The organism is Mannheimia sp. E30BD (genome assembly GCF_041807785.1).
Lineage (GTDB): Bacteria > Pseudomonadota > Gammaproteobacteria > Enterobacterales > Pasteurellaceae > Mannheimia.
In genome coordinates this window covers 1-57,671 of record NZ_JBGTYX010000009.1, presented here as the reverse complement: position 1 = coordinate 57,671, position 57,671 = coordinate 1, and the positions used below count along the sequence as shown (strand labels likewise).

At 41.5% G+C, this 57,671-nt stretch carries 46 protein-coding genes and 3 pseudogenes; 28 read left to right on the top strand and 21 right to left on the bottom strand.

From position 1 onward, the window contains the following. The first annotated feature begins 108 nt into the window (after positions 1-108). Complete coding sequence (locus ACERCG_RS07200; protein WP_373611369.1) at positions 109-1,698, top strand: MFS transporter; 1,590 nt, start codon at positions 109-111, stop codon at positions 1,696-1,698. Positions 1,699-1,745: 47 nt separating this feature from the next. Then, positions 1,746-2,840 carry an HlyD family secretion protein gene (locus ACERCG_RS07195; RefSeq protein WP_373611368.1) on the top strand — a complete coding sequence of 365 codons (1,095 nt, stop codon included), beginning with the start codon at positions 1,746-1,748 and terminating at the stop codon, positions 2,838-2,840. 53 nt (positions 2,841-2,893) lie between these two features. On the opposite strand, the gene ACERCG_RS07190 is transcribed toward ACERCG_RS07195, so the two are convergent. From ACERCG_RS07190 to ACERCG_RS07155, 8 genes are all read right to left on the bottom strand, one after another. Beyond that, a complete protein-coding gene (locus ACERCG_RS07190) occupies positions 2,894-4,009 on the bottom strand; it encodes an MBL fold metallo-hydrolase (RefSeq protein ID WP_373611367.1) in 1,116 nt (371 codons plus the stop codon). A gap of 61 nt (positions 4,010-4,070) precedes the next feature. Then, on the bottom strand, positions 4,071-5,129 hold the full coding sequence (locus tag ACERCG_RS07185) for an NAD(P)-dependent alcohol dehydrogenase (protein ID WP_373611366.1): 1,059 nt from the start codon (positions 5,127-5,129) through the stop codon (positions 4,071-4,073). A gap of 19 nt (positions 5,130-5,148) precedes the next feature. Further along, complete coding sequence (gene fghA / locus ACERCG_RS07180) at positions 5,149-5,982, bottom strand: S-formylglutathione hydrolase (RefSeq protein WP_373611365.1); 834 nt, start codon at positions 5,980-5,982, stop codon at positions 5,149-5,151. A 72-nt stretch (positions 5,983-6,054) separates the two neighbouring features. Then, positions 6,055-7,164: an S-(hydroxymethyl)glutathione dehydrogenase/class III alcohol dehydrogenase gene (locus ACERCG_RS07175; protein WP_373611388.1), complete on the bottom strand. Its 1,110-nt coding sequence runs from the start codon at positions 7,162-7,164 to the stop codon at positions 6,055-6,057. Positions 7,165-7,361: 197 nt separating this feature from the next. Continuing rightward, positions 7,362-8,339, bottom strand: coding sequence for an LLM class flavin-dependent oxidoreductase (locus tag ACERCG_RS07170; RefSeq protein ID WP_373611364.1), 978 nt, complete (start codon positions 8,337-8,339; stop codon positions 7,362-7,364). Positions 8,340-8,353: 14 nt separating this feature from the next. After that, positions 8,354-9,268, bottom strand: a complete 915-nt coding sequence (locus tag ACERCG_RS07165; protein WP_373611363.1) for a DMT family transporter — start codon at positions 9,266-9,268, stop codon at positions 8,354-8,356. Between the two features lie 9 nt (positions 9,269-9,277). After that, positions 9,278-10,138, bottom strand: coding sequence for an MBL fold metallo-hydrolase (locus ACERCG_RS07160; protein ID WP_373611362.1), 861 nt, complete (start codon positions 10,136-10,138; stop codon positions 9,278-9,280). Positions 10,139-10,214: 76 nt separating this feature from the next. Beyond that, positions 10,215-10,874 (bottom strand): NAD(P)H-dependent oxidoreductase, encoded by a 660-nt coding sequence (locus ACERCG_RS07155; RefSeq protein ID WP_373611361.1) that lies wholly within the window; start codon positions 10,872-10,874, stop codon positions 10,215-10,217. Positions 10,875-11,070: 196 nt separating this feature from the next. On the opposite strand from ACERCG_RS07155, the gene ACERCG_RS07150 reads away from it, so the two are divergent. From ACERCG_RS07150 to ACERCG_RS07125, 6 genes are read left to right on the top strand one after another with little or no spacing between them, the layout of a single operon-like run. Further along, complete coding sequence (locus ACERCG_RS07150) at positions 11,071-13,419, top strand: N-6 DNA methylase (protein ID WP_373611360.1); 2,349 nt, start codon at positions 11,071-11,073, stop codon at positions 13,417-13,419. 29 nt (positions 13,420-13,448) lie between these two features. Further along, positions 13,449-13,919, top strand: a complete 471-nt coding sequence (locus ACERCG_RS07145; RefSeq protein ID WP_373611359.1) for an ATP-binding protein — start codon at positions 13,449-13,451, stop codon at positions 13,917-13,919. 22 nt (positions 13,920-13,941) lie between these two features. Continuing rightward, a complete protein-coding gene (locus ACERCG_RS07140) occupies positions 13,942-15,228 on the top strand; it encodes a restriction endonuclease subunit S (protein WP_373611358.1) in 1,287 nt (428 codons plus the stop codon). Between the two features lie 36 nt (positions 15,229-15,264). After that, the gene (locus tag ACERCG_RS07135; protein ID WP_373611357.1) at positions 15,265-16,281 is read left to right on the top strand and encodes a DNA-binding protein; all 1,017 of its coding nucleotides are present in this window, start codon (positions 15,265-15,267) and stop codon (positions 16,279-16,281) included. Further along, a complete protein-coding gene (locus ACERCG_RS07130; protein ID WP_373611356.1) occupies positions 16,282-16,728 on the top strand; it encodes a type II toxin-antitoxin system death-on-curing family toxin in 447 nt (148 codons plus the stop codon). Positions 16,729-16,738: 10 nt separating this feature from the next. Beyond that, on the top strand, positions 16,739-19,687 hold the full coding sequence (locus ACERCG_RS07125) for a type I restriction endonuclease subunit R (RefSeq protein ID WP_373611355.1): 2,949 nt from the start codon (positions 16,739-16,741) through the stop codon (positions 19,685-19,687). A gap of 87 nt (positions 19,688-19,774) precedes the next feature. Here ACERCG_RS07125 and ACERCG_RS07120 read toward each other — a convergent pair whose 3' ends face one another. Beyond that, on the bottom strand, positions 19,775-20,836 hold the full coding sequence (locus ACERCG_RS07120; protein WP_373611354.1) for an NADH:flavin oxidoreductase/NADH oxidase: 1,062 nt from the start codon (positions 20,834-20,836) through the stop codon (positions 19,775-19,777). An 89-nt stretch (positions 20,837-20,925) separates the two neighbouring features. Between ACERCG_RS07120 and ACERCG_RS07115 the strand changes: the two genes are divergently transcribed. Then, positions 20,926-21,819: a LysR family transcriptional regulator gene (locus ACERCG_RS07115; RefSeq protein ID WP_373611353.1), complete on the top strand. Its 894-nt coding sequence runs from the start codon at positions 20,926-20,928 to the stop codon at positions 21,817-21,819. A gap of 69 nt (positions 21,820-21,888) precedes the next feature. Here the strand turns inward: ACERCG_RS07115 and ACERCG_RS07110 are convergent, their stop codons facing one another. Then, complete coding sequence (locus ACERCG_RS07110) at positions 21,889-22,440, bottom strand: NADPH-dependent FMN reductase (RefSeq protein ID WP_373611352.1); 552 nt, start codon at positions 22,438-22,440, stop codon at positions 21,889-21,891. A gap of 197 nt (positions 22,441-22,637) precedes the next feature. On the opposite strand from ACERCG_RS07110, the gene ACERCG_RS07105 reads away from it, so the two are divergent. After that, the gene (locus ACERCG_RS07105; protein WP_373611351.1) at positions 22,638-24,017 is read left to right on the top strand and encodes a patatin-like phospholipase family protein; all 1,380 of its coding nucleotides are present in this window, start codon (positions 22,638-22,640) and stop codon (positions 24,015-24,017) included. 107 nt (positions 24,018-24,124) lie between these two features. Here the strand turns inward: ACERCG_RS07105 and ACERCG_RS07100 are convergent, their stop codons facing one another. Further along, positions 24,125-27,130, bottom strand: a complete 3,006-nt coding sequence (locus ACERCG_RS07100; protein ID WP_373611350.1) for a glycoside hydrolase family 2 TIM barrel-domain containing protein — start codon at positions 27,128-27,130, stop codon at positions 24,125-24,127. Positions 27,131-27,315: 185 nt separating this feature from the next. Here ACERCG_RS07100 and menB point away from each other — a divergent pair, with 185 nt between their 5' ends. From menB to ACERCG_RS07080, 4 genes are all read left to right on the top strand, one after another. Beyond that, positions 27,316-28,173, top strand: coding sequence for a 1,4-dihydroxy-2-naphthoyl-CoA synthase (gene menB / locus ACERCG_RS07095; protein ID WP_025218073.1), 858 nt, complete (start codon positions 27,316-27,318; stop codon positions 28,171-28,173). Positions 28,174-28,299: 126 nt separating this feature from the next. Further along, complete coding sequence (gene mrcB, locus ACERCG_RS07090) at positions 28,300-30,702, top strand: penicillin-binding protein 1B (RefSeq protein ID WP_373611349.1); 2,403 nt, start codon at positions 28,300-28,302, stop codon at positions 30,700-30,702. Positions 30,703-30,877: 175 nt separating this feature from the next. After that, the gene (locus ACERCG_RS07085) at positions 30,878-31,387 is read left to right on the top strand and encodes a Dps family protein (protein ID WP_373611348.1); all 510 of its coding nucleotides are present in this window, start codon (positions 30,878-30,880) and stop codon (positions 31,385-31,387) included. Positions 31,388-31,436: 49 nt separating this feature from the next. Then, positions 31,437-32,150 carry a tRNA1(Val) (adenine(37)-N6)-methyltransferase gene (locus ACERCG_RS07080; protein WP_373611387.1) on the top strand — a complete coding sequence of 238 codons (714 nt, stop codon included), beginning with the start codon at positions 31,437-31,439 and terminating at the stop codon, positions 32,148-32,150. Between the two features lie 63 nt (positions 32,151-32,213). Here ACERCG_RS07080 and rraA read toward each other — a convergent pair whose 3' ends face one another. Together rraA and ACERCG_RS07070 are read right to left on the bottom strand one after the other, a co-directional pair. After that, positions 32,214-32,711, bottom strand: coding sequence for a ribonuclease E activity regulator RraA (gene rraA, locus ACERCG_RS07075; protein WP_373611347.1), 498 nt, complete (start codon positions 32,709-32,711; stop codon positions 32,214-32,216). A gap of 82 nt (positions 32,712-32,793) precedes the next feature. After that, complete coding sequence (locus ACERCG_RS07070) at positions 32,794-33,723, bottom strand: mechanosensitive ion channel family protein (RefSeq protein ID WP_373611346.1); 930 nt, start codon at positions 33,721-33,723, stop codon at positions 32,794-32,796. 102 nt (positions 33,724-33,825) lie between these two features. Here ACERCG_RS07070 and rluC point away from each other — a divergent pair, with 102 nt between their 5' ends. The 7 genes and pseudogenes from rluC (at position 33,826) to ACERCG_RS07035 (ending at position 40,219) form a co-directional block, all read left to right on the top strand. After that, on the top strand, positions 33,826-34,788 hold the full coding sequence (gene rluC / locus ACERCG_RS07065) for a 23S rRNA pseudouridine(955/2504/2580) synthase RluC (protein ID WP_373611345.1): 963 nt from the start codon (positions 33,826-33,828) through the stop codon (positions 34,786-34,788). A gap of 146 nt (positions 34,789-34,934) precedes the next feature. After that, positions 34,935-35,783: a dihydropteroate synthase gene (gene folP / locus ACERCG_RS07060; RefSeq protein ID WP_373611344.1), complete on the top strand. Its 849-nt coding sequence runs from the start codon at positions 34,935-34,937 to the stop codon at positions 35,781-35,783. A gap of 23 nt (positions 35,784-35,806) precedes the next feature. Continuing rightward, a complete protein-coding gene (locus ACERCG_RS07055) occupies positions 35,807-36,154 on the top strand; it encodes an ArsC family reductase (protein ID WP_373611343.1) in 348 nt (115 codons plus the stop codon). Between the two features lie 90 nt (positions 36,155-36,244). Next, positions 36,245-37,393 (top strand): succinyl-diaminopimelate desuccinylase, encoded by a 1,149-nt coding sequence (gene dapE / locus ACERCG_RS07050; RefSeq protein WP_373611342.1) that lies wholly within the window; start codon positions 36,245-36,247, stop codon positions 37,391-37,393. A gap of 110 nt (positions 37,394-37,503) precedes the next feature. After that, a complete protein-coding gene (locus ACERCG_RS07045) occupies positions 37,504-38,838 on the top strand; it encodes a cation:proton antiporter (protein ID WP_373611341.1) in 1,335 nt (444 codons plus the stop codon). Between the two features lie 107 nt (positions 38,839-38,945). After that, positions 38,946-39,978 (top strand): annotated as a pseudogene (locus tag ACERCG_RS07040) (YeeE/YedE thiosulfate transporter family protein). Between the two features lie 19 nt (positions 39,979-39,997). Then, positions 39,998-40,219 carry a sulfurtransferase TusA family protein gene (locus ACERCG_RS07035; RefSeq protein WP_025235204.1) on the top strand — a complete coding sequence of 74 codons (222 nt, stop codon included), beginning with the start codon at positions 39,998-40,000 and terminating at the stop codon, positions 40,217-40,219. A gap of 71 nt (positions 40,220-40,290) precedes the next feature. Here the strand turns inward: ACERCG_RS07035 and ACERCG_RS07030 are convergent, their stop codons facing one another. The 4 genes from ACERCG_RS07030 to dnaK all read right to left on the bottom strand — a co-directional run bounded on the left by ACERCG_RS07030 (position 40,291) and on the right by dnaK (position 45,616). Then, positions 40,291-41,799, bottom strand: coding sequence for a catalase (locus tag ACERCG_RS07030; protein ID WP_373611340.1), 1,509 nt, complete (start codon positions 41,797-41,799; stop codon positions 40,291-40,293). A gap of 223 nt (positions 41,800-42,022) precedes the next feature. Then, the gene (dnaJ, locus tag ACERCG_RS07025; RefSeq protein WP_373611339.1) at positions 42,023-43,162 is read right to left on the bottom strand and encodes a molecular chaperone DnaJ; all 1,140 of its coding nucleotides are present in this window, start codon (positions 43,160-43,162) and stop codon (positions 42,023-42,025) included. Between the two features lie 132 nt (positions 43,163-43,294). Beyond that, positions 43,295-43,597: a hypothetical protein gene (locus ACERCG_RS07020; protein WP_373611338.1), complete on the bottom strand. Its 303-nt coding sequence runs from the start codon at positions 43,595-43,597 to the stop codon at positions 43,295-43,297. 120 nt (positions 43,598-43,717) lie between these two features. Beyond that, positions 43,718-45,616, bottom strand: coding sequence for a molecular chaperone DnaK (gene dnaK / locus ACERCG_RS07015; protein ID WP_373611337.1), 1,899 nt, complete (start codon positions 45,614-45,616; stop codon positions 43,718-43,720). A 216-nt stretch (positions 45,617-45,832) separates the two neighbouring features. Here dnaK and ACERCG_RS07010 point away from each other — a divergent pair, with 216 nt between their 5' ends. Both ACERCG_RS07010 and ACERCG_RS07005 read left to right on the top strand, forming a co-directional pair. Beyond that, positions 45,833-46,171, top strand: a complete 339-nt coding sequence (locus tag ACERCG_RS07010; protein ID WP_373611336.1) for a P-II family nitrogen regulator — start codon at positions 45,833-45,835, stop codon at positions 46,169-46,171. 23 nt (positions 46,172-46,194) lie between these two features. Continuing rightward, positions 46,195-46,425: a zinc ribbon domain-containing protein gene (locus ACERCG_RS07005; protein ID WP_373611335.1), complete on the top strand. Its 231-nt coding sequence runs from the start codon at positions 46,195-46,197 to the stop codon at positions 46,423-46,425. 50 nt (positions 46,426-46,475) lie between these two features. Here ACERCG_RS07005 and panF read toward each other — a convergent pair whose 3' ends face one another. Genes panF through metJ form a run of 3 tightly spaced genes read right to left on the bottom strand, consistent with a single transcriptional unit; the run spans position 46,476 to position 48,491 of the window. Further along, the gene (gene panF, locus ACERCG_RS07000) at positions 46,476-47,903 is read right to left on the bottom strand and encodes a sodium/pantothenate symporter (RefSeq protein ID WP_373611334.1); all 1,428 of its coding nucleotides are present in this window, start codon (positions 47,901-47,903) and stop codon (positions 46,476-46,478) included. Next, entirely contained in the window at positions 47,896-48,126 is a 231-nt protein-coding gene (locus ACERCG_RS06995; RefSeq protein ID WP_154703798.1) for a YhdT family protein, read from the bottom strand. The genes panF and ACERCG_RS06995 overlap by 8 nt, the downstream gene beginning before the upstream one ends. A gap of 47 nt (positions 48,127-48,173) precedes the next feature. Next, positions 48,174-48,491, bottom strand: a complete 318-nt coding sequence (metJ, locus tag ACERCG_RS06990) for a met regulon transcriptional regulator MetJ (protein WP_373611333.1) — start codon at positions 48,489-48,491, stop codon at positions 48,174-48,176. Positions 48,492-48,645: 154 nt separating this feature from the next. Between metJ and ACERCG_RS06985 the strand changes: the two genes are divergently transcribed. The 3 genes and pseudogenes from ACERCG_RS06985 (at position 48,646) to ACERCG_RS06975 (ending at position 52,001) form a co-directional block, all read left to right on the top strand. Next, positions 48,646-49,401 (top strand): VacJ family lipoprotein, encoded by a 756-nt coding sequence (locus tag ACERCG_RS06985; protein WP_373611332.1) that lies wholly within the window; start codon positions 48,646-48,648, stop codon positions 49,399-49,401. An 85-nt stretch (positions 49,402-49,486) separates the two neighbouring features. Continuing rightward, positions 49,487-50,851: a UDP-N-acetylmuramate:L-alanyl-gamma-D-glutamyl-meso-diaminopimelate ligase gene (gene mpl / locus ACERCG_RS06980; RefSeq protein WP_373611331.1), complete on the top strand. Its 1,365-nt coding sequence runs from the start codon at positions 49,487-49,489 to the stop codon at positions 50,849-50,851. Positions 50,852-51,012: 161 nt separating this feature from the next. Beyond that, a pseudogene (locus ACERCG_RS06975) lies at positions 51,013-52,001 on the top strand (virulence RhuM family protein). 44 nt (positions 52,002-52,045) lie between these two features. On the opposite strand, the gene ACERCG_RS06970 reads toward ACERCG_RS06975, so the two are convergent. Continuing rightward, a complete protein-coding gene (locus ACERCG_RS06970) occupies positions 52,046-53,116 on the bottom strand; it encodes a cytochrome-c peroxidase (RefSeq protein WP_373611386.1) in 1,071 nt (356 codons plus the stop codon). Between the two features lie 279 nt (positions 53,117-53,395). Between ACERCG_RS06970 and ACERCG_RS06965 the strand changes: the two are divergent. Beyond that, positions 53,396-53,879, top strand: a pseudogene (locus ACERCG_RS06965) (IS1595 family transposase). A gap of 129 nt (positions 53,880-54,008) precedes the next feature. Then, the coding region (locus ACERCG_RS06960) for a beta strand repeat-containing protein (RefSeq protein WP_373611330.1) at positions 54,009-57,671 on the top strand (3,663 nt) is incomplete at its 3' end.

Sequence of the window (57,671 nt, the reverse complement as noted above, 5' to 3'; positions counted from 1 at the left end):
TGGGCATTATAGCAAATTCTTACCTCTTACTTAATTAGGGTACATATGTTGCTTAATTTATTAAATTTCATTAAAATAACACCTCGTTTTTGATCTTATATCTACTTTATGTCTTTAAATTCCAACGGTTATACTTTTAAAAAGCACGAATTACCAATGGTTTCTGGCTCGCCAGCCACCCCAGAACACCCATCAAAACGCAAATTAAACTATTTTTTGATCTCACTATTTTTGACCTTTACGGCAGGTTTGCAAAATGGCTTATTGATGGCAACACTGCCACAACTGCGTGGCGATATGGGATTGACTATCGAGCAAGGCGGCTGGCTTCAAGTCGCTTATTTTATGGGCTACGGTACTTTTGGTGCTTTATTGTTTAAGGTTCGACAACATTTTGGCTTGCATAAATTTATCCGCTGGACACTATGGGTTGTGCTTGTTAGCAATTTGTTGCAAGTATTTTCCCACGATTTCTCTGTCGTTTTATTTGCACGCTTAATGTTGGGCATTGGTACAAGTGGCTTTTTTACCCTCGCCGTATTTTATGGAATGCAGGCGGTGGAAGGAGCAACTCGGATCATTATTATCGCCGTGTTACTGGGCTTAATGCAGATTGTGCCGACCTTATCTCAACTGATGTATCCGCTGATATTTATTGATGGTGATATGCAGGCGATTTTTATTTTCCAGCTTTCTATTACGTTGATAGGCATTGGGTTCATTCGCTGGCTACCGTTACCGCCAAGTTTTAAGCAGCAATCACTCACTTGGTTAGATTATTTAAGTTTTGCGATGTTTGCGATTGGTATTTCGTTCTTTTATGCCTTTTTAACACAAGGCAATTTAGTGTGGTGGACAACGTCGTGGCTCGGTTGGTTAGTGGCTGGGAGCTTTGGTCTAATTGCCTTGATGTTTTGGATTGAAACCCACCGCCAATCGCCAATGATTTACTGGCATTGGGTATCGGGCAAACAAGTGGCAATGTTTATGTTTGTCGCAATGCTGACCCGATTATTCAGCACTGAACAAACGGTTGGGGCAAATACGGTTCTTAGTTTATTTGGATTAAGTGCAAGTGAACTTACTGTTTATAACCTTATTATGTGGGGAGCCGGTTTAGCAGGCTTAGCGTTAAGCATTGTTACATTGAAATTAACTGAAATCAGACGCAGTATGATGATTGCTTTGTTTGGCTTAGCCATCGGGGCTTATTTAAACATTGGCGTGAGCCAGCAAACACGGGCAGAGCAGTTTTATCTAAGCCAGGCGATTATCGCCTTCTCGAGCTTTTATTTTGCAGGCCCTGTATTTATTGAGGGATTTTTAAGGGCAATTGCGGCAGGCATACAGCATATTATCAGCTTTCTTGCGATTTATTCCTCAACGCAGGTAATGGGAGCATTGCTAGGTTCTGCGATGTTTAGTAGCTATATTACTATTCAAAGCAAAGTTCATCTGCAAAATATCTCGCAACATATTACCGCAACTGATCCTGCAATTATGCCGCAAGCGGTCGGAAATGTCATAAAAAATGCAAATATAGAAGCGACATTGCTCGCCTATAACGACTTATTTGAACTGATTTTTCTTGCTTGCGGTGCATTTGCATTAATTGCTTTTGTGGTATGGATTTACCGCAAAATTAAAGGCATTGATATTTTGGCAAAAGAGATGAAGGCATTACAAGCAATGATGTAAGCATTTCCCAAATTTTACACTCACGAATAACAATTAAAGGTAATTCAATGACAACAACAGAACAACAAGAAACGACAGAACCACAAGATCAAACCGAACAATGGAAGCCGAAAAAAGCCTCCCCATTCAAAAGCATTCTTGTGCTTATTCTCATTTTAGCGGGTGTATTGGGTATTTTATATGCTTGGAAATTGCCTCCGTTCCAAACTTCAACGGTAGAAACGAATAACGCTTATATACGAGGAAAAACAATGTTACTAAGTAGCAAAGTAGGCGGTTATGTCAAAGAGGTTTTGGTGAGCGATTACCAAAGGGTGGAAGCAGGACAAGTGATTGCTCGCATTGACGCAGTAACCCATCTCGCTCAACTGGAGCAAGCGAAAGCTAACTTAGCCACTCAAGAAGCGAATTTAAGTAAGATTAAACAATCTCGTGAAGCCACTCGTGCTTCTGTTAATGTTATGCAAGCAGCAATTGAGAGTGCAGAAGCAGCAGTGTATAACGCCCAATTAGAGTTTAAACGCCAAGCACAGTTGATTAAAACGAACTCTACATCTAAGCAGCAATATGATACTGCCTCAGCTAATTTGAAAAAAGCACAAGCGGCATTAAGCCAAGCAAAAGCCCAAAAACAAGTTGCCGAACAAGATGTAATTAATGTAGGAGCCAATGAGAAAGCTGCACTCGCCGCAGTTGAAAATGCCAAAGCAGGCGTGATTTTAGCAGAAGATAACTTAGCTCATACTGAAATTAGAGCTCCCGTTGCAGGCAAACTAGGCGAAATTGTTGTGAAGCAAGGGCAGTTGCTTTCTGCTGGTGGTAATTTGGTTTATCTTGTTCCACCCCAAATGTGGGTGATTGCGAATTTAAAAGAAACGGAAATGGAAAATATCCGTTTAGGGCAAACTGCAACAATTAAGGTTGATGCGTTAAATAAAGCTGAATTACAAGGAAAAGTTATTGAAGTTTCTCCTGCAACAGGCTCAGAATTTAGCCTCAATAAAACCGATAATAGCACAGGTAATTTCGTTAAAATTCCACAGCGTGTACCAGTAAAAATTGAAATAGACCAAAGCCAAGAAAATGTAAAACGTTTACTGGCTGGAATGTCGGTTGTGGTTGCGATTGAAACAGCCGAGTAACGATAAAAAAGCGGTTGCAAAATTTTCACAAAATTGCACCGCTTGTATCTTGATTATTCTTCAATTCGCCTTAATTCAGGGGCTTTCCACCAATCATCATTAACAAAGCCCGCTTGATATTTCTCACCCATTTTAGGTACATCAATAGCAAGGTTATGAGAATTTGCCTCAGTAATGGCGGTATCAATCGATTGATACCAAGAATTTCTGCCTAAACTAAATACGCCCCAGTGAATTGGGATCATCTTTTTCGCATTCAAATCTAATGCGGCTTGCACCGATTGCTTGGTAAACATATGGGTTTTCGGCCAGCCTGCATTGGCAGCATCAATCTCAATAAAGGCTAAATCAAACTCACCATATTTTTTGCCGATATCAGCAAAATGTTGAGCATAGCCTGTATCTCCACTCCAATAAAGACGTTGTGAACCTTCTAATACAAAAGAAGCCCAAAGGGTTTTGTTACGATCGTTGGTCCAACGAGAGCTATAATGCTGCGTTGGTTCGGCGGTTAATTTCACTGTGCCTGCCATTGTGAAATCGCTCCAGCCTAGTTCAGTAATTTTTTCTACCGGCACACCCCAAGATTGCAATCTTGCACCTACGCCAAGAGGAGCGATAAAACGCTTGGCTTTATCCGCTAAATATCGCATTGTGCTTGCTTCTAAGTGATCGTAATGATCGTGGGTAATCAGTACCACATCAATGTCTGGCAAATTCTTACGTTCAATCGGTGCTTCTTGGAAACGAGATGCAATCAATGGAAAATTAAGCGGATTAGCGTTATCAAACACGGGGTCAATCAAAAAGCGTTGCTCATCTAATTCCAAAATAGCTGAAGCGTGTCCAAGCCAATAATAAGCAAAATGTTCAGGCTTGCCGAAAGTCTGTTTATTCAAATCCACCATTGGTAAACGCCCGTTTGGCGTATAGCCATCGTAACGGATAAAACCCCCTTTGCCAGTAGCTTGCTCTGGGTAATAGGGCAGATCTTCAGTATAAAGATTGATAAATTGCCCGTTTTTGTAATAAGGCAGATCTTTAAATCGGTTCTCATCAGGCAAATCGCCTAAGTTGCGGTAAAGCATAATGCCAAGTATGGCGGTAATTAGTACTAAGCCAGCGAATAGCCATAGTATAAATTTAATCGTTTTTCTTAAAATTGTCATATTATTCCAAAAGAAAACCGATTGAGCCTAACACTCAATCGGTTGTTAGTATTTGCTCAATTTAAGCTTTCAAACTCGCCATATCGATCACAAAACGATATTTCACATCAGATTTTTGCATACGCTCGTAAGCTGTGTTGATATCTTGCATATCAATCATTTCTACGTCTGGCACAATGTTATGCTCAGCACAAAAATCCAACATTTCCTGAGTCTCTTTAATACCCCCAATGACAGAAGCCGCAATTGAGCGTCTTCCCATAATCATTGGTACGGTGTTAATAGTTTGTTCCAGTTCGCCCACTAAACCAACTAAAACCAATGTGCCGTTTAACGCCAGCGTTGGAATATAAGGTTTTAAATCGTGAGTATATGGGACGGTGTCGATGATTACATCAAAGGTGTTAGCCACTTCTTGCATTTGAGCTTCATCGGTTGAAAGTACAACACGGTTTGCTCCTAAGCGAAATGCATCATCAGATTTGCCTGCCGAGCGAGTAAATAAAGTAACTTCCGCTCCCATCGCAGTAGCTAATTTTACTGCCATATGTCCAAGGCCACCTAAGCCAATCACACCGACTTTTGAGCCTTTTTGCACGTTCCAGTGTCGGAGTGGCGAGTAGGTGGTAATGCCTGCACAAAGAAGTGGGGCTACTGCTTTGGTATCTAGTTTTTCAGATACTTTTAACACAAAATCTTCGCTAACGACTACACCTGTACTGTAGCCGCCTTGAGTGAGTGTGCCGTCAAAACGGTCATTTGAACCATAAGTACCGATATGTCCGTGTTCGCAGTATTGTTCTAAACCGTGCGAACAAGGCGAGCAAGTACGGCAAGAGTCTACCATACAACCCACGCCGACTAAATCGCCAATTTGGAATTTGTTCGCTTTACTGCCCACTTTGGTTACTCGACCAATAATTTCGTGACCGGGAACGATAGGATAAGTGTGGGTAAAGCCCCAATCGTTACGAGCGGTGTGTAAATCTGAATGGCATACGCCACAGTAGAGAATATCAATTAACACATCATCTTCACGCAGCTCACGGCGTTCAAAAGAATGCGGCTTAAGGTCGGTTGTTGCACTAAATGCAGCGTAGGATTTTACAGGGTAAGTCATCGCTTTTCTCCATTAAACATTAAAGTGAATATAAATTTTTTGCGTGAAATTCAATATGGTTACCAATAAAACTGGCAATAAAATAGTAGCTATGATCGTAACCTTCACGCAAATTAAATTGATAAGATACGCCTAATTTATCAGCCATCTGGCAGAAAAGTTCGGGTTTTAACTGCTCACTTAAAAACTGATCTTTATCGCCCTGTTCAATCAAAATAGGTAGGCTTGGGCGGTGCTTTTCAAGTAATGCTACGCTGTCGTAATCTTGCCAAGCGGTCTGATTTTCGCCTAAATATGCAAGAAAGGCTTTTTGTCCCCAAGCCACTTGAATCGGTGCGACAATGGGTGAAAATGCCGATACGCTTTGATAAATATCAGGATTTTTAAAGGCAATCGTCAATGCTCCGTGTCCGCCCATTGAATGCCCAAAAATCGACTGCTTGCCATTGGTCGGGAAATGTTCGTCAATCAAGGCGGGCAACTCTTTGACAATATAATCATACATCTGATAATGGCTTGACCAATCGCCTTGTGTTGCATTGAGATAAAATCCTGCTCCTTGCCCTAAATCATAGGCTTCATCGTTAGCAACATTCTCGCCTCGAGGGCTGGTATCCGGTGCAACAACAATCACATTATGTTCACTCGCATAACGCTGGAAGCCCGATTTAGTGATGAAATTCTGCTCGGTACAAGTTAAGCCGGACAGCCAATACAGCACAGGTAATTTCTGTGTATCAGCAGATTTTGGTAAGTAAATCGCAAATTTCATTTCACACTTTAATGTGCTTGATGAATGTTGCCAAACCTGCTGTTGTCCTTCAAAGATTCGATAGTTTTCAATTTGTTGCATAATGTCCTTACAAGCGGTCAAAATCCGCACTTTTCTTGCAAATATAAAAGGCGGAATTTTTCCGCCTTATAACTAATAATGAATGACTGAACGAATAGATTTGCCTTCGTGCATTAAATCAAAGGCTTCGTTGATTTTATCTAAGCCCATTGTGTGGGTAACAAACGGACGTAAACGAATAATGCCTTTCATTGCATCTTCAACCATTTGTGGTAACTGGGTACGGCCTTTCACGCCGCCAAATGCGGTGCCTTTCCACGTTCTGCCTGTTACCAGTTGGAATGGACGAGTTGAAATTTCTTGCCCAGCTCCTGCCACACCGATAATAACAGATTGCCCCCAGCCACGATGTGCCGATTCTAATGCGGCACGCATCACATTGACATTACCAATACATTCAAAGGTATGATCTACACCCCATTTTGTCATCTCGATGATAACTTGTTGGATCGGCTTGTCGAAATCGTTTGGATTTAGGCAATCCGTTGCCCCAAATTCTTTGGCAAGGGCAAATTTTTCAGGGTTAGTATCAATGGCAAAAATCCGCCCGGCATTCGCCTGTTTTGCTCCTTGAATGACCGCTAAACCAATACCGCCCAAGCCAAATACCGCTACTGAATCGCCTGCCTGCACCTTAGCTGTATTATGCACCGCACCGATACCTGTGGTAACACCACAACCTAACAAGCAAACTTCTTCGTGATTTGCTTCAGGGGTGATTTTGGCTAATGATACTTCTGCCACTACGGTGTATTCACTAAAAGTGGAACAACCCATATAGTGATAAACTGGTTTACCTTCATAAGAAAAACGAGTTGTACCATCAGGCATTAAACCTTTACCCTGCGTTTCACGCACAGCTACACATAGGTTTGTTTTACCTGATTTACAGAAATCGCACTCACGGCACTCTGCGGTATAAAGCGGAATAACGTGATCGCCAACCGCAACGCTTGTTACGCCCTCGCCGACTTCCACCACCACGCCTGCACCTTCGTGCCCAAGCACTACAGGGAATAAGCCCTCAGGATCTGCCCCTGATAGCGTAAAGGCATCGGTATGGCATACGCCTGTGTGAGTGATTTTAACCAACACTTCGCCTTTTTTCGGGCGTTCTACATCAATTTCTACGATTTTAAGCGGCTCATTCGGGGCAAATGCCACCGCCGCGTGGGATTTGATTATATTCATAACTTACTATTTAGAGGATTAATGAAAAATAAAATTATAAAAAAATTCAGTTATTATGCCTAATTGATAATTTTGATATTCAGATATAAGGAAATATGATATTTGGGCTTAGAAAGCAGAATACTGATGATAAAGTATTCAAGCGGTTGTTTTTTGCAACTTTTTTGCAAAAACAACCGCTTTTAGAGCTAGCCCTGATACTCATCTATAATCTCTTTAAATAACCGATAGGAGTTGAGCATTTTTTCTTCTTCCCAAATATAACCAGTACACATTATTTCGTCCACGCCTGCAAATTCTTGGCAGAAGTGGGCATATTGCTTAGTTGCACTCTCTTTACTGCCGATAAATATTCCGGCGGTTTGCATTTCTATTGAACGCTTTTCAGCAGCTGAATGGTAGTCGATCTGTACAAGTGGTGGCTGAACAGGGATATTAATCCCACGCTGTTCATTCAAGAAAAGCTGAATAAGCGTACTATTGTTATAGTGAGCCTCTTCATCTGTGTCTGCAATAGCAAGATTCCAGCAAAAAATCACATAAGGCTTAGAGCAATATTGTGACGGCTTAAAATTTTGCCGATAAATCGTCATTGCCTCTTTTTGTTGCATTGGCATAAAGTGTGAAGCGAATACATAAGGCAAGCCTTGTTCAGCAGCAAAATAAGCACTTGATACGCTCGAACCCAGCACATAAAGCGGCACATTCGTCCCCGCACCCGGTAATGCGTTCACCCCGTGCGGTTGTTCTTCACCAAAGTAGCTTTGTAATTCGGCGACATCTTGATCGTGATTGGTTGCTTGACGGCGTAAGGCTCTGGCGGTAAATGGGTCGGTGCCTTTGGCTCGCCCAATACCGATTTCTACACGATTTGAGTAGAGAGTTGCCAATGTGCCGTATTGTTCTGCCACCAATAATGGTGCGTGATTCGGCAACATCACCCCGCCAGCACCGACTTTTATGCGGTCGGTGTGGTGCAAAATCTGTGAAACTAAAATTTGCGTGGCAGAACTGGCATAGGCCTTGATATTGTGGTGCTCTGCAATCCAATAGCGTTCAAAGCCTAATTCCTCGCAGAATTTCGCCTCTCTTAACATAGTTTCAATCGCCTGTTTATGTGTTTGCCCTTGTCTGACAGGCACAAGGCTTAAAGCTGATAATTTCATTTTCTTTTCCATATTTACACCAACCGAATCAACGCCACACCGCTAAGTAGCAATGCCACGCCTAAGAGTTGCACGGGTAATATCGTCTTTTTAATTACGCCAAATAAGCCCAGCCTATCCACCAGTAAACTACCACAAATCAAGCCTGATAATACTAACATCACCACTTGCCCTGTGCCGATAAGTGGCACAAGGTACACGCCTGATAAAATAAACAACGCACCCAGCACGCCACCGCCCCAGATCCAAAACGGCTGCCCTTTGGTCGGCCTAGCTAGGCTTGCCAAGCTTTTTTCATAGCATAAGGAGATAACAAGCAGCACGCTTGCTCCCACCAAGAACGACACTACCGCCCCGCTTAGCGATGAGCCGAGTTGTCGCCCTAGCTCACCATTGACTGCCGCTTGCGTGGCAAGTGCCATACCGCCTAACACGCCCACTCCCCGCCAAAACCACAGCTTTTCGCCTGCTTGGGCAAGCTGTTTTCTTTGAGGGAGGACAATCGCCACAAACACGCCTGCCAGCACCAGCACAATGCCCAAAATTCGGCTGGTTGAAAAGGCGATCTGCACCGACTTTAACAAGCCAAAGGTATCAATGATAATCCCCATCAGCACTTGCCCTAAGATGGGCATCACGGCTGTTTGTACACCGCCTAATTTAGGGAAAATCAGCACATTGACGGTTAAGCCTATCGTACCAAGCATACCGCCACACCACGCCCACCAAGGCACAGCCGACAAGGTCGCCTTATCAAACCAAAGCGGATTGTCCAGTGCCAACGACAAGCCAAGCAAGAAAACAAGCCCCACCACAAATGAGACAAACGAAGTTAAAAAGGCAAAGCCTAGATGGGAACGCAAGCGGGCATTGACCGCTGACTGACAGGCGATGCACACGCCTGCCAAAAGTCCAATAATAAATGTCATAGTGAAAAATTACGGCAAACTTTGATAAACGCTCTCAACCAATTTCGTGTGGTTAATGAAGTTCCAGTTATGGCTTGCCTCCCACTCTTTGGCTGGGTGGCTTGCCTGAATATCTGCAAGCGATTTGCCTGCTTTTTTCAATGTTGCGACACGATCTTTAATCGTGCTGAGCATTTGAATGTGTGCTTGTAACTCGGCTTTACTTGCAACATTGCCGTGCCCTGCGATGATTTTGGTGTTCTCATCAGCCAATTCAACAATGCCATTTAAGCCGCCGATCATACCGTCAATTGTGCCGCCATTTTTCACATCAATAAAGGGAAAACGCCCAAAGAACAGAATATCGCCAGCGTGAATCACATTCGCTTTTGACAAATGCACAATCACATCGCCATTGGTGTGAGCATTAGCAAAATAGTGCAAGTTTATTGGCTCATCTTGTTGAAAAGTAAAGGATTTTTCAAAGGTGAGATGTGGTAGTGTATTTGGCTTTGCGGCGGTTTGGTTATACGCTTTAACAAGTTCTGTCGTATTGTGATGGGCGATAATCGTGGCGTTAAAGGCGTTTACAAAGGCTTCATTGCCGTTAGTATGATCATTGTGTCCGTGTGTGTTGATCACATAGCGGACGGATTTTGGGCTGATTTTGCCAATGGCGGATTTGATGTCATCAAAATCTTTGGCAAATTGGGTATCCACCACCGTCAAAGCGTCTGCATTTTCAATCACGGCAATGTTACCGCCTTGCCCCTCAAGTAAGTGAACGTTTGGTGTGAGTTGGGTGGCTTTGATGGTATTGCTATGCACGCCATCGGCAAAGGCAGATGTAGAGAATAACATTGCGGCTAGGGTTAATAACTTGAATTTCATTTGCAATTTTCTCCTAAAAACAGACCGCTTGTTAGGCTAACAAGCGGTCATTTTTCCTAAACTTTTTGCAGATCGATTACTCGACAAATTTCACCACTTCATCGAACGATTTACGCAGTTTTTTGCGGATCTCTTTGTTACGGTAGCCGAAGGTACACATCACCGAAATTCCCCACTCTGCTGGGTCGAATAAACCAGCTTCAGACAGGATTTCGTTCACTTTATCGTAGTCGAATCCCTCGATAGGGCAAGAATCCACGCCGATCAACGCTGCACCAGTCATCATATTGGCAAGGGCAAGGTAGGTCTGCTTGCTACACCAGTCGAACAGTGAACGCTCGCTTTCAAGCACCTTGCTGTCACTTTCTTGGAAGGTACGGTATTTTTCAATCACCGCAGGCAGCTGCTCTTCGGTTACTTGGCGGCGACGCATAGACTCGATCATAAACTCAGTGTCGTAACGGGCGTTTTTCTTCGCTAAAATCACTACGATATGGCTTGAAGTTTCCATCGTTGGAATTCCCCAACAATATGGCTTGATTGCTTGGCGAAGCTCCGGGTTTTGTAGCACGATAAACTGCCACGGCTCAGAACCCACCGAACTTGGGCTTAGGCGACCTAATTCTAAAATATAGTTAAAATCGTCGGCCGGAATTTTCTTGCTACCATCATAAGAACGGCTAGAAGCTCGGTAGTGGAATGCGTTTAGCACGTCTTCTTTGTTGAAAAAGTTCATTGGTTTCTCCGAAATGTAATGGGCTTTCAAAGCCTGAAAATGGCATTATTATAAAAGATTTCACATATCTTGAATAATTGATATTTATGATAGCTAGGTATAACACCGACTAATAGAATTTCTCCGATTTATCCGCCATTTTATGTGTTACTTCATATATAATATCTACAAAAACCAACCTTGATTAGAGAGCATTATGAACCACGCCACTCACAACCGGCTTGTTTCTTTTATTTGGAGTATCGCAGATGACTGCCTAAGAGATGTCTATGTCCGAGGCAAATACCGTGATGTGATTTTGCCAATGACCGTACTTCGCCGTCTGGACAGTCTATTAGAACCCACTAAACAAGCTGTCTTAAACGAGATAAGCTTTTGGGGCGATGAAGAAGCACCAGAAGAAGATCTACAACGTGCCAGCGGTTATGTATTTTATAATACATCTAAGTGGACTCTCTTTAAGCTCAAAGAGAATAGCAACAATAACGCCCAGTACTTACTAGCGAACTTCGATGAATATCTAAACGGTTTTTCAGCGAATGTTCAGGAGATTATTACTCGCTTTAATCTGCGTAGCCAGATCGCCCATATGTCTAATAAAGGTGTGTTACTAAATGTGCTAGAAAAGTTCGTCTCTCCACATATCAACCTCACCCCGTTTGAAAAGACCGACCCAGATGGCAACAAATTGCCCGCATTAAGCAACTTGGGAATGGGCTATGTGTTTGAAGAACTGATTCGCAAATTCAATGAAGAAAACAACGAAGAAGCAGGCGAACATTTTACCCCACGAGAAGTCATTGAATTGATGACCCATTTGGTATTTGACCCAATTAGCCAAAGCATTCCGCCTGTGATAAGCGTGTATGACCCTGCTTGCGGTAGTGGCGGTATGCTGACCGAATCCCAAAACTTTATTGAAGAAAAATACCCAATGCAGGGCTTTAACCGCACCATTTATCTGTATGGCAAAGAAATCAACGATGAAACTTATGCGATATGCAAATCTGATATGATGATTAAAGGCAATAACCCTGAAAACATTAAAGTGGGTTCTACTTTGGCAAGCGATGAATTTGGCGGACAATTTTTTGATTTTATGCTCTCCAATCCCCCTTATGGCAAAAGTTGGTCATCAGATGAAAGTTATATCAAAGACGGTAAAACGGTGATTGATAGCCGTTTTAAAGTCAATTTAAGCGATTATTGGGGCAATATCACTCAATATGATGCTACGCCACGCACTTCCGATGGACAATTATTATTTTTGATGGAAATGGCAAATAAAATGAAACCCATATCAGTAAATGGTATGGGTAGCCGTGTTGCATCTGTTCATAATGGTTCTAGTTTATTTACAGGCGATGCAGGCAGTGGCGAAAGCAATATTCGCAGGCATCTGATAGAAAATGATTTATTGGAAGCCATTATTCAATTACCCAATAATTTATTTTATAACACGGGTATTACCACTTACATTTGGCTGTTAAATAATAATAAGCCCGAACATCGCAAAGGCAAAGTCCAACTGATTGATGCCAATGAATGTTATGCCAAATTGCGTAAAAATTTGGGCGAAAAAAATTGTGAATTGACTGGCGAACACATCACGCAAATCACCCAAATTTATCTGGCGTGCCAGCCATTAGCACGCACCAATGGATTGGCAAGCCAAGTATTTGATAATCAAGACTTTGGCTATCATAAAGTAAGCATTGTTCGCCCAGACCGCAGAAAAGTGCAATTGACGAGCGATAATATTTTACCCCTGCGTTTTGATAAATCCTTGATTGAGCCAATGCAATTTTTGTATGAACAATTTGGCGATGAGGTTTATGGGGAAAATTTAGCAAATTTTGCCGATAAATTAACCGCTTGGGCAGAACAAAACGACTATGCTCTCAATAACAAAACCAAAGCCAAAGTATTATCCGCCGAGACTTGGCAAAAAGCCAAAGAAAAGTTTCAGGCAGCCTGTACTTTGTTAAAACATTTTGGCGAACAAATCTTTATAAATTACAACGCCTTTATCAAACAAGCCGACAAAGTGCTTAAAGACCAAAAAATCAAACTGTCCGCCAGCGACAAAAAAGCGCTTTTTAATGCGGTAAGCGTTTATGACGAAACCGCCGAAAAAGTCATTGAAAAAGTCCATCAATTTGATGAGCCAGCCTTAAATGCGTTGTTGTGCAAACTCAAAACCAGCCAAACCCATTTGCCTGATTTTGGTTATTATCCCACAGACAAATCAGGCGAATATTTGACTTATGCCACAAATAGTGAACTATCAGACAGCGAAAACATTCCCTTAAATCAAAATATTCACGATTATTTTGTGGCAGAAGTTAAGCCACACATTGATGAGGCGTGGATTGATATAGACAGCGTCAAAATCGGCTATGAAATCAGCTTTAACAAATATTTTTATCAGCACAAAACCCTACGCACGCTAGATGAAATCCGTGCTGATATTTTGGCGTTGGAGCGTGAAGCCGATGGGCTGATTGGGGCGATTTTGGGGGCAAATGCCCAGTCATTTGCTTGACTGTTGCTTGACTGAACTGGAACGATCAGATGAACACACACGAACAAATCTCAAGATGGCAATCTTTGATTGCAGAACTCATTAAATTGCCCCAAGAGACAGAATGGGCAGAATTTAAGCACAATAATGCAGACCCTGTGATGATTGGCGAAAATATTTCAGCATTATCTAATGTATCCGCCTTGCTAGGTAAAAAACAAGCTTATATGGTGTGGGGGGTTGATGATAAAACGCACGAAGTACTGGGCGCATCTTTTTTGCCAAGTCAAACCAAGCATAAACAGCAAGAGCTTGAAAGCTGGCTACTACAAAAATTATCGCCAAAAATTAATTTTTCTTTTTATGAATTTGAATACAAAGAAAAAGCCGTTGTCATTTTAGAAATTCAGCCAGCTACTAATAGCCGTGTTATTAAACAAGCAACAGAGGCGGGTGTCATAAAAGCCTATGACCCCAACGCAGGTACAACAGCGATGCGATACATTCCATTTTGGGCATAACCAGCGATAAGGAGCAAACACAATGAATACAGCCACTAAACCAACCCAAATCGCTTGGTTGGGCGATATTCCAAGTCATTGGGAATTAAGAAAAGCAAAATATCTTTTTCAAAAAATGGAAAGAGCGGTGCGTTCTGATGATGAAATTGTTACTTGTTTTAGAGATGGGCAAGTAACATTGCGTTCAAATAGAAGAACAGAGGGATTTACAAATGCCTTGAAAGAACACGGTTATCAAGGAGTTAGAAAGGGAGATTTGGTTATTCACGCAATGGATGCATTTGCGGGTGCTATTGGTATTTCAGATGCAGATGGAAAATCTACCCCTGTTTATTCTGTCTGCATACCAAGATTAAATAATCAAGTAAATGTTTATTTTTATGCTTATTTTTTGAGGAATTTGGCTTTATCAGGTTTTATTCAATCTTTGGCAAAAGGTATTCGTGAGCGTTCAACCGATTTTCGTTTTGCGGATTTTGCACAATTAGAATTACCACTTCCCCCACTCCCCGAGCAAATCGATACTGCTTGTTTTTTGAACAAACAAATCACCCAAATCCAAAAAGCCATTACCCTAAAAGGCGAGCAAATTGCCAAACTCAAAGAATATCGCCAAACGCTCATTAACCAAGCAGTAACACAAGGTTTAAATCCTGATGTGCCAATGAAAAATAGCGGTGTGGAATGGCTGGGCGATGTGCCAGAGCATTGGGAGGTTAAGAAGTTGAAGTATGTATCTGATATTAACTTACAAACTTTACCTGAAAATATCAATAAAAATATAATGATTGATTATGTTGATATTGGTAGTATTTCTTTTGAGAATGGTATTGAGAAAGTAGAACAATTTACCTTTGGAAATGCCCCTTCTCGTGCAAGGAGGATAGCAAAAGCTGGTGATACCATTGTTTCAACGGTGAGAACTTATTTGAAAGCCATATCTATTGTTACAGATGAATTTAAAAATTGTATTTTCTCGACTGGTTTTGCAATTTTATCGCCCAAAAATGGAATAGCTAATAAATTTTTAGCCAATATGCTAAAAAGTGATGCCTTTACTATTCAAGTAACAGTAAATTCAAAAGGTATGAGCTACCCTGCGATTAACTCTACTGAATTATCAAATTTATTTGTGGTTATACCCCCACTCCCCGAACAAACCGCTATTGCTCAATTTTTGGACAATAAAACCGCCCAAATAGACACCGCCATTTGTCAGCACGAACAGCAAATCAGCCTGCTCAAAGAATACCGAGAACGACTGATTAGCGATGCGGTTACGGGGAAAATCCACATTCAGGCAGCTTAAAACACCCAATAAAATACATCAAATTGGAGAAAGTATATGAGTGAATTAACAACATCAGCCGTTGCCAGAAGCAATGTGTTGAATAACCCCTATGTTATCAGTGAGCTAGAAACACATTTGGCATTAGGAGGGGTGAGCTTTGAAGGCGAGACTGCATTTACCAAATCCCAAGTTGCACAGATTTTAGAGATTACCGAGCGAACGATTGATAACTATATCGCATCAAATGGCGATGAGCTTATCAAAAATGGCTATCGTGTTATTAAGGGGCAAGCCTTGAAAAACCTAAGGTTGGCGTATGTCGACGAAACAAATTTCGCCGACATCAGTAACAAGGCACCGTCTTTGGGGATTTTTAGTTTTCGTGCTGTGTTAAATCTGGCGATGTTAGTAACCGAAAGTGAGAGAGCAAAATTTATTCGTTCTAAAATGCTAGATATGGTCATTGATGTGATTGCCCAAAAAACAGGAGGAAATACTAAATACATCAATCAGCGAGATAGTGATTATTTGCTAACAGCATACAGTGAAGATGTGTATAGAAAACAGTTTACAGATGCATTAAAGCATTATTTAGAAATGGGTAATACAAAGTATGGTATTTATACCAATAAAATTTATAAAGCCATTTTTTGTGAAAATGCCCAAGAATATAAAAAAATCTTAGACCTTGCTAAAAAAGACAATGTGAGGGATACAATGTATTCTGAAGTTTTGCAAGTCATTGGCAGTTTTGAGAATGGTTTAGCCACTCAAATGAAAGAAAAATCTGAACAACTAGGGAGAAAATTAACTCCGTTAGAATTAGATGAGCTGATTTCTCAAGCCGAAAATAATGCATTTAATTACCCCCACATAATGATGGCTAGAAGCAAAATGGCAAGCCGAGACTTGGCATTTAGAGATGCGCTACATCAAAAATTGGAACAATATATTCAAGCTGTACCACAGGGCGATTTTGAGAAATTTTTAGGTGAAAAAAGTCGTTCATTACAAGAACAACTCTCTGCCCCTGAAACTTTGGCTGTATTAAAGCGATTAAAGGACAGATAAATGGATATTGAAATCTTATATTTTGATGTCCATCACGCTATACAAACTCACGATTGGATTATTGAACACTCTGGCGGATTGGCAGGGGTTTATCCTGACGGGGCGGGCAAATTAGAAAGCGTGCTAGAACACATTCAAAACGATTGGTATTACCCCACTTTTGAAGACAAATTAACGCATTTAATGTATTCCATCAACAAATTACACGCTTTTTGCGATGGCAATAAACGGTCTAGCTTGGTGCTTGGAGCATATTTTTTGGAATTAAACGGTTATGACTATTGTGTGAAAAAATTTGTATTAGAAATGGAAAATATTGTGGTTTGGCTGGCTGAAAGCAAAATTTCCAAAGAACTTTTATGCAAACTCATCACTTCCATTATTGAAAATGAAGATGAATATTCTGAAAATTTAAAATACGAATTAATTTGTGCCATTCAAGATTAGGAGAAACACGATGTTCCGCACCCAAGAAAAAGATTTTGAAAACGCCATTGAGCAAGATTTGTTAAATCAAGGTTTTATCAAAGCCAATCCGAGCAATTTTAATGCCCAATTTGCCCTTGATGAAGCCAATTTTTGGGCGTTTTTGGCGGACAGTCAGCAAGATAAATTGGACGATTTTATCCGCTTAAATCCCAACGATTGGCAAGCCAAAATCCTTGCCCGTTTGGACAATATTTGGAAAAAAGAAGGTGTGTTGCATTTATTCAAAAAAGGGCTAGATGTGGGTAATGTGCATTTGGATTTGTTTTATGTACCACCACTTACCAATAGCCCCAAAAGCATTGCCGAAAAATTCTATAAAAACCGATTTAGCATAATGCGTCAAGTGCCTTATTCCACCCAAAGTCAAAAAACTGTGGATATGGCGGTGTTTATCAATGGTTTGCCTTTCGCCATAATGGAGCTTAAAAACGAATGGACGGGGCAAAGCAACTACCACGGTAAGCAACAATATCGCCACAGAGATACAAGCCAAGCTTTATTTCAGCCCGCCCGAGCATTGGTGCATTTTGCCATTGATACCCAAGAAGCTTATATGACCACCAAGCTTGCCGGTAACAGTACCGTTTTTCTCCCTTTTAATAAGGGTAATAATAACGGAAAAGGTAATCCACTAAACCCGAATGGCTTTAAGACGGCCTATGTATGGCAAGAGATTTTCCAAAAACAGAGTATTGCTGGCATTATCTTGCACTTCGCCCGCTTAGAGTTTGATGACGAACGCAAAAAAGATCTGAATAAAGCCACATTATATTTTCCTCGCTATCATCAACTTGATGTCGTGCGTAAGCTGGTTGCTGATGTAACACAAAATGGGGTGGGCAAACGCTATCTGATTCAGCATTCAGCCGGCTCAGGTAAATCGAACTCAATCACTTGGTTGGCATTCTTGCTAATTGAGATCTATGCAAACAGCGATAAGCCTGTCTTTGATTCGGTGATTGTCGTCACCGACCGTAAAGTGCTAGATAAACAGATCAGTGATAATATCCGAGCATTTTCAAGCGTTAAGAACATCATCGCCCACGCCGACCGTGCTGCCGATCTAAAAAGCTCACTGGAAAATGGCAAACGCATTATCATTACCACCATTCAAAAATTCCCTTTCATTGTCGATGGCATTGCTAATATGAGTGATAAAAAATTCGCCGTTATTATCGATGAAGCGCACAGTTCACAATCAGGCTCAGCACACGATAATATGAACCGAGCAATGGGAAGCTCTGAAGAAAGTGATGCACAAGATTGGATCGTAAATGCGATGCAATCACGCAAGATGCGAGACAATGCCTCTTACTTTGCCTTTACTGCAACACCAAAAAACAGCACTTTGGAAAAGTTTGGTGAAAAACAGACCGCTTGCGCCCCAAAGGATAAGCCTATCTTTAAGCCATTTCACCTATATTCGATGAAACAGGCCATCGAGGAAGGATTTATTTTGGATGTGCTGCACAATTACACCACCTATCAAAGCTACTATGAGATCCAAAAAAGCATTACAGATAATCCTGAGTTTGATAGCAAAAAAGCTCAGCAACGCCTAAAAGCCTTTGTTGAAAAAAGCGAGCAGAGTATTCTGGTGAAAGCGGATATTATGCTGTCGCATTTTATGGATCGTGTTGCTCAAACTAAGCGTCTAAAAGGCAAAGCCAAAGCTATGGTGATTACCCAAAACATCGAGATGGCGATTCGCTATTACCAAGCTATTAATGAGCTATTGGCAGAGATAGGTAATCCATTCAAGGCTCTCATCGCATTCTCCGGTGAAAAGGAAATCAGCGGCATAAAATACACGGAAAGCCAGATGAATGGTTTTGAAGAAAGCAAGACCAAAGAACGATTTGATGACGATGGGTACCGCATTTTGGTTGTGGCGAATAAATATCTGACTGGGTTTGACCAACCAAAGCTGTGTGCAATGTATATTGATAAGCCTTTGGCTGGCGTATTATGTGTACAAGCACTCTCTCGTCTTAACCGAAGTGCCCCCAAATACGGCAAAACCTCAGAAGATCTGTTCGTCTTGGATTTCTTTAATGAATCCAAAGATATTCAAATTGCTTTTGAGCCATTTTATACTCAAACTGAACTCTTAGGCGAAACAGATATCAACATTCTGCACGATCTACAACATGAGTTAGATGAGGCAGGCGTCTATGAATTGGCCGAAATGGAGCATTTTGTTAATAGGCTATTTGCTGGTGCGGATATGAATGAGTTACAAGCTTTAAATCAAGTCTGTGTTGATCGTTTCGATCATGAATTAGCCTGGGAGCGTCTACAAAAAGTCGAATATAAGATTAAGGCTAAGCAGTTTGTCAAAGTGTACAATCAAATGGCGAGCATTATCGCTTTTGAAAATGCTGCTTGGGAGAAACGTTACTGGTTCTTAAAGCTGCTTATTCCAAAACTCAATGTCTCTGACGATGATAAAGTCATCGATGATTTATTAGAAAAAGTGGAACTAAGCTCATATGCACTTGCCGTTTCAGAAGAGAATCGAGCAATTCAACTGTCGGACGAAACGGGCACATTCACCCCAAGCAACAGCACCGTACACGGCACGCACCCAGAAGATGAAGAGAAAGACGAGCTGGACAACATTGTTAAGGCCTTTAATGAACGCTGGTTTGACGGTTGGGGAGAGACACCTGAGGATAGACGAGTTCGCATCGTGAACATTATTGAGAAAATCAAGCAGCATCAAGATTTTCAGCACAAATATCTAGCCATTCAAGATACGACTTTGCGTGATGATATTTTTGGTGATATTGTAAAACAAGTAATGCGAGATCGCCGAGAGCAAGAGATGGACTTTTATAAGCAGTTCATCAAAGATCCAGCCTTCCAAAGAGCATTGATTAAGGATTTTCAGCGAGCTGTAATGTCATCAATGTGATGAAGAATATCAACTTTGATATTGCAAATTTATCAATAAAAAACACCGCTTGCAAATCCTTACAAGCGGTGTTTTTTCATTCACAATTTACATAAACCCACGCTGATATTGGAATGGGAAAAATTGCATTTCTGAGCTGTTGGCGGCGTTTTGGTTGTATTGAGCGTTTAATGCCCAGTACGGATCACGCAGTAATGCTCGTCCGATGGCGACTAAGTCTGCACTCTCTACGCCTAACACGTGATCTGCAACTTCCGGATTGTCCAGCATACCCACTGCAATTACCGGTAAAGTGGTCGCTTTTTTCACTTTTTCTGCAAGGTAAACTTGGTAGCCTGCGTAGAACTCTGGGTGGTTGCCTGCGTGCAGTACGCCATCGCCGCCGCCACTGACATCAAGCACATCAGCCCCAGCCGCCGCAAAGCGTTTAGCTACTTCAACACCATAATCGCTGTCAAAGCCGTCTTTGCCGTACTCTTGTGCAGAGATACGCACGATCAGAGGCATATCCGCCGGCATTACTTCTTTGGCGGCTTTAATCACTTGCTCACCAAATAGCATTGGGTCTTTGCCGTATTCGTCTGTACGTTTATTGGATTTTGGTGAATAGAATTGATGGATTAAATAGCCGTGAGCGGCGTGAAGTTCAATCGTATCAAAACCTGCATCGACGGCTCGTTTTACCGAATTTTGGAAAGAAACCACCAACTCTTTCACTTCTTTTGTGGTTAATTCACGAGGGGTAATCAGATTTTGCCCCGCATAATCCAGCTCGCCATAGTGAATCGCACTTGGGGCAACGGCATTCGGCTCATCTTGGGCTTTACGACCTGCGTGGGCGATTTGAATGCCGATTTTTGAGCCGTGTGAATGCACGCTGTCCACAATGCGTTTAAATTGAGCCTCTTGCTCATCATTCCAAAGCCCCAAGCAGTTTGGGGTAATGCGACCGTTGGCTGCGACATTGGTCATCTCAACAATAATTAGCCCAACACCACCAATCGCACGAGAAGTGTAATGCACAAAATGCCAGTCATTCGGCACGCCGTCTGTGGAGGAATATTGGCACATTGGCGGCATTACCACACGGTTTTTGAGTTCAAGGTTTTTAATCTTAAACGGGGTAAATAATTTTCTAAATTTTGCCATATCTAAGGGTTCCTATGAAAAAACAGATGATATGGTAGTGAAATCATATTATCATTTCAAATTGATTATTTTGATATTAAGGTATAAGAATGAATGATATAAGAACGTTAGATCTGAATTTGCTCAAAGCCTTTGTGATTTTGTTAGATGAATGCAATGTCAGCCGTGCGGCGAAGCGTCTTTCGGTTACCCAGCCTGCAATGAGTGGGATTTTAAATCGGCTACGAGAGAGTTTTAATGATACGCTATTTGTTAGGGTTCAACACGGTATGCAGCCTACCGAACGGGCATTGCAACTAGGGCAGACGGCTCGAAAAATTTTGCAAGAAATTAACACAATGCTACAACCACCGAAGTTAGAGCCGGAAAAACTGACAATGACACTCCGTATTGCCGCAATGGATTATGTGCAGCAAATTATCGCTCTACCGTTGATTTTGCGTCTTCGTCGCCTTGCGCCGAATGTGCAGGTGGCACTATTGCCTGTACAAGGACAGAATATTAAAACGCTGTTTGAGCAGAATAAAATTGATTTAGCATTGGTGAGCCAGCAACATTTAAGTGCAGATATGCCAAGAACGGTGCTGTATGAAGAACGTTATCTCTGTGCAATGAGCCATACCCATTCTCTTGCCAATAAAAAACTCACCTTAGAACAGTTTTGTGATCTGCCTTTTGCAATGCTTTCTTACAACGGCGGTGAATTTAGTGGGGCAACAGATATCGCCTTGCAAAAATTGGGCAAACAACGCAGGGTAATGGTTTCGGTGAATCATATTTCACTTCTGCCACAACTGTTACAAGGCTCAGATTTAGTGGCTGTGTTGCCTGAACATTTAGCCAAAACTTTACCAAACGTGCATTTGCAAGCACCGCCTATTGAGGTGGAAGGTTTTACGATGATGATGGCGTGGCATGAACGAACCGAGCAAGATATTGCTCATCGTTGGCTAAGGGATATTTTGAAAGATGTAATGCGATAGGTCTTTTTATTTTATGTACTAAAAAGCCGCTTACCTTTTTGGCGATAAACGGCTTTCATTGTTAAAAGATTAAAATTTCTCTACAAAATCAGCATAAGCATTAATAAAGCCCTGCATTGAGCCTTTTAATGCCTCATTTGCAATTTCACCATCTTCTGCAAATACGCCTCCGAATAGGTTACCTACATTTAATGCAAAGGGTAGAGTAGGCATATTAACGAATGCACCAGAGGTAATAGCACGGATTTGATCTGCTACACGCACACCGCCGCCTGCACTTGCACCTACAGTTACAATACCGGCCGGTTTACCAAGCCATTTGCTTTCACCCATTGGGCGAGAAACAACGTCAATTGCATTTTTTAACATTGCTGAAATGCCTGCGTTGTGCTCAGGGGTAACGAATAAAACACCGTCTGCATTTGCCACCGCTTCACGCACACGGGTATATTGTGCCGGACTGTTTTCGTCTAAATCACGGCCATAAAGGGGTAAATCTGCAATTTCAACAATGTTCAATTGAATGCTTGCCGGTGCCATTTTTTGTAAGTGGCGAACTGTTAATTTGCTAAATGAAGTTTTGCTGTTGCTGCCAATTAATACTGCAATTTGTTTTGCCATTTTATAAATTCCTTAAAAGAGTAACTAAATTTTTGGCTATTCTATCCCTTTCTGTTTATAGAATAAAGCCCATCTAGTGAAAGTTACTCTTTACTCATAATAAATAATATTGCAAATTTTTAGCTAATTTTGACCGCTTGCATTAACGCTAGCATTAAAAAACATTATAATTTATAGGGATTAGTGTAGAGGTCTTTATGTCAGTTTTAAAGAAAATAAAATCTATTTCAATGTTAGCTGTAATAACAACATTATCTGCCTGTAGTTTGGTTACTTATAAACCTGTGGATACCATTAAACAGGTTAATCTTGAGAGCGGATACCGCCAAAAGAACGTTTTAAAAGAAGGTGCTAAAGATGGCAACATTATTATGGTAATGTTTTCAGGTGGTGGCACACGGGCGGCAGCACTTGGCTATGGTGTGTTGGAGGAATTGCAAAAAGCCAAAATGAAAGGCACGGAGAAAGGGGACACATTATTCGATAATATTGATATGACCTTTGGTGTGTCTGGCGGTTCGGTATTAGCCACTTATTTTGCGTTGGAAGGGAAAGCGATTATCCCTAAGTTTGCGAATAACTTTTTAAAATCAAATTTCCAGAAAGGTATTCTTACCGAAGTATTTTCACTTTCCAATTTGCCTCGTTTGAGCTCGCCTCAATTTGGGCGAGGAGATCTACTGCAAGAACGTTTTAATTTAACCCTTTATAAAGGCAAAAAATTTGGTGATTTAGTGAGAAATCGTAAAGGACCGTTTGCAGTCATCAGTGCAACGGATATGAATATCGGTCAGCAACTGACTTTTACTCAAGAAACCTTTGACGGACTTTGCCTTAACTTAAATGATTTAGAAATTGCTCGAGCAGTAGCGGCTTCAAGTTCTGTTCCGCTGATTTTTGCCCCACTCACACTCAATAACAATGGTGGGAATTGCAATTTCAACTTGCCTAAAGCTTTCATTGAGCAAGAGAAAGTAGTTGATGGTTTAACTACCAAGCAAATTGAAGAAACAGAGCATACCCTGAGTTTTTACCAAGATAGCAAAGAACGCCCATTTATCCATTTAGTTGATGGCGGACTAACAGATAATTTAGGTTTAGCTTCTGTGCTAGATGCTTCAGATACTATCGGCATTGAAGATATGTATAAACGAGCTGGCGAGCTGGGTGTCAAAAATGTTGTTGTGATTAACGTGAATGCTCAAAATGAAGTATCAAGTGAAATTGATAAATCTGCGAATGTTCCCGGCTTGAAAGATGTGGTTAATACGATTATCAATGTTCCCATTGATAGCACTACACAAATTAATCTCCAACGCTATAGCCAATTTAGCGATAGTTGGAATGAATATGCCAACGGACAGCAAGCCAAAATTGAGATGTTTTTTGTTAATTTGGGCTTAAAAGAGCTGCCTGATGGTCAGTTGAAAAAAGAGGTACTGAACATTCCAACTTCTTTTTATTTGCCAGAGAAAGATATTGATAAATTGCGCGAATCAGCTCNAACATTCCAACTTCTTTTTATTTGCCAGAGAAAGATATTGATAAATTGCGCGAATCAGCTCGCATTTTATTAGAACAATCGGAGGTCTATAAAAAAGCGGTGAATGCTTTACAATAAGACATATTGTTATCAGAAAAGATCGAAGGGGCAAATTGCAATTTGCCCCTCATAGTAGTTACGTTACAATATAACTTTCACTTCCCATTCAAACGCTGTTTCATTTAATCGATACTGTTCTTTCAAGCTCGGGCCACATGAATTTGAGCCGATACCACTCATTTTGTAATCCACACACAATATCGTTGAACGGCTTTCTTGCAAATCATAGCTATGGGTTTTTGAGGTTAATTCCTCTTGCGTATAAGGCGAGAGGTTAAAGCTAAACGGCTGCTCCGCCACAATAGCGAGATCTTTTGCTTTCACATAATGCGTGCCGAAATGGCTGCCGTTTTCTTGCGGTTTGAGATAATCCGTATGGTTTTCTCTCGCATTGATTTGATAAATGCCGAGCTTCGCTAAATGGTGTTTATCAATATAACTTTCTCGCTCGCCATAACCAAAATATTCCACTTGGTTATCGGTTTTGTTGAGGAAGAAACGCAGCCCAAAACGAGGTAAAAATGGCAAATGGGCTGGGCGTTTGGCTTTAACGCTGATTTTAATTTCTCCCGTGAGCGAAATACGATAAACCACCTCCAGCGTTAAAATTCGGCTTTGTGCCGTTGCTACAATGCCACATTCCGCCACAATAGTAACGCCGTTTTCATCTTGGGTAAGCTCTGAATGGTAAGCTCGGGTGTAGCATTTATCGTAACCCGCTTTTTGCCAAAATTCTCGGATTAAGCGGTCGTTATCGGTTGGGGCTCGCCAGAGATTGAAATCAAGCGGTTGCTCGATAATCGGCTCTTCATTTTTTTCAATGGATTTAAAAATCCCTTTGCGTTTATCGAAAGTGTAACGGTATTCGTCATTTTGGATCTGCCATTCATTTGCAAAATTTTGCACAAAAATGACCGCTTGTGGGCGTGCTTTTAATGCAGGTTTGACCGTTTTGTCATTTAATATAATTTGATCAAATCCTAAATGATGCTCTTTTGCCAATAATGCCATGCTGTCATTCAAGCGATAATCAAGGGTTAAAAGCTGCAACTTGTCGTTTGGTTGAGGTAAATCTAGGGCTAAACAAGCGGTCTGATTTGGTTCACAATTTACCAATAACTGCCCCTGCTGAGTGGTTTCGCCATTTTCACTGAACGTGTAATGAACGGTAAGGTAATCGGCAAGATTGGTAAAATCTAACTGATTTTTCAGCCAGATTTTGCCCGCTTTTAACTCTGCTCGTACAGGGCGATTGACATTTTTCACTTCAAGCAAATTACTGTGCGGAATGCGGTGTTGTGAAACTAAGCCGTCCATACAGAAATTGCTATCGTGCAAGGTTTCGCCAAAATCGCCACCGTAGCCGTATTTATCAGAATTTGGCAGAAGTGGGGCGTGGTCGCACCATTCCCACACAAAACCACCGCACGCTCCTGAATATTGCTGGAAAGTTTGCCAATAATCTTCCATATCGCCGTTGGAATTGCCCATTGCGTGTGAATATTCGCACAGAATAAACGGCTTGCGATTTGCTGGGTCGGCAAAGTATTCGTCTAATCTTTCGGTGCTAGGGTACATTTCGCTGTATAAATCTAAGTTCGATAAATCGTTTTGATAAGCGGAATACTGATAGATTGAGCCTTCATAATGGGTTAAACGGCTCGCGTCTCGCTCTTTTACCCAGCGAGCCGCCGCTTCAAAATTCTCGCCAAAACCCGACTCATTCCCTAAAGACCAAATAATCACAGAAGTGCGGTTTTTATCTCGCTCCACATTGGCGATGTTGCGATCTAAAATTGCTGCTTTAAAATCAGGATCTCTTGCAAAATAACAGAAATTATCGACCGCTTGTTGGCGAATCTCTTCCTGCTTGTTCGGGTTTGGTACGTTGAGGAAAATGCTGTTTTCAGGGCTTTCGATATAAACTGCACTCGAGCCGTGCGATTCAATATCGCTTTCGGCAATCACATAAAAGCCCAGTTGATCGCACAGCTCGGTAAACCAAGGGGAATTTGGATAATGAGCGGTACGAATGGCGTTAATGTTATGCTCTTTCATCAACCGTAAATCGATTAATGCTTGCTCACGGCTGATGGCATAGCCGGTTACGGGGTCGGAGTCGTGGCGGTTTACCCCTTTGAATTTAATCGGTTTGTTGTTAAATAACAGCACGCCATTTTCCACCCGAATTTGGCGGAAGCCGATTTTCTGTTCGATGATTTCGTTTTGGTAGCTCAAGCGTAACGTATAGAGTTGTGGATCTTCCGCATTCCATAACGCTAAGTTGCAAATTTCTGCAAAAAAATGACCGCTTGTTTGCTCGCAAACGAGGTTGCCTTGTGGATCAAACAGTTGAAAATGCACGTCTTCGGGCTGGTTGGAAAATAGGGTTTCTACGCTCAAATTCGCTTGGGTTAAATCTTCACTAAGCTGATATTGAATAAAGAAATCTTGCAGGTAATTTTTCTCACGTTCCAAAATGTACAGATCACGGAAAATGCCCGACATTCGGAATTTGTCTTGATCTTCCAAATAACTGCCATCGCACCATTTCAAGACGACCACCACAAGATTGTTTTTGCCCTGCTTAAGGTACTTTGTAATCTCAAATTCATTGGTGCTGTGGCTGATTTGCCCGTAACCAACAAAGTCGCCATTCAAATACACAAACAAGCAGGAATCCACCCCCTCAAAGTTGAGTAAATAACGCTTACCTGCTTTCGGCTCAAACGCAATTTCACGCTGATAAACACCGCAAGGGTTATCGTGCGGCACATAAGGCGGATCGAACGGAATCGGGTAATTGATGTTGGTGTATTGATGAGCATCAAAGCCCTCTGTTTGCCAGTTAGACGGCACAGGAATTTTGTGAGCGAAAGTAGCGTTGAGAAAATCATCTGGCAGATCGTGTGGGCTGTTGTAGAAATTAAAATCCCACTCGTCATTAAGCAAAGTAAAGTGTTTTGATGTTTCTCGTGCTAATTGGTTGGGCGTTTGCCCTTTTTGAAATGGAATAAAATAAGCGTGGTGCGGAATGCGATTAATGTGTAGCACATTTGGATCTTGGTAGTAATTCGGTAACGACATAAAAGCCCCATTATCAAAAAACATAAATGTTAATACCTTAATTCAGTTATAAAATAGGGCAATGAGTAATGTGTGGAATTGTGAGGGGGATCACAAAAAATAAGGATCGTAGACAAATTTTCTTTTCCCTCCAATTCCGCTATAATCACATCAATTTTTTGACTATTTTTTGAAGGAATTAAGCAATGTTATATCCAAGCGAAGAATTTTTATATGCACCGGTGGAATGGGTAGACCACAGCGAAGGCTACACCGATATTCGTTACCATAAATCAACCGATGGTATCGCAAAAATTACTATTAACCGCCCTGAAGTGCGTAATGCTTTCCGTCCGCACACGGTAAAAGAGATGATCGAAGCCTTCTCTGACGCTCGTTTTGATGAAAAGATCGGCGTGATCGTTTTAACAGGCGAGGGCGAATATGCGTTCTGTGCAGGTGGCGACCAAAAAGTGCGTGGCGACTACGGCGGCTATAAAGATGAAAGCGGTGTGCATCACTTAAACGTATTGGATTTTCAACGTGATATTCGTACTTGTCCGAAACCTGTGGTGGCAATGGTGGCAGGTTATGCCATCGGTGGTGGACACGTTCTACATATGTTATGTGATTTAACCATTGCTGCGGATAATGCGAAATTCGGTCAAACAGGTCCGAAAGTGGGTTCATTTGATGGCGGCTGGGGGGCAAGCTATATGGCTCGCCTTGTTGGTCAGAAAAAAGCCCGTGAAATTTGGTTCTTATGCCGTCAATACAATGCTCAAGAAGCGTTAGATATGGGATTAGTAAACACTGTTGTGCCTTATGCTGATTTAGAGAAAGAAACCGTGCGTTGGTGTCGTGAAATGCTACAAAACAGCCCAATCGCTTTACGTTGCTTAAAAGCCGCATTAAATGCAGATTGCGATGGGCAAGCAGGTCTTCAAGAATTAGCGGGCAACGCTACGATGTTGTTCTATATGACAGAAGAAGGTCAAGAAGGGCGTAATGCGTTTAACGAAAAACGTGAGCCAGATTTCAGCAAATTTCGCCGTAATCCGTAATTGATACAAGTATACAAGCGGTCAAATTTTTATAGGTTTTTGCAATATCTGTAGGGGCGGGTCCTGTGCCCGCCCGAAATTTTGTTTATTGGGTGGGCACAGGACTCGCACCTACCAGTTAATTTTATGTCAGACGTTGAGTTAAACGAACATCACCAAGAAGAGCCTGAACGTAAGCCGAAAAAGAGAAGCTACATTCTTACCACCCTATTCAAACTTGGCTTGATTGGGGCTTGTAGTGTTGCTTTTTATGGCATTTACCTAGACGGTAAAATCCGTAGCAAAATGGACGGGCAGGTTTGGGAATTGCCTGCTGAGGTGTATGCTCGTATTGAAAGCATTAAAATTGAAGATGGCTTAACTCTTGAGCAAGCTAAACAGGCGTTGTTGGATAATGGCTATCGTCAAGTTTCACAGGTTGCCACACCGGGCGATTTCAAAATTGAGGAAAATCGTTTAGTGTTGCTCCGCCGTGCTTTCCCTTTCCCTGAAACGCCCGAAGCCCAGCGTGTGCTGCGTTTAACCTTTAAAGATGACAAATTAACGTACATCGAAGATCTTGTGCAGGGTAAGTTGATCGAAGAGTTTCGTTTAGATCCAAAACTGTTGGCAATGCTGCATTCTGATAGCGATGAAGAACGCCAAGCGTTAAAACTGCAAGAATATCCTCGTTTGTTGATTGAATCGCTGATTTTAACCGAAGATCGCCGCTTTTATCAGCACGATGGTATCAGCCCGATCGGGATTGCCCGTGCGTTAGTCACAAACTATCAGGCAGGCAGAACGGTGCAAGGGGGTAGTACCTTAACTCAGCAGTTGGTTAAAAACTTGTTTTTAACTAACGAAAGATCGCTCGTGCGTAAGATCAATGAAGCCTTGATGTCGGTGATCTTGGATTTCCGCTATGAAAAAAACCATATTTTAGAAACTTATTTAAACGAAATTTATTTAGGGCAAAATGGTAGCTATCAAATTCACGGCTTTGCACTCGCAAGCCAATTCTATTTTGGTCGCCCGATTCAAGAGATTAGCTTAGATCAAATCGCTTTATTAGTGGGTATGGTAAAAGGCCCATCTCTTTATAATCCGTGGCGAAATCCGCAAGGTGCAACCGAACGCCGTAATGTGGTGTTGCGTTTATTGCTTGAACATCAAGTGATTAACCAAGAGCTTTATGAGCTGTTAAGCACTCGCCCATTAAATGTGCGTGAAAAAGGCACGATTTACCGTGAACAGCCTGCCTTTATGCAGGCATTAACCCGTGATTTGAAAAATGAGTTGGGTGAAGTGAAAGCGGCTCAACTTTCCGGCACGAAAATTTTCACCACCTTAGATCGCAAACAGCAGCGTTCAGCGGAACAAGCGGTGATTAATGGCCTAGAAGATTTAGAAGCGAACAATAAGAAAGTTAGCGATCTGCAATCTGCGATTGTGGTGGCTGAGTACCGTACAGGTAAAGTGCGTGCAATTGTGGGCGACCGTTTAACCCAATTTGCCGGCTTTAACCGTGCCATTCAGTCTAAACGTCAGATCGGCTCTCTGGTGAAGCCGTCTATTTATGCGATTGCGTTAGCTCAACCGGAACTTTTCCGCTTAAATACGCCAATTCAGAACAGACAGATTTCAATTAAAGTTGGCTCAACCTATTGGACACCTCGAAATTATGACCGCAGTTTTAGCGGCTCGGTAATGTTTATGGACGCTCTCGTTCGTTCACTGAATATTCCAACCGTTAATATCGGTATGAAAGTGGGGTTAAAGAAAGTGATCGCCAAACAAAAAGAGATGGGCTGGGATACTGCTGAAATTCCGCCATATCCATCAACCTTGTTAGGCTCTTATTCGATTTCACCCTATGATGTAACACGCTCTTACCAAGTGATTGCAAATGAAGGGTTAAAAACACCATTAACTACGATTGAAGCGATTATTTCCCATAATGGCGAGATGTTCTATCAACGTGATAATAGCAAAGCGAGTGAGCAAGTACTACCGCCGGAAGCAGCGGTGCAGACGATGTATGCGATGCAGCAAGTGGTTGAGCGAGGCACGGCACGAAGCCTGCAAAATGGCTTTGCCAAGTTAAAATTGGCAGGTAAAACAGGGACAACCAATAACGCAAGGGATACTTGGTTTGTTGGCATTGATGGTGAACACGTTACGACTGTATGGCTGGGTAAAGATAACAATACCGATACCAATCTAACCGGTTCAAGCGGTGCGTTATATGTTTATAGGCAATATATTGAACGAGCTTTACCGCAGGCATATAAATTACCAAAATTAGATACGATGCAATGGGTAGGGATTAACAGTTACGGTAGTTGGAATTGCGATAGCGGTAGGCAAATCCCAGTATGGCGTGATAAAGGGCAACGTTATTGTACCAGCGCAGGCACAGTTGTTGCGACGAAACCAAGTGTATGGGACGCTCTTTCATTGAAGAAAGAAAATAATTCAAACCCGAAAGCTGAAGAGGCAGAAGATAAGCAATCTATTCCTATCGAAGAAGTTGCACCGCAAGAATAAGAATATTTTTGATAGTTATTATCATCTAAATATTAGGTTAATATAGATTTTGGCTATTAAAAGTATATATTATAACCATTTGCTACTTTGCTATTTGAGTAGTAATATAACCACAAATTAAATAAGCGGTAGGCAATTTAATTGAACAATAAATTATTAATAACAGGAGTATATTATGGCAATGTCAAATATCGGTTTAGATAAAGAAGATACAAAGAAATTAGCTGATGAGTTAAACGGTTTATTAGCAACTTACCAAGTGTTTTACACCAATGTGCGTGGTTATCACTGGAACGTGCGTGGCGTAAATTTCTTTGAATTACACGAGAAATTTGAAGAAATTTATAACGACTTAGTATCAAAGGTTGATGAAATCGCAGAGCGTATTTTAACTTTAGGTCATACGCCAAATAATGCATTTAGCCAATACCTAACACGTTCTAAAATTCAAGAGCATATCGCTGTTTCTGCAGCACAAGAGTGTTTAAGGGGTACATTAGATGGCTTTAAAACACTTTTAACTCAGCAGCGTGAAATCTTAGCACTTGCAAATGATGCTGATGATGAAGGTACAGCCTCTCAAATGAGCGACTACATCAAAGAGCAAGAAAAATTAGTGTGGATGTTCACAGCAGCTTGTGCAGAATGTTCAGACTACGCACAAGGTTGTTCTTGTAACTCATAATAATTTTTATGGTTTCAACCCCGATATTTATCGGGGTTTTATTTTTTTAATCACTATGTCGAACGGTTTTCAATTCAAACAATTTTTTATTCAGCACGATAAATGCGCAATGAAAGTCAATACTGATGGCATTTTGCTTGGGGCAATGGCTCAGGTTAAAAATGTTCAGCAAATCTTAGACTTAGGCACAGGTTCGGGCTTAATTGCGATAATGCTTGCACAACGTACAAGCGGCAACTGCCAAATTACCGCACTAGAAGTTGAGAAAAGTGCTTACCAACAAGCGGTCGAAAATGCTAAAAGTTCTGAGTGGGCAAATCGTATTACGGTTTTACAAGGCGATGTAATGCAACAACAGTTTGAGCAGAAATTTGATTTAATTGTCAGTAATCCACCCTACTTTGAAGATTCTCTAGCGGCGAGAAGTGAAGCACGAGATCTGGCTCGTTCCGTGAATACGTCTAATCATTTTGATTGGTTACAGCAAGCAAAAAACTGGTTAGCGGAGAATGGCAGAATTACTATGATTTTACCTACGGAAGCCGCAGAAAAACTCATTTTACAAAGCCCCGAAATTGGCTTGTGTTGCACCGAACAATGGCATATTTATACCAAAGTCGGTAAAACCGCTAAACGACAAATTGTTAGTTTTTCAGAAAAAAAGACCGCTTGTGAGCAAAAAGTGTTGATTATTTATGATCTGAATAATCACTATACAGCCGAATTTAAACAGCTTACACAAGATTTTTATTTGAATTTCTAACGATTTCACCAACAAAAAACCGACCATACAAGCGGTCGGTTTTTGGTATTTTTTTGCAAATATTTATTCGCTGATGTCGTTTAAATCCAACAACTCTTGCGAAAGAATAATGCCAGTTAAATCAGCATAAACATAATCTTCAGGGAAGAATGTTACGCCGCCAAAATTAACAGGGGTATCCACCTCACCAATATCGGTGTTATCAGCTCCTACTGGAATTGGAGCAAGTGCGTGAATGCCGATATCTAATCTTTCCAAAATATCTAACTGACGAACAGCGCCATAAACGATAATCCCTTCCCAGCCGTTATCCATCGCCAGTTGAGCCAGCTCTGCATCAATTAATGCACGGCGAACTGCACCGCCACCATCAACTAATAACACACGCCCTTCGCCCTCTTCTTCCAGCACTTCGGCAATTAAACCGTTGCTCTCAAAACATTTTACTGTGGTAATTTTACCGAAGAATGATGAAGCCCCCCCGAAGCTCGAGAAAATCGGCTCAACAACATCAACTTGATCAGAATAAAGATCGCAAAGCTCAGAGGTATCAATACGCATAATATGCTCCTGTTCTTAAGTCATTTTGCTCAAGTATAAACCTTAGCGCTAAATTTGCAAAATTTTATCAAAAAAAGACCGCTTACAGGCTTTTTTCTTGTGCTTTATTCTCTAGTGAACCGCTTTTAATATGCAATTCCATTTGGTTATAAGGAATAGATATACCTGCTTCACCAAAGGCTAATTTCACTTGTTCGATAATTTCCCAATAAGCAGCCCAGTAATTTGGGGTCTGCACCCAAGGGCGAACAACCAGTTGTACACTATTTGCCGCTAAAGCACTTACAGCAACAACAGGTTTTGGTTCTTTTAGAACATACTCGTTCGCTTCCAAAATATGCTCAATAATCTCTTTTGCTTCTTTGATATTAGAGTCATAAGAAATATCAAAGGTAAAATCAATACGGCGAGTAGGATTGTTTGAGTAGTTTACAATGCTGTCTGAAAATACTTTACCATTTGGAATAAGCAAGGTTTTATTATCACCGGTACGAAGTTCTAATACTAAAATCCCCATTCGCTCAACCGTGCCGGACATTCCTCCGGTTTCAATAAAATCGCCTTTTTGGAACGGTTTGAAGATTAATAACATCACACCGGCTGCAAAGTTTTGTAATGAGTTTTGTAGTGATAGACCAATCGCTAAACCTGCCGCACCGATTAAGGCAACCAGCGAGCTGGTATTAATACCTAATTGTGAAAGTGATGCAATCACAACAATTAATAGCAGTAAGAAATAGCTAATAGATTTGATGAAACTTTGTAGCATTTCATCTCTAGTAGATTTTAATGCAGCTTTACCGAGTAATTTACTGATAATTTGAGCAAGAAATTTACCGATAACGAAGATAGCAATCGCAAGAAGAACTTTCGTGCCATAAGGAATAATCCATTCATTAAGCATCGTGTTTAAATTCATATTGCTGACTTTATTGATCACTTCGCCTGTTTGAGCGACGACATCAATTTTGGGAGTGGCTTCAACTACTTGTTCTACGGTTTTATTCGTCATATTGGTTCCTTAAAATAAAAATGAAAAATTTAGCCAACCAGCTAATAGGCTAGCGGTTTTGTGTTAGAATTTAGGGCAATATTTTCCCTAAAAGACAAAAGAATGACAACAGAAAAAGTAATTAGTGCCAGCGTTCAATTTTTTACGATTAGTGAAGATGAAGCGGGGCAGCGTTTAGATAATTTTTTATTGGCAAAACTTAAAGGCGTACCGAAAAGTTTGATTTACCGCATTGTGCGTAAAGGCGAAGTGCGAGTAAATAAGGGGCGAATTAAGCCTGAATACAAACTGCAAGCCGATGATGTAGTGCGAGTGCCGCCTGTGCGTGTGGCGGAGAAAAACGAACCGCAGATTTCCACTAAATTAAATAAAGTGGCAGAGCTAGAAAGCCAAATTCTGTATGAAGATGATTCGATGCTCGTCATTAACAAGCCATCGGGCATTGCGGTGCACGGCGGAAGTGGCTTGAGTTTCGGTGTGATTGAAGCGTTAAGAGCGTTACGTCCTCAAGCGCGCTTTTTAGAGCTGGTTCATCGCATTGACCGTGATACCTCAGGCATTTTGTTAGTTGCCAAAAAACGTTCCGCATTGCGTTCACTCCACGAGCAACTGCGTGAAAAAGTGGTGCAAAAAGATTATTTAGCCTTAGTACGAGGGCAATGGCAGGCTCACACCAAAGTGATTAAAGCCCCACTATTAAAAAACGAATTGGCAAGTGGCGAACGAATTGTACGAGTGAGCGAAGAAGGCAAGCCTTCTGAAACTCGTTTTAGCATTGAAGAGCGTTATACGAATGCAACTCTCGTTAAAGCCTCACCTGTTACGGGTAGAACACATCAAATCCGTGTTCACACCCAATATGCAGGACACCCAATCGCTTTAGACGATAAATATGGCGATAGCGATTTCGACAGCAAAATGAAAGAAGCTGGTTTACACCGTTTATTCCTACACGCTTATTCCATTCGTTTTGAACACCCAAAAACGGGGGAAGAGATGGTAATTACCGCAACGTTAGATAAAACCTTAAAAGGCGTGTTGGCAAAGTTAAGAGCTGAGAAGTAGATTATTATTTCCTCTTTCCTTTTATTAGTAGGGTTGTCAAGTTCTATATCAGTAGGGACAGGTCCTGTGCCTGTCTGCATAGGATATTAATTTACGGGTGGGCACCGGCCCCACCCCTACATACGATCATTATTTATAAAAAAGCAATGCAAATCCATTTTAAAAATTTTCAAAAAAATGACCGCTTGTTAGATTTAACCAAGCCACAAATTATGGGGATTTTAAACTTCACGCCTGATTCATTCTCAGATTCGGGCAAGTTTTTCTCCCTCGATAAAGCCTTGTTCCAAGTTGAGAAAATGCTCAATGAAAGGGCAAGCATTATTGATGTGGGCGGGGAATCTACTCGCCCGAATGCAGCGATTGTAACACTAGAAGAAGAGCTTGAGCGTGTTGTGCCAGTGGTGGAAGCCATTCACAGCCGTTTTGATTGCTTGATTTCAGTCGATAGCTCCAAAGCGGAAGTATTTAGGCAAGCGGCAAAAGTGGGTATGGATATGATTAATGATATCCGAGCTTTAACTGAGCCAAATGCCCTAGAAATGGCGGCTGAGCTTGGGCTACCCGTCTGTTTAATGCATATGCAAGGTAATCCGCAAAATATGCAACAAAATCCAGAATATGATGATGTATTGGAAGAAGTAGCGGATTTCTTAAATCAACGGATTTTTGCTTGTATTACGGCAGGCATTCCCAAAGAGCATATTATTTTAGACCCGGGCTTTGGTTTTGGTAAAACGGTGAAGCACAATTATCAATTACTTAAACATTTTAAAGCCTTTGTAGATTCTGGCTTTCCTGTGCTTGCGGGGCTTTCTCGTAAGTCGATGATTGGGGCGGTGTTAGATAAACCTGTGGAGCAACGTGTGGTTGGTTCTGTGGCTGCTGCCTTGATTGCTGTGCAGAATGGGGCAAAAATTTTGCGTGTTCACGATGTGGCGGAAACCGCCGATATGCTGAAAATTTGGCAGGCTACGATTGACGCAGATAATTAATTTTAGGATTTTTAGGAGTAAAAATGACAACATTAGTTTATGGTATTAAAAATTGCGATACCGTGAAAAAAGCCTTGAAATGGTTGGAAGATAACAACCAAAACCCACAACTTCACGATTACCGTATGGACGGTTTGAATGCTGATTGGTTAGCGGAAATGGAAGCAAAATTCGGCTGGGAAAATTTAGTCAATAAACGTAGCACCACTTGGCGAAATTTAGATGATGCGATTAAAAATAATCTTAACCGTGAAACCGCATTAAAAGTGTTAACCGAGCAATCAACTCTCATTAAACGCCCGATTGTGATTCAAAATGACATTGTCTTGCTTGGGTTTAATGAAAAAGAGTATATGGCTGCGTTTAGCTAATAAACATAAAAATAACCTATTACTTACCCTCTCCCACAAGGGGAGAGAGCATTGGTAAAAATCTCACAAAAAACAACCGCTTGTAATCTTATGAAAAACGAAATTATCTCTCTCGCTCAAAACCTAATCCGCCGTGATTCTATTAGCCCAAAAGATAAAGGCTGCCAACAGGAAATTGCTGAGCGCTTAAGTAAAGTGGGCTTCCAAATTGAATGGTTGCCGTTTGGCGATACCTTGAATATGTGGGCAACTCACGGCACGGAAAATGGTAAAAATGAGCCTTGTATTGCCTTTGCAGGGCATACCGATGTTGTGCCTGTGGGTGAAGAAAGCCAATGGCAATATCCGCCATTTTCGGCTGAAATTGTTGATGGAATGCTTTATGGGCGAGGGGCGGCTGATATGAAAGGATCGCTGTCCGCATTAGTGGTGGCTGCCGAAACCTTTGTGAAAAATAACCCTAATCACAAAGGTAAAGTCGCGTTGCTGATCACCTCTGATGAAGAAGCTGCAGCAAAAGATGGCACGGTAAAAGTGGTAGAAACCTTGATGGCTCGTAACGAAACAGTGCATTATTGTGTTGTGGGCGAACCTTCAAGCGGAAAAGTGCTGGGCGATGTGATTAAAAACGGCAGACGTGGCTCAATTACTGCGGATTTATATATCGAGGGCATTCAAGGACACGTTGCTTATCCACATTTAGCGGAAAACCCAGTGCATACCTCACTTGGCTTTTTAACTGAGCTAACTCAATACCAATGGGATAACGGCAACGAATTTTTCCCACCAACCAGCTTACAAGTAGCAAATATTAAAGCCGGTACAGGCAGCAATAATGTCATTCCAGGCGAACTTTATGTGCAGTTTAATTTACGTTATTGCACTGAAGTAACCGATGAAATCATTAAAGCTAAAGTGGCGGAAATGTTAGCAAAACACGGTTTGAAATACCGTATTAGCTGGAATTTATCGGGCAAGCCTTTCCTTGCAGGTAATGGAAGACTGGTAGAAGCGGCAGTGCAAGCGGTCGAAAATGTGACAAAAATTACACCTCGTTTAGATACCGGCGGTGGTACATCAGACGGCAGATTTATTGCTTTAATGGGAACAGAAGTGGTGGAGTTTGGACCTCTCAACGCCACTATTCATAAAGTGAATGAGTGTGTGAGCGTGGAAGATTTAGCCAAATGTGGTGAGGTTTATCACCACATTTTAGAGAAACTCCTTATCAGAAGATAACAGATATAGGCAGAGAATAATCAATAACCACTCTGCCTATTTTTTATATAGATATTCCACAAAATAACGTTTACACTAGCTGCCAGTTTTTATATTTACAGGAAAATTTTATGCAGCTTTACTCTTATATCTGCTTGCTATTTGGGCTTGCAATGTTTATTTCCTTTTTTACAAGGAAAATAAATGAAAATATTCAAACTACCATTGCGATTACTGCTTCTGCTCTTATTGGTTCTCTCCTTATTCTTACCTTCGGTTCTCTTGGCTGGTTTAACGTTGATCAACTTGCCATTTCTATTTTCGAACAGCTTGATTTCAAAAGTTTCTTATTAAACGGTATGCTAGGCTTCTTGCTTTTTGCAGGTTCACTAGGCATTAAACTTCCGTTAATGAAAGAGCAACATCGTGAAATAGCGGTATATGCGTTAATTTCTACCTTGATTTCTACTTTCTTAATCGGCGGTTTAATTTATCTTATAGCCAGATTATGTGGTTTAGATATTGCCTTTGTTTACTGTTTGTTATTTGGCTCGCTCATTTCACCAACAGACCCGATAGCCGTGCTTGCAATTATCAAAAGCCTAAAAGCGCCGAAACGCCTTTCTATGCACGTTGAGGGCGAGTCTTTATTCAACGATGGTATCGGTTTAGTGATTTTTACTACCATTTTTGCTGTGGCATTCGGTGGGCAAGAGCCGACATTTGGTGGGGTAGTGGGGTTGTTCTTACAAGAAGCGGTAGGCGGTATTTTATTTGGCTTATTAACAGGCTTTATCGCCCATAAATTTATTTCGGCAACCGATGACGGAAGCCTTGAGATTTTAATCACGCTCACTATTCCAACTGTTGGCTTTGTGATTGCGAATTACTTGCATGTTTCAGGTGCATTAACAATGGTGGTAGCAGGGATTATGATTGGTAACTGGACACGCCGTTCAGGTTTTTCCGAACAGAGCCAAAAATACCTTGACCACTTTTGGGAAATGATCGACCATTCTCTTAACTATCTCTTGTTCCTACTTATCGGTTTAAGTACACTCTTGGTTGATTTTACCTTTATTGGCGGTGTGCTGATGCTTGCAGCTATTCCAATCTGTTTGCTTTCTCGCTATATCAGCTTGTGGATTCCATACCAAGTGTTAAAACGTTTCCGCACCTATAACCCTTACACCTTAAAAATTATGACGTGGGGCGGTTTACGAGGTGGTTTAGCATTAGCAATGGCACTTGCCGTACCAACGGGTTCTGCGATGATCTCTAGCTCAGAAGGCAATCTTGATGTGCGAGATTTGATTTTGTTGATGACCTATGCGGTCGTCACTTTCTCCATTCTAGTACAAGGTTCAACCGTTGAGCCAATGATTAAAAAAGCAAAAACGGTTGATCCACGAAGAGTTGCACTAAATAAACTCGGTGGCACTAATGATGTAATTCCGCATATTTAACCGATTGATATAACTGAATAACATATCATTTTGCTAAAGATTATTAGCCTTCTAGACGGCTTTATATTTAAATACCTCTCACATTTATTTGTTGAGAGGTATTTTTTATGTTAATAACAGGAGTATTATGCGGTTTCTTACTCGGTTTCGTAATGCAGAGAGGACGTTTCTGTATTACAGGGGCGTTTCGTGATCTCTATGTAACGAAAAGCAGCCGTATGTTTGTGGCATTTTTAATCGCGATTACAGTGCAATCTATCGGTATTTGGTTGTTATATGAAGCGGGATCTTTTGAGTCTCCTGAGGAAAGCTTACCGCTACTTGCCGTACTTATTGGGGCATTTCTTTTCGGCATTGCATTGGTATTATCTATGCAGGGGGGTGTGCAACAGGAACTTGGTATCGTGCCGGTGAAGGGTTAATTGGTAGTTGGGTCGCCTTAATTGTTTATGGGCTGTTTTCCGCTTCAATGAGAACAGGTGTACTATCCCCTATTAATCAAGAACTAAAAAGTAATGTTATTGAACAACGAACTATTTACGAAACCTTTGGTATTTCACCTTGGATCTTAGTCTTTATTTTAACTGCTGTTACTTTAATATTAACTATTCCTCATTTAAGAAAGCCAAGAGGCAAAACTATTGCCTTAAAACCACGCAAAACAGGCTTAGCCCATACTCTATTTGAAAAACGTTGGCACCCATTTGTAACAGCGGTATTAGTTGGTTTGATTGCGTTATTAGCGTGGCCGTTAAGTAATGCTGCAGGGAGAAATTTTGGTTTAGGTATTACCACACCGAGTGCAAACATTATTCAATACATTGTATTTGGCGATGATAAATTCATTAACTGGGGTGTCTTCTTAGTGTGAGGGATCTTAATTGGCTCATTTATTGCCGCAAAACTCTCAAATGAATTTCGCTTTAGAGTGCCAGATACAACTACAATGTTACGCAGTGCAGGCGGCGGTGCATTAATGGGGATTGGTGCAAGTCTTGCTGGTGGTTGCTCTATCGGTAATGGTTTGGTTGAAACAGCCTTTTCTCTTGGCAAGGTTGGATTTCATTGCCTATTATGATTTTAGGCACATCGGTTGGTGCGTATTTTACTATTATTCGCCCACAACGTTTAAAAGGTTAATTTTTAAGGAGTTATGACTATGAATGTACGTTTACCCGCTTCAGGGCTTGTTTGCCCATTTCCTTTAGTAGAAGCAAAAGCAGCTATGGCAAAATTAAATAAAGGCGATAGCTTAACAATTGAATTCGATTGCACACAAGCAACAGAAGCTATTCCAAACTGGGCAGAGGAAGAAGGTTATGAGGTAACCGATTACCAGCAAATTGGCGATGCACTATGGGAAATTACGGTTGTTAAATAATTTTACAAATACTAAGTAATAAAAAAGCTCTACTTTCGTAGAGCTTTTTCTATGTAATATTTAATCAGGAATTATAGTAAACCTGGCTGACCTAATGCTGGGTCTGTTGCACGAGCTGCGATTGCATCTTCAACAGTCATACCTAATGCTTTAGCAACACCTTCACCATATGCTGGGTCACAAGCATAGCAGTTACGGATATGACGGTATTTGATGAAATCTAACGCATCGCCCATTGCCGCAGCAGTATTGTTGAATAATGCTTGTTTTTGAGCATCGTTCATATTGTTGAACAATACACGCGGTTGGCTGAAGTAGTCTGAATCATCTTCACGGTAATCCCAGTGTGCTGCATCACCGCTGATTTTTAGTGGTGGCTCAGCGTATTGAGCTTGTTCTTGCCATTTACCGAAGCTGTTTGGTTCGTAGTGGATTGTGCTACCGTAGTTACCGTCCACACGACCTTGACCATCACGTGCGTTGCTGTGTACTGGGCAACGTGGTGCGTTTACAGGGATTTGATGGTGGTTTACACCTAAACGGTAACGTTGAGCGTCCGCATAGTTAAATAAACGAGCTTGTAACATACGGTCTGGAGACACGCTGATACCCGGTACTAAGTTGCTTGGTGCGAAAGCAGATTGCTCAACATCAGCAAAGAAGTTTTCTGGGTTACGGTTTAATTCAAACTCACCTACTTCAATTAATGGGTAGTCTGATTTTGGCCATACTTTTGTTAAATCGAATGGGTGGTATGGTACTTTGTCTGCATCAGTTTCAGGCATAATTTGCACATACATTTTCCATTTCGGGAAATCACCACGCTCGATTGCTTCGTATAAATCACGTTGGTGGCTTTCGCGATCGTTTGCAATGATTGCAGCTGCTTCTTCGTTTGTTAAGTTTTTGATACCTTGTTGTGTACGGAAGTGGAATTTCACCCAGAAACGCTCATTTTCAGCATTGATGAAGCTGTAAGTGTGTGAACCAAAGCCGTGCATATGACGGTAAGAAGCAGGGATACCACGATCACTCATTACGATAGTAACTTGGTGGAATGCTTCAGGTAATAATGTCCAGAAATCCCAGTTGTTTGTTGCAGAACGCATATTTGTGCGTGGATCACGTTTAACCGCTTTGTTTAAATCCGGGAATTTACGTGGATCACGTAGGAAGAATACAGGCGTGTTGTTACCAACCATATCCCAGTTACCTTCTTCAGTATAGAATTTTAATGCGAAACCACGAATATCACGCTCAGCATCTGCTGCACCACGCTCACCCGCTACAGTTGTGAAACGAGCAAACATTTCAGTTTTTTTACCAACTTGGCTGAAGATTGCAGCACGAGTATATTTAGTGATGTCATTAGTTACGGTGAAAGTACCGAATGCACCGGAACCTTTAGCGTGCATACGACGCTCAGGAATCACTTCACGTACGAAGTTAGCTAATTTTTCGTTTAACCATAAATCTTGAGCTAATAATGGACCACGTGGACCAGCAGTTAAGCTGTTTTGGTTATCAACAACAGGTGCACCGTTGTTTCTTGTTAAATGTACAACAGGACATTTAGACATAATAGAATCCTCATAAAAAGTAAGATAGGTAATCAATTCGAAAGGAATTATAGTGACTATAGGTTTTTTCGCAATCTATCAGTTTGATAAATTATGACTATTAAAGTTCAATTATTTAATAGTTGATAATAACTATCAGGTATTAAAAATGAGCTACAAGCGGTCTTTTTTGGAGGATTTTTTGCAAATTTGGACGCACAGAGTGTGTGCGTCCTTAGTCGGTTTATTTGCCCAAGTTATCAAAAAATTTCTTCACGCCATCAAAAAAGCCTTCGTGTTTTGGGCGGTGTTGTGCTTTACCCTCTAAACTTTCTTCAAATTGGTGAAGGAGTGCTTTTTGTTCTTCGTTTAAATTCACCGGGGTTTCAATAACCACTTTGCAGATTAAATCGCCGGTGTAGCCGCCTCTGGCACTTGCCACGCCCTTACCACGCACACGGAATAGTTTGCCTGTTTGAGTTTCTGCGGGAATTTTCAGTTTGAGCTTACCATCTAAGGTTGGCACTTCAATTTCGCCACCTAATGCTGCAAGGGTAAAGCTGATTGGCACTTCACAATATAAGTTTGAACCATCACGCTCAAAAATATCGTGTTCTTTAACGTGGATAACAACGTATAAATCGCCTGCCGGAGCGCCGTTCTCACCTGCAGCACCTTCACCTGATAAGCGAAGCTGATTGCCGGTATCCACACCTGCCGGAATGGTAACAGATAAGTTTTTCGCTTTCTGAACACGTCCATCGCCGTGGCAAGAATGACAAGGTTTTTCAATGCGTTTTCCTGTGCCGTGACAACTCGGACAAACCGCTTCTGTTACAAAGAAACCTTGCTGACGGCGAATACGACCAGAGCCGTGACAGTGAGAACAGGTTTCCACCTTGCTCCCTGCTTCCGCCCCTGAACCGTGGCAAGTCTCACATTCCGCCAACGTTTGAATACGAATATCTTTCTTACAACCTTTTACGGCTTCTTCAAGGGTGATTTCGATGTCGTAACGTAAATCATCGCCACGCACCACACGCTGACGGCGACTACCGCCACCGAAACTACCACCAAACATTTCGCTGAAGATGTCTTCAAAGCCGCCGAAGCCACCGCCACCAAAACCACCGAATCCGCCAGCACCGCCGCCGCCTTGTTCAAAAGCTGCGTGTCCATATTGGTCGTACATCGCTTTTTTCTCGCTGTCGGTCAGCACTTCATAGGCTTCTGTAATTTCTTTAAATTTCTCTTCTGACTCTTTGCTACCTTGATTTTTATCAGGGTGATGCTTAGCCGCCAAACGTTTATAAGCTCGTTTGATGTCTTGCTCGCTCGCCCCTTTAGACAGTCCAAGCACTTCGTAATAATCTTTCTTTGCCATAGTTTTTCCGTTATTTTTGCAAAATTTTTGTAAAAAATGACCGCTTGTCATAATTAACTAAGATGGCGCAAGCATCCACGCTTGTGCCAAATGCTGTTCAAAGCACAAGCGTGGACGCTTGCGCTATCAAAACTAACAATGCGGATTCACCGCAATATAAATTTCTACTTTTCCGTTCGCTAAATGTTTTTCAAAATCGGTGGTATAAGCTCTTTTTAGCAATCCTTGCTTAGAACGGTTTTCAATATTTTTCCAAGTCTCTATTAATAATTCTTCTGTGGTTGGTACGATCTCATACCACGCAAAATCTTCCATTAAGATTGGGGTACTATCGTTTTCTTTTTCTGTTGCAATAACCGTTCGGTTAGTTTTGTGATCGTATATTTTATAAAACGGCGGTTGCACAGCTTCCGTTGTTGGGTAGAGTTTTAGCATTTGTAAAATTTTCTTAAAATATGACCGCTTGTTTCTCTGTAGGGCAAATTACAATTTACCCCAGGATAGAATAATACACAAAAGGGGCGAAAGATTTTCGCCCCTACAAGTTACGGAAGATTACTTATTATCTTTCACTTCTTCAAATTCCGCATCTACCACGCCATCATCTTTTGCTGATTGTTGTGGTTGCTCGCCGCCTTGTGCTTTTGCTTGAGCTGCTTGCATTAACGGTTCTGATGCTTTGATTAATGCTTCGATTTTCGCTTCAATTTCCGCTTTGTCTTCGCCTTTTGCAGCGGTTTCTAAGTCTGCAATAGCGGCTTCAATTTTCGCTTTATCGTCTGCATTTAACGTATCGCCGGCTTCCGTGATTTGCTTACGGGTTGCGTGAGCAATACCGTCTGCTTGGTTACGGGCTTGAACTAACTCTTCAAATTTCTTATCTGCTTCTGCGTTTGCTTCCGCATCACGCACCATTTGTTCTACTTCTTCATCGCTTAAGCCTGAAGATGCTTGAATTTTGATTTGTTGTTCTTTACCTGTGTTTTTATCTTTCGCAGACACGTTGATGATACCGTTCGCATCAATATCAAAAGTTACTTCAATTTGTGGCATACCGCGTGGAGCAGGGTTAATACCTTCAAGGTTGAATTGACCTAACGATTTATTATCCGCCGCACGTTTACGCTCGCCTTGTAACACGTGGATTGTTACCGCGGATTGGTTATCTTCCGCTGTTGAGAACACTTGTGATTTCTTAGTTGGAATCGTGGTGTTTTTCTCAATTAGGGTTGTCATTACACCACCCATTGTTTCGATACCAAGTGAAAGCGGAGTAACGTCTAATAACAATACATCTGTTACCGAACCACTTAACACACCACCTTGTACTGCCGCACCGATTGCCACCGCTTCGTCCGGGTTAACATCTTTACGCGGTTCTTTGCCAAAGAAGTCTGCCACTTTTTTCTGTACTAATGGCATACGGGTTTGACCGCCCACTAAGATAACATCGTTGATATCGCTTACTGATAAACCAGCATCTGCTAAAGCTGTTTTTAACGGCTCTAATGAACGGTTTACTAAATCTTCAACTAAAGATTCTAATTTCGCACGTGTTACTTTGATGTTTAAGTGTTTCGGACCTGTTGCATCTGCTGTGATGTACGGAAGATTTACCTCAGTTTCTTGTGCTGAAGAAAGCTCAATTTTCGCTTTTTCTGCTGCTTCTTTCACACGTTGCATTGCCATTGGATCGTTGCGTAAATCAACCGCTTGTTCTTTTTTGAACTCTTCTACTAAGTAGTTGATGACACGGTTGTCAAAGTCTTCACCACCTAAGTGAGTGTCACCGTTGGTTGCACGCACCTCAAAAGTTTGCTCGCCATCAAAGTTATCAATTTCGATAATTGAGATATCGAATGTACCACCACCTAAGTCGTACACCGCAATAGTTTGGTTCTCTTTCTTAGAATCTAAACCGTATGCAAGTGCCGCTGCGGTTGGTTCGTTGATGATACGTTTAACATCTAAACCTGCAATACGACCCGCATCTTTTGTTGCTTGACGCTGTGCATCGTTAAAGTATGCAGGCACGGTAATTACCGCTTCGGTTACCGGCTCACCTAAGAAATCTTCTGCTGTTTTCTTCATTTTTTTCAAGATTTCAGCTGAGATTTGAGGAGGCGCTAATTTTTCGCCTTTTACTGTTACCCACGCATCGCCATTATCTGCTTTAGTGATTTCAAACGGCATAATTTCGATATCACGTTGTACTTCTGCATCTGTAAAACGGCGACCAATTAAACGTTTGATTGCAAATAAGGTATTTTTCGGGTTAGTGATCGCCTGGCGTTTTGCCGGCTGACCTACTAAAGTTTCTTTATCAGTGTAAGCGATGATTGATGGTGTTGTTCTTGCACCTTCTGCATTTTCAATTACGCGTGGTTTATCACCATCCATTACCGCTACGCAAGAGTTTGTTGTACCTAAGTCAATACCAATGATTTTACCCATTTTTGATTCCTCTAGTTATAAATTCAGTTTCAAAAAGAAACGAGATTATTTTCTCGTTCAGACGAAACCATAAATAGGGGCAAAAATGGCGGGTTCAAGGGCAAAAATAAAAAAATTGTAAAATTTTTGCAAAAAATGACCGCTTGCAGCTCCTTAAACCGATTTACAAACCATATCTCAAAACGCTATTATTCAAAAAACTTTATAGGAAATAATATGAAACTTATCACAACCATTATTCAACCTTCAAGACTAGACCAAGTGCGAGATGCTCTTTCAGAAATTGATGTTCAAGGTATGACGATTACGGAAGTAAAAGGCTTTGGCAGACAATACGGGCATAGTGAAGAAGAACTCTCGCAAATCAATACGATTGATTTTCGCCCTAAAATTAAAATAGAAGTATTGGTTTCTAATTACCAAACCGATGCGGTTATTGATGCGATTTTAAATGCATCTTATTCAGGGCAAGTAGGGGATGGCAAAATTTATGTTGCTAATATTGAACAAGTAATCCGTACTCGCACGGGTGAAACTGATGATGAGGCACTTTAGACTTCTTAAATAAGGGAATAATTATGGCATTGCACCGTTGTCCTGAATGCAGAAAGCGTATTAGTGACAGTATTGACAGCTGCCCTCACTGTGGCTTTTCATTCAAAGAAGCTGATTTAGATGTTTACCGAAAGAAATTAGAGCAACGTAGGCTACATAATCAAGAAGTAAATAAAAAAAGTATAAAATTACAATTAATTTGGCTAGGTATTTTTGCAACGGTAATTAGTGTGGCAGTACTTATTGCAAATTAATATCAAGATGCAGAGGAAGATATACATCTGTTCTGCATCTTAATAATTGATCAGTGGCATTTTTTGGAGAAGTTATTTCCTACCATAAACGCAATGAACCCGACTATTAAAGAAGGCACAATTGCGTGGAAGCCTAAAACAGATATTTTAAATATAGTCATTACTACATAACAAGCTAACCCTGACAGCATAGAGCAGATGGCACCGCTTGCATTTGCTTTTTCCCAATAAAGCCCTAATACAATCACCCAAAGGAAAGTCGCTTCTAACCCCCCTAAAGAGAGTAAGTTAAGCCAAATCAACATATCAGGAGGATTCAGTGCGGCAAACATTAAAAACACCGTGAAGGTAAGGGTAGTAATGGTGGAGAATAGTTTAATTTTTTTCTCGTTGTTAATTGCATTCGGTTTTATAGCTAAATAGAGATCCTTAATCAAAGTTGATGAAGATTGAATCAGCATCGAATCAATAGATGACATAATTGCCGCCATTGGTGCAGCGAGGAATATACCTGCAACGACAGGCGGTAATACTTGTACCATTAAGGTCGGAATTACCTGATCCGGCACTTTTAAATCAGGCACAACCGCTCTGCCTAATACGCCTGAAAGGTGCATACCAAACATTAAAATTGCAATAACGATAGTGCCAATAATCATCGCTTTATGCAGAGCCTGGCTGTCTTTATACGCCATACTTCTTACCGCAATATGTGGCAAGCCCACTAAGCCGAAGCAAACCAATACCCAAAATGAAGCCATAAAGGTAAGATCAAGCGGGCGTTCATCAATGCCGTGTGGGGTGGTAAGCTGTGGGTTAATAGCTTCAAGGGTGTTCATCGCATTTTCTACCCCACCTGCGGCATAAATCACACCGCCGAGTAAAATGATTGTGCCTACCATCATTACCAAGCCTTGAATGGTATCGGTTAGCACAACCGCTCTAAAACCGCCGATAAAGGTATAAAGCCCGACAGTCACGGCAAAAATCATCACCGCTGTTTGGTAAGGAATGCTGAGTGTGGTTTCAAGCAAGCGACCGGCACCGATAAATTGCACCGTCATCATTGCAAAAAAGGAAAGTAATAAGGCTAGTCCTGCAATCCAAACCACAAATTTGTTTTGATAGCGGGCAAGCAGCATATCATTAATGGTGACACTATTGTGCTTGCGGGCAAGTAAGGCAAATTTTTTGCCTAATGCACCGAGTGAGAGCAATACGGCAGGGACTTGAATCATTGCCAGTAACACCCAGCCTAAACCGTATTTATAGGCAGCACCCGGCCCACCGATAAAGGAACTTGCCCCCACATAAGTGGCGGCGGTTGTCATTGCTAACACAAAACCCGACATTGAACGCCCACCGATGTAGTATTCCGAGATAAAACTACCACCTTGGCGTTTACGGTAAGCATAAAACGCCACGCCAAACACAAAAATTAAATAAGCAATCAGCGGTAAAATCATTTTACTATTCATTATTCACCTCAAGATCGATATTTTTATACACTTTTTTCACTACAATAGTGGCAATTAAGCTAAATAGTACGGGTAAGAAAATGCAAGAAAGTTCAAACCAAATCGGAAAGCCGAAAATGCCTCTGCCTTGCGGTGAAAAGTAAGCAAAACCTACCCAGCCGAGCAGATAAATCAGCGTAAGCAACACAGCCCAACGTGCTTCTGTTGTTAATTGTTGATACATAAAGTCTCCTTAAAATATAAAAAGAACCTCGCAAATGCGAGGTGTGTCTAATATTGCCATTTGTCAGGATCAATGCCTAACTCACGCATTTTTTGTTTTGCCTCTTCAGGGATTTCATCTGCCCTGTCTTTCATCAAGTCTTCATCATTCGGCAAAGGCTGACCGGTAAAGGCGTGCAAAAAAGCCTCGCACAATAATTCGCTGTTGGTTGCGTGACGAAGGTTTTTGATTTGGCGACGTGTGCGTTCATTGGTTAAAATTTCCAATACTTTAATTGGAATTGAAACCGTTACTTTCTTGACTTGCTCGCTTTTTTTGCCGTGTTCTGCATAGGGGCTGATATATTCACCGTTCCAATCTGCCATTTGATTACTCCTTTATGATTTGCTTGTATTGTAATCAAAAGCGAAGCATATAACAATCTAGACGTCTAGATTTCTAAAGGAAATCGTATTTTATTTTGTATTTTTAATGAACTCCGTTAAAATGACCGCAATTTATTCCCCAAAAGGCAAACTTATGAAAGTATCATCATTAAAACAACTTTTTGTTGTACTCAGCGTGGCGGTTTTAACCGCTTGTTCTTCAAGCATTAATCCTGAAACAGGCGTACGAGACGACCCATTAGAAGGCTTCAACCGTGCAATGTGGAAAGTAAACTACGACTATTTAGACCCTTATGTATTAAAACCTGTCGCAAAAGGCTGGAAAGACTATGTACCAAGCCCAGTTAAAACAGGTTTAGTGAATGTAGCAAATAACTTAGATGAGCCGGTGAGTTTTATTAACCGCTTACTTGAAGGCGAAGGCAAGAAAGCAATGGTTCACTTCAACCGTTTCTGGATCAACAGTATCTTTGGTTTAGGTGGTTTAATTGACTGGGCTAGCCTAGATGATGGATTACGCCTCGATAACGGGCAGCGTGGCTTAGGCGAAAGTTTAGGGGCAAATGGTGTGCCTTCTGGCTCTTACATTATGGTGCCGGCTTACGGTGCAACCACACCACGTCAAGGCATTGGTAGTGCCGTTGAAACGGGTTACTCGGTGCTTACTTACGTTGGCACGCCTTGGTCGGTAGCTAAATATGTGGTGCAAGGTATCGACACTCGCTCTAAATTACTGGAGCAAGATGCGTTGTTAGAACAAGCACAAGATCCTTATGTAACCTTCCGTGAAGCCTACTTCCAAAACTTAGAATTCAAAGTAAAAGATGGCAATGTTGAAGCAAATCAGCAAGAACAGCTGTCTGAAGAAGAGTTGAAAAATATTGATTAATCTGTAGGGGCGGGTCCTGTGCCTGCCCTAAATTTATCCTTAACATTCGGGCGGGCACAAGACCTGCCCCCTACATATTTAAAAAATGAAAAAACATATCCACATTTTAGGTATTTGCGGTACTTTTATGGGTGGGGTGGCGATGATTGCCCGTGAACTTGGCTACAAAGTAACAGGTTCAGATACCAATGTTTACCCGCCGATGAGTACCTTTTTAGCCGCTCACGGCATTGAAATTATTCCCCATTATGACATTAGCCAACTCCTGCCAGCCCCTGATTTGGTGGTCATCGGCAATGCGATGAGCCGTGGTAATCCGTGTGTAGAATATGTGTTGGACAACCAACTCAATTACACCTCCGGCCCACAATGGCTGCACGATCATTTGCTCAAAGACAAATGGGTACTGGCGGTTTCCGGCACGCACGGTAAAACTACTACAACAGGAATGTTAGCGTGGATTTTAGACCAAAACGGCATTGATACCGGCTTTTTAATCGGCGGCGTGGCAGGCAATTTTGGTATTTCTGCCCGAGCAGGCAGTAGCAAATTCTTTGTGATTGAAGCGGACGAATACGATTCCGCCTTCTTCGACAAACGCTCCAAGTTTGTGCATTACACACCGAAAACGCTGATTATCAATAATATGGAATTTGACCACGCCGATATTTTTGATGACTTAAAAGCCATTCAACGCCAATTCCATCATCTTGTTCGTACAATGCCACAAAGCGGTTGTATTTTATCAGCTATGGCTGATCAAAACGTGCAAGATACGCTCAAAATGGGCAGTTACAGCCAATTACAATTTATTGGCGAACACAATGAATGGTTTGCTAACCCCCTAAATGCCGATTGTTCACAGTTTGAGGTGTTTCACTTAGGCGTTAAAAAAGGTGAGGTGCGTTGGTCGATTATTGGTAAGCATAATATGCACAATGCCTTAATGGCGATTGCCGCCGCTCACCACGCTGGGGTTGAAGTGCAAGGGGCTTGCGAGGCATTAGGCAAGTTTGTGAATGCCAACCGCCGTTTGGAGGTGAAAGGCGAGGTAAACGGCATTACCGTTTATGATGATTTCGCCCATCATCCAACCGCAATTGAGGCGACCATTGATGCCCTGCGTGGTAAAGTCGGGAAAAACCAACGCATTTTGGCAGTGTTAGAGCCTCGTTCAAATACAATGAAAATGGGCGTGCATAAAGATGAAATAGCCCCTAGCCTAAGTGATGCCGAAGCGGTGTTTGTTTACCAGCCCGATATTATTGCGTGGAGTGTGAGCGAGATTACTAATGCGTTATCACAACCGGCGTATTGGTCGGCAAATATTGATGATTTAGTCGATCTCGTCGTCAAAGAAGCCAAACCAAACGATCATATTTTAGTGATGAGCAACGGAGCATTTGGCGGCATTTATCAGAAACTACTTGCCAAATTAGCGAATAAATAACCCTTACAAGCGGTAAAATTTTCACAAAATTTTACCGCTTGTTTGTATTGCCTTTCTATTTTTTGTGATCTGCATCGAAAAATTTAAAATCATTTCTGGATATTCATACATATTTTATTGAAAATAGCGACTAATATCCCTACCAATAAACAGAATGAAATATGAACGATTTAATTATTTATAACACGGAAGACGGCAAAAGTAATGTAGCCTTGTTAGTGGTTGAAAATGAGGCTTGGCTAACACAAAACCAGCTCGCAGAACTTTTTGACACCTCTGTTCAAAATATAGCCGAGCATATCAAAAATATCTTAAAAGACAATGAGTTAGATGAAAATTCAGTTATCAAGGATTATTTGATAACTGCCCAAGATGGTAAAAACTATCAAGTAAAGCACTACTCGTTAGCAATGATTTTAGCAATCGGTTTTCGTGTGCGTAGCCCAAGAGGAGTGCAATTTAGAAAATGGGCAAACAGAACATTACGTTCCTATCTGGATAAAGGCTTTTTAGTGGATACGGAACGGCTAAAAAATCCTCAAGGGCGGCTAGATTACTTTGATGAATTGCTCGAGCAAATTCGAGAAATTCGAGCCAGTGAACTGCGGTTTTATCAAAAAGTACGAGAGCTATTTAAATTATCTAGTGATTACGATAAAACAGATAAAAATACTCAAATGTTCTTTGCAGAAACGCAAAATAAGCTGATTTACGCAATTACTAAACAAACAGTAGCCGAACTGATTTGCCAAAGGGCTGATGCCACAAAAGCGAATATGGGTTTAATCAGTTGGAAAGGAAAAATTGTTCGCAAGGGTGATATTATTACCGCTAAAAATTACTTGAATAATGATGAGTTGGATTCTTTAAATCGTCTGGTAATGATTTTCCTTGAGAGTGCGGAATTAAGGGTTAAAAATAATCAAGATTTAACATTAGGATTTTGGCGAAGAAATGTAGATATGCTGATTGAGTTTAACGGCTTTCCTGTATTAGAAAATGGCGGAACAATTACGCATAAAAAATGGAAAGTTTTGCCAGAGAACAATACGAAAAATTTGATATTCAGCGTAAATATCTAAAACAGCAGGAAGCGGAGCTTGAAGATCTAGAGGAACTAGAGAAGTTAGAAAAAGGGCTAAAACAGTAAAACACAAGCGGTAAAATTTTCACAAAATTTTACCGCTTGTAACCTTATTTTCTATACCGTTCATCCGTCAATGTTTTTAAAAACGCTTCCAATGCTTCAATTTCTTCATCAGTGAGCGGCTTGGCTTTTAATTTATCGTGAGCGATGGTGGCTTCAAATTCTGCTTGTTGCCATGCTTTGCCGGTTTCAGGGTTGATTTTTCGCTCGGGGTTATTGTAGCTGTCTAAAAAGAGCAAAACGGTTTTTAGCTCTTTAAATACGCCGTTGTGCATATAAGGGGCGGTTATGGCAATGTTGCGTAAAGTAGGGGTTTTGAATTTGCCTTTTTGTTTTTCATCGCCTTTTACATTTGGGTTTTCAAACAAGCCTAAATCAACAAAATCTAGCGGGAAGCCGTTCACTTCAATCAATTTTGGGTTGCTTGGCACGCCTAAATTATAGTAGTGATAATTGCTAAAGGTTTCTTCTTTATGATCTTTACTTTGCAATTGATGGCAACTACTACAATTAGTTTGAGATTTATTGAAAAATAAATTTCTGCCTTTTTCTTCCAATGCAGTTAATTGTACCTCGCCTTTTAAAAACAGGTCGTATTTTGAATCAAAGGGAGCGAGCAGCTTGTTTTCTTGTTGGAATGTCGCAATGGCATCTTCCATTGCCGCATAAACGCTTTCATAACTTTCCCATACCTTTTCGCCGTAAAATTGCCCTAAAAATCGTTGATACATCGGCACATTATATAATCTTTGGGCTACTGCTAATTTGTTCGGCATTCCCATCTCATTTGGGTCGATAGGCGGCATACCGGCTTGCTCGGCAAGGTTTTTGGCTCGCCCGTCCCAAAATTGCCCACCAATATATTCTTGACTTTGTTCATCAAAGTGGAAATCAGGCGAGTATTTTGCATAAAGCATAGTAGGAGAGTTACGTTTGCCGAATTTGGTTGGGTCATCGCCTTGTGAAACCACGCCTTTTGCCGGAGTAGTGCGGTTATCAATAAAGGCATAATCTGGGTTATGGCAACTTGAGCAATTTTGCGAGCCGTTATGCGATAGCATATTATCAAAAAACAGAATCTGCCCGATTAAAGGTTTTGTCATTCCGCCTGTGGGCATAACACGATGCTGTTTTTCTAAGGCAAAGCCTAAGTTTGTTATGCATACTCCTAGTACTAACATAGTTATCGGATGTTGTAACATTCGTTTCCTTAATCTATCACACTGTTAAACATAGACAGTTAGTCTATTTTAGTTAGTAGAAATTTACAATTAATTTACTGAACTGTTGAAGAGAGTATTAAGACAAATTGTAGAGGTTTTGATAAAATATTAAAGATTTTGTTAGGGGCTGTCCTAGATAACGACTAAAACTTCCATTTAGGTTAAGATAACCCTATGAGAAAAAGTCGTCTAAGTCAGTACAAACAACATAAACTCATAGAGCTGTTTGTAGCAGGCGTAACCGCTCGAACAGCCGCAGAGTTAGTGAATGTAAATAAAACCACCGCAGCCTATTATTTTCACCGTTTGCGATTGCTCATCTATCAATACAGTCCTCATCTATAAATGTTTGAGGGAAAAAGTGAAGCCCGATAGCATTGTTTACACTGATTTTTATCGAAGCAATGATGTGCTTGATGTGAGTGAATTTAACCATTTTCTCCTCAATCACAGCACACACTTCGCAGAAAATCAAAATCACATTAACGGAATTGAGAATTTTTGGAGCCAAGCGAAACGTCATTTACGCAAATTTAACGGTATTCCGAAAGCTCATTTTGAGTTGTATTTGAAGGAATGCGAATGGCGTTTTAATCACAGTGACTTAAAATCTCAAATATTCCTTTTAAAACAATTACTTAAGGGGAATTTAGGTTAGTTATCTAGGATAGCCCCTAAAAGTTTAAAAAACAGTAAAACAAACACGAAAATTCATTATTTTATGGCACTGTTTTTGCTTGTGCCGCTAGTGAATTTATTTAATCATCATTGTTGTGAGGAAATCTATATGAATCATATTTATAAAGTAGTTTTCAACAAAGCTACTGGCACTTTTGTGGCGGTCGCAGAGTTAGCCAAATCCCAAGGCAAGAGTAGCACCACTACCGTCGGCAGTGCCAAGCCTGACATTATCGGTCGGGCATTTCGCCTATCAACGCTCGTGATGAGCCTAATGACGATACAAGGAGCATGGGCAGCGATTGGGGTTGCTTCCCCAGTGTTAGTTAATACTGATAGCTTGACAATTGAGCCACTCATGTACTCTGCTGATATGAGCAATCAAGTTGTTGCCATTGGCGAATCATCACTAGCCTATAAGCAAGGAACAGAGCCCCCTGCAACTGGTGACCCAGATAAAGGTGGTACAGCGGTGGGTCATTCTTCAAAAGCCCAAAAATCAGGCTCAGTGGCACTAGGTGGCAATGCTGATTCACAAGCGGTAGATGCTGTGGCAGTAGGTAGACAGGCACAAGCCAAAGCCAAAGACAGTGTTGCCATCGGTGCTGATGTACAGACTAATGGCGATAACAGCCAAGCTATCGGCACAAATGGCACAAAAACCAATGGAGAAAGCTCAATTGCATTGGGTAATGGGGCGACAACAGGGCAGTGGACACCTGCTAGAATTGGTAATTCATTAGTCGCAGGCAACGCCGCCGCCACCGCTGCCATCGCCATCGGTAAAGACAGTACCGCCAGTAACAACAACGACATTGCCATCGGTCAAGATGCAGGCAAAAATTTACGCCCACGTGGGGTTGATATCACAAACAATACACCTGACGGCACAACCATTGCTTTTAATGGTCAGTCTATGCCTGTTGCTACAGCTGAAGCAATTGCAAAAGCTTTTGGTAATAATCGAAACCAGCAAGCAGTCAATAACCTAAACCCTGCAACAGGTGCTAATATCAGCATCGGTAAGTCAGCAGGGCAAAATGGCATGGGGCGTAACAATGTCGCCATCGGCAATAACGCAGGTCAAAACCACTATGGCGAGGACAGCGTAACCTTAGGTACTGGGGCGAATAACTTTCTAAATAAAAAAATCGCCGATGGTTCAACTGAGACAATCACAGGCACCAATATGGTGCGTGCCAGACAGACCGTCGCCATCGGTAACAACGCAATGACCTTTGGCGAGCGTTCCATCGCAATGGGCTACAGTGCCAAAACCGAAAGCCTAAAATACACCCAAAATAATCAAGAGAAATACACCAATCCAGAGGCTGCCATCGCCATCGGTCAAAATGCCACCGCTCAAGGTTATTACAGTGTCGCACAAGGCGTTGGTGCAAAAAGCCAAGGCAGTCATGATATTGCTATCGGTAGCGGCGCTCGGACGTTAATTATTGAAAATAATGGTCAAGGCAGTAGCAACATCGCCATGGGTCAAAATGCCTTAGTGGGCTATGGTAGTAGAGGGTCTAACATGGCGATTGGCTCTAATGCCAAAGTCGTAGGGGTAGGCTCAAACAACTCGTTTGCCATGGGTTCAAACTCGACCACCATGGGTAATAATCTCAACGTTGCCTTGGGTGTAGTGAACACCACCTTTGGCGACCGCTCCAATGCCATCGGTAACCGAAACTACAACGCAGGGGGCTATGACAGTGCCGCCGTCGGTGCGTATAACATCATCAATACTGGTAATGCTAATGCTGTCGCAGTAGGCTCGGGCAATGTCGTAGGTAGCGTATATGCCACCGCGATTGGTAGTGGGGCGATGGTCTTTGGGGCAAACTCTGGCGTATTCGCCTCGGCAGCTCGTAATGCCAACGTGGACGATAACACCTACAATGCCGATACATCTTTGGTTGATAAAATGGGCTCATCAAGCATTGTCGGCGGTCAGGATAACTTTGTCATCGGTAACAACAATGTCGTCGGCAATACATCAAACAACAATATGGTGCTGGGCAATCAGATTGAGATTGGTGCGGACAAGGCGACGCTTACCAAAGTGGACTTGGTACGCATCAATGTCAAAGATGCAGATGGCAACTACTCAACGCTTGCTTTGATTAAAGAAGGCAATGGTGATCAGGCGACTTACTATGAGTATGATAAAAACGCCAAAGCCAATGGCTATAAAAAAGTCGGTGCTGCCGCTGTTATCTCTCCAGTTAACGGTAAAAGAGCAGAGCAAACGGCTGATGGCAAAACCATTATTTATGCCACCGAAACTTCTTTTGTGGAGTTTTTCCCCAATTTTGAGGGCGTTAAGGCAATTCAAAACGCTGTCGCCATCGGTCAAAATGCAGGTGTTGGGGCGGATGATACCATCGCTATGGGTCATGATGCACAGGCGACAGGCTCAACCTCTCTTGCGATTGGTACAGGAGCGAAAGCCACAGGTATCCAGTCCATCTCTATCGGTACCAAAAACCGTGTAACTGCGAACAACGCAGGTGCCATCGGTGACCCATCGTTCGTTGAGGGTGCAGACTCGTACAGCTATGGTAACCATAATGTCATCTCAAGTAGCGCAAACAACGCCTTTGTCATCGGTAACAGAAACGAAATGGGCGGTACAGCAACTTATAATGACGATGGCTCACTTCCAGATAATACAACAATCTCATCAAATCTGGCTGGTAAAAGCTCTGTCGCCATCGGTAATAATAACCGCATCACTTCAAATAACACCTATGTACTAGGTAGTGGCATCAACACCGTCGACCGTGAACCGTATGGCAGAGGAGGTCTAAATGGCACCATCGAAAACTCAGTATATCTGGGCGATGACTCACACGCCAAACCAGGCACCGCTACCGTTAATGCGGCAGGCGAAGGCTCGCTTAAAAATGACCGATTGAATTCAGCACGCCCAAGCACTACCAGTACAGGTGGTACAGGTGCGGTAAATACAGCCACAGTCAATGGCATTACTTATGGTGACTTTGCAGGTGAAACCCCTGTCGGTATCGTAACTGTGGGTACAGGTGGTGCTGAGCGCCGCATTCAGAATGTTGCAGCTGGTTTGATTGCAAAGGATTCTACCGATGCGATTAACGGCTCACAGTTATATGCAACGATAAGAGATGGTCAGTGGGGTTTATTTGCCAACGGCACAGCAGATAGCAATAAAGTTGGTAATGTGAATTGGGGTGATAAAGTGAATTTTACCTCAGCGGACGGCTCTGTAACCATCAAGCCTACCAAAGAAACAACAGATGGCGTAAGCACGCTTGACTTTAAAGTTAAAGTTAATGTGCCATCAGTGGAAACTACTACTCTAAGCCATATTGATGGTGCGGTGAATGCTCCTGCTGATGCGGATAAAAACAAATTCGTTACCGCTGAAAACATTGCTAATGCCATTAACAACTCAGGTTGGAAGTTAGATGTATCACAATCAGAAGGTGAAGCAGTTGGCACAGGTGAAGAGCTGATTAACCCATCAGACAAAGTAACCATTGATGCAGGTAAAAACATCAGTATTACCCAAGCAGGTAGCAGAATTAGTATTGCAACCGCTGATGATGTTGAGTTTGAAAGCGTGAAAACCAATAGCTTAGAAATACCAACTGACAACGGCAGCTCTGTGAAGATTGACAACAACGGCGTTGATGTTGGTGGCAATGTAATCAGCAATGTGAACAGCGGTCTTAATACGAAAAATGTTGATACTAAGCCAACTGGCAAAGGTTCAGAAGGTACAAGTGAG

Coding starts and splice junctions, on each gene's coding strand:
- ACERCG_RS06970 (WP_373611386.1), bottom strand. CDS start 53,116: ATGCCCACAGGCGGAATGACAAAACCTTTAATCGGGCAGATTCTGTTT.
- ACERCG_RS07130 (WP_373611356.1), top strand. CDS start 16,282: ATGGATATTGAAATCTTATATTTTGATGTCCATCACGCTATACAAACT.
- ACERCG_RS07005 (WP_373611335.1), top strand. CDS start 46,195: ATGGCATTGCACCGTTGTCCTGAATGCAGAAAGCGTATTAGTGACAGT.
- ACERCG_RS07110 (WP_373611352.1), bottom strand. CDS start 22,440: ATGGCAAAACAAATTGCAGTATTAATTGGCAGCAACAGCAAAACTTCA.
- ACERCG_RS07115 (WP_373611353.1), top strand. CDS start 20,926: ATGAATGATATAAGAACGTTAGATCTGAATTTGCTCAAAGCCTTTGTG.
- ACERCG_RS07070 (WP_373611346.1), bottom strand. CDS start 33,723: ATGACGAATAAAACCGTAGAACAAGTAGTTGAAGCCACTCCCAAAATT.
- ACERCG_RS07030 (WP_373611340.1), bottom strand. CDS start 41,799: ATGTCTAAATGTCCTGTTGTACATTTAACAAGAAACAACGGTGCACCT.
- ACERCG_RS07020 (WP_373611338.1), bottom strand. CDS start 43,597: ATGCTAAAACTCTACCCAACAACGGAAGCTGTGCAACCGCCGTTTTAT.
- dapE (WP_373611342.1), top strand. CDS start 36,245: ATGAAAAACGAAATTATCTCTCTCGCTCAAAACCTAATCCGCCGTGAT.
- ACERCG_RS07160 (WP_373611362.1), bottom strand. CDS start 10,138: ATGAAATTCAAGTTATTAACCCTAGCCGCAATGTTATTCTCTACATCT.
- ACERCG_RS07045 (WP_373611341.1), top strand. CDS start 37,504: ATGCAGCTTTACTCTTATATCTGCTTGCTATTTGGGCTTGCAATGTTT.
- ACERCG_RS07170 (WP_373611364.1), bottom strand. CDS start 8,339: ATGAAATTATCAGCTTTAAGCCTTGTGCCTGTCAGACAAGGGCAAACA.
- mpl (WP_373611331.1), top strand. CDS start 49,487: ATGAAAAAACATATCCACATTTTAGGTATTTGCGGTACTTTTATGGGT.
- ACERCG_RS07140 (WP_373611358.1), top strand. CDS start 13,942: ATGAATACAGCCACTAAACCAACCCAAATCGCTTGGTTGGGCGATATT.
- ACERCG_RS07125 (WP_373611355.1), top strand. CDS start 16,739: ATGTTCCGCACCCAAGAAAAAGATTTTGAAAACGCCATTGAGCAAGAT.
- ACERCG_RS07085 (WP_373611348.1), top strand. CDS start 30,878: ATGGCAATGTCAAATATCGGTTTAGATAAAGAAGATACAAAGAAATTA.
- folP (WP_373611344.1), top strand. CDS start 34,935: ATGCAAATCCATTTTAAAAATTTTCAAAAAAATGACCGCTTGTTAGAT.
- fghA (WP_373611365.1), bottom strand. CDS start 5,982: ATGCAACAAATTGAAAACTATCGAATCTTTGAAGGACAACAGCAGGTT.
- rluC (WP_373611345.1), top strand. CDS start 33,826: ATGACAACAGAAAAAGTAATTAGTGCCAGCGTTCAATTTTTTACGATT.
- ACERCG_RS07145 (WP_373611359.1), top strand. CDS start 13,449: ATGAACACACACGAACAAATCTCAAGATGGCAATCTTTGATTGCAGAA.
- ACERCG_RS07185 (WP_373611366.1), bottom strand. CDS start 5,129: ATGACTTACCCTGTAAAATCCTACGCTGCATTTAGTGCAACAACCGAC.
- rraA (WP_373611347.1), bottom strand. CDS start 32,711: ATGCGTATTGATACCTCTGAGCTTTGCGATCTTTATTCTGATCAAGTT.
- ACERCG_RS06995 (WP_154703798.1), bottom strand. CDS start 48,126: ATGTATCAACAATTAACAACAGAAGCACGTTGGGCTGTGTTGCTTACG.
- ACERCG_RS07195 (WP_373611368.1), top strand. CDS start 1,746: ATGACAACAACAGAACAACAAGAAACGACAGAACCACAAGATCAAACC.
- metJ (WP_373611333.1), bottom strand. CDS start 48,491: ATGGCAGATTGGAACGGTGAATATATCAGCCCCTATGCAGAACACGGC.
- dnaJ (WP_373611339.1), bottom strand. CDS start 43,162: ATGGCAAAGAAAGATTATTACGAAGTGCTTGGACTGTCTAAAGGGGCG.
- panF (WP_373611334.1), bottom strand. CDS start 47,903: ATGAATAGTAAAATGATTTTACCGCTGATTGCTTATTTAATTTTTGTG.
- ACERCG_RS07055 (WP_373611343.1), top strand. CDS start 35,807: ATGACAACATTAGTTTATGGTATTAAAAATTGCGATACCGTGAAAAAA.
- mrcB (WP_373611349.1), top strand. CDS start 28,300: ATGTCAGACGTTGAGTTAAACGAACATCACCAAGAAGAGCCTGAACGT.
- ACERCG_RS07035 (WP_025235204.1), top strand. CDS start 39,998: ATGAATGTACGTTTACCCGCTTCAGGGCTTGTTTGCCCATTTCCTTTA.
- ACERCG_RS07165 (WP_373611363.1), bottom strand. CDS start 9,268: ATGACATTTATTATTGGACTTTTGGCAGGCGTGTGCATCGCCTGTCAG.
- ACERCG_RS07200 (WP_373611369.1), top strand. CDS start 109: ATGTCTTTAAATTCCAACGGTTATACTTTTAAAAAGCACGAATTACCA.
- ACERCG_RS07190 (WP_373611367.1), bottom strand. CDS start 4,009: ATGACAATTTTAAGAAAAACGATTAAATTTATACTATGGCTATTCGCT.
- ACERCG_RS07155 (WP_373611361.1), bottom strand. CDS start 10,874: ATGAACTTTTTCAACAAAGAAGACGTGCTAAACGCATTCCACTACCGA.
- dnaK (WP_373611337.1), bottom strand. CDS start 45,616: ATGGGTAAAATCATTGGTATTGACTTAGGTACAACAAACTCTTGCGTA.
- menB (WP_025218073.1), top strand. CDS start 27,316: ATGTTATATCCAAGCGAAGAATTTTTATATGCACCGGTGGAATGGGTA.
- ACERCG_RS06985 (WP_373611332.1), top strand. CDS start 48,646: ATGAAAGTATCATCATTAAAACAACTTTTTGTTGTACTCAGCGTGGCG.
- ACERCG_RS07135 (WP_373611357.1), top strand. CDS start 15,265: ATGAGTGAATTAACAACATCAGCCGTTGCCAGAAGCAATGTGTTGAAT.
- ACERCG_RS07120 (WP_373611354.1), bottom strand. CDS start 20,836: ATGGCAAAATTTAGAAAATTATTTACCCCGTTTAAGATTAAAAACCTT.
- ACERCG_RS07100 (WP_373611350.1), bottom strand. CDS start 27,130: ATGTCGTTACCGAATTACTACCAAGATCCAAATGTGCTACACATTAAT.
- ACERCG_RS07010 (WP_373611336.1), top strand. CDS start 45,833: ATGAAACTTATCACAACCATTATTCAACCTTCAAGACTAGACCAAGTG.
- ACERCG_RS07150 (WP_373611360.1), top strand. CDS start 11,071: ATGAACCACGCCACTCACAACCGGCTTGTTTCTTTTATTTGGAGTATC.